The organism is Luteimonas gilva, assembly GCF_005239095.1.
In the GTDB taxonomy this organism is placed as follows: Bacteria; Pseudomonadota; Gammaproteobacteria; order Xanthomonadales; family Xanthomonadaceae; genus Luteimonas_C; species Luteimonas_C gilva.
The window spans coordinates 1,013,594-1,069,161 of sequence record NZ_SZUA01000002.1; the positions used below are offsets into that span (position 1 = coordinate 1,013,594).

At 65.8% G+C, this 55,568-nt stretch carries 52 protein-coding genes (2 of these 52 running past the window's edge); 21 read left to right on the forward strand and 31 right to left on the reverse strand.

From position 1 onward, the window contains the following. From FCE95_RS12640 to FCE95_RS12680, 9 genes are all read right to left on the reverse strand, one after another. Positions 1 to 1,263 carry the 5' portion of a TonB-dependent receptor gene (locus FCE95_RS12640; protein ID WP_137267363.1) on the reverse strand. The gene continues 1,137 nt to the left of window position 1, outside the view, so 1,263 of the gene's 2,400 nt are visible here — the first part of the coding sequence; its start codon is at positions 1,261 to 1,263; its stop codon lies beyond the left edge, outside the window. Positions 1,264 to 1,349: 86 nt separating this feature from the next. Continuing rightward, positions 1,350 to 1,670: a non-heme iron oxygenase ferredoxin subunit gene (locus FCE95_RS12645; protein WP_137267364.1), complete on the reverse strand. Its 321-nt coding sequence runs from the start codon at positions 1,668 to 1,670 to the stop codon at positions 1,350 to 1,352. A 7-nt stretch (positions 1,671 to 1,677) separates the two neighbouring features. After that, positions 1,678 to 2,214, reverse strand: coding sequence for a GNAT family N-acetyltransferase (locus tag FCE95_RS12650; RefSeq protein ID WP_137267365.1), 537 nt, complete (start codon positions 2,212 to 2,214; stop codon positions 1,678 to 1,680). Continuing rightward, on the reverse strand, positions 2,211 to 3,449 hold the full coding sequence (locus FCE95_RS12655) for a cysteine desulfurase (protein ID WP_137267366.1): 1,239 nt from the start codon (positions 3,447 to 3,449) through the stop codon (positions 2,211 to 2,213). Before FCE95_RS12655 ends, FCE95_RS12650 begins: the two co-directional genes overlap by 4 nt. After that, a complete protein-coding gene (locus tag FCE95_RS12660; RefSeq protein ID WP_137267367.1) occupies positions 3,446 to 3,793 on the reverse strand; it encodes a cupin domain-containing protein in 348 nt (115 codons plus the stop codon). The genes FCE95_RS12655 and FCE95_RS12660 overlap by 4 nt, the downstream gene beginning before the upstream one ends. Then, positions 3,790 to 5,034, reverse strand: a complete 1,245-nt coding sequence (gene sufD, locus FCE95_RS12665) for a Fe-S cluster assembly protein SufD (RefSeq protein WP_137267368.1) — start codon at positions 5,032 to 5,034, stop codon at positions 3,790 to 3,792. The genes FCE95_RS12660 and sufD overlap by 4 nt, the downstream gene beginning before the upstream one ends. Beyond that, positions 5,034 to 5,798: a Fe-S cluster assembly ATPase SufC gene (gene sufC, locus FCE95_RS12670; RefSeq protein WP_137267369.1), complete on the reverse strand. Its 765-nt coding sequence runs from the start codon at positions 5,796 to 5,798 to the stop codon at positions 5,034 to 5,036. Before sufC ends, sufD begins: the two co-directional genes overlap by 1 nt. A 110-nt stretch (positions 5,799 to 5,908) precedes the next feature. Next, positions 5,909 to 7,348 (reverse strand): Fe-S cluster assembly protein SufB, encoded by a 1,440-nt coding sequence (gene sufB, locus FCE95_RS12675; RefSeq protein WP_137267370.1) that lies wholly within the window; start codon positions 7,346 to 7,348, stop codon positions 5,909 to 5,911. Between the two features lie 10 nt (positions 7,349 to 7,358). Next, positions 7,359 to 7,811, reverse strand: a complete 453-nt coding sequence (locus tag FCE95_RS12680) for an SUF system Fe-S cluster assembly regulator (RefSeq protein ID WP_137267371.1) — start codon at positions 7,809 to 7,811, stop codon at positions 7,359 to 7,361. A 283-nt stretch (positions 7,812 to 8,094) separates the two neighbouring features. Between FCE95_RS12680 and FCE95_RS12685 the strand changes: the two genes are divergently transcribed. Then, positions 8,095 to 8,562 (forward strand): SET domain-containing protein, encoded by a 468-nt coding sequence (locus FCE95_RS12685; RefSeq protein ID WP_137267372.1) that lies wholly within the window; start codon positions 8,095 to 8,097, stop codon positions 8,560 to 8,562. A 149-nt stretch (positions 8,563 to 8,711) separates the two neighbouring features. Further along, positions 8,712 to 10,940, forward strand: coding sequence for a DUF5916 domain-containing protein (locus tag FCE95_RS12690; RefSeq protein ID WP_137267373.1), 2,229 nt, complete (start codon positions 8,712 to 8,714; stop codon positions 10,938 to 10,940). Between the two features lie 232 nt (positions 10,941 to 11,172). Here the strand turns inward: FCE95_RS12690 and FCE95_RS12695 are convergent, their stop codons facing one another. From FCE95_RS12695 to fusA, 11 genes are all read right to left on the reverse strand, one after another. Then, complete coding sequence (locus tag FCE95_RS12695; RefSeq protein WP_137267374.1) at positions 11,173 to 11,874, reverse strand: hypothetical protein; 702 nt, start codon at positions 11,872 to 11,874, stop codon at positions 11,173 to 11,175. 11 nt (positions 11,875 to 11,885) lie between these two features. Beyond that, positions 11,886 to 12,443 (reverse strand): DUF1439 domain-containing protein, encoded by a 558-nt coding sequence (locus FCE95_RS12700; protein ID WP_137267375.1) that lies wholly within the window; start codon positions 12,441 to 12,443, stop codon positions 11,886 to 11,888. A gap of 68 nt (positions 12,444 to 12,511) precedes the next feature. After that, positions 12,512 to 12,940: a hypothetical protein gene (locus tag FCE95_RS12705; protein WP_137267376.1), complete on the reverse strand. Its 429-nt coding sequence runs from the start codon at positions 12,938 to 12,940 to the stop codon at positions 12,512 to 12,514. 68 nt (positions 12,941 to 13,008) lie between these two features. Continuing rightward, complete coding sequence (locus FCE95_RS12710; protein WP_137267377.1) at positions 13,009 to 13,566, reverse strand: M23 family metallopeptidase; 558 nt, start codon at positions 13,564 to 13,566, stop codon at positions 13,009 to 13,011. A 15-nt stretch (positions 13,567 to 13,581) separates the two neighbouring features. After that, entirely contained in the window at positions 13,582 to 14,271 is a 690-nt protein-coding gene (locus FCE95_RS12715; protein ID WP_137267378.1) for a tellurite resistance TerB family protein, read from the reverse strand. Between the two features lie 71 nt (positions 14,272 to 14,342). Further along, complete coding sequence (locus FCE95_RS12720) at positions 14,343 to 14,975, reverse strand: LysE family translocator (protein WP_137267379.1); 633 nt, start codon at positions 14,973 to 14,975, stop codon at positions 14,343 to 14,345. A gap of 78 nt (positions 14,976 to 15,053) precedes the next feature. After that, complete coding sequence (locus FCE95_RS12725; RefSeq protein ID WP_137267380.1) at positions 15,054 to 15,353, reverse strand: hypothetical protein; 300 nt, start codon at positions 15,351 to 15,353, stop codon at positions 15,054 to 15,056. 75 nt (positions 15,354 to 15,428) lie between these two features. Next, positions 15,429 to 15,845, reverse strand: coding sequence for a DUF2784 domain-containing protein (locus FCE95_RS12730; protein ID WP_189644743.1), 417 nt, complete (start codon positions 15,843 to 15,845; stop codon positions 15,429 to 15,431). Between the two features lie 94 nt (positions 15,846 to 15,939). After that, complete coding sequence (locus tag FCE95_RS12735) at positions 15,940 to 16,326, reverse strand: HU family DNA-binding protein (protein WP_137267382.1); 387 nt, start codon at positions 16,324 to 16,326, stop codon at positions 15,940 to 15,942. Between the two features lie 219 nt (positions 16,327 to 16,545). Next, the gene (locus FCE95_RS12740) at positions 16,546 to 17,067 is read right to left on the reverse strand and encodes an REP-associated tyrosine transposase (protein ID WP_137267383.1); all 522 of its coding nucleotides are present in this window, start codon (positions 17,065 to 17,067) and stop codon (positions 16,546 to 16,548) included. 155 nt (positions 17,068 to 17,222) lie between these two features. Then, positions 17,223 to 19,271 (reverse strand): elongation factor G, encoded by a 2,049-nt coding sequence (gene fusA / locus FCE95_RS12745; RefSeq protein WP_137267384.1) that lies wholly within the window; start codon positions 19,269 to 19,271, stop codon positions 17,223 to 17,225. Between the two features lie 242 nt (positions 19,272 to 19,513). Between fusA and FCE95_RS12750 the strand changes: the two genes are divergently transcribed. After that, the gene (locus tag FCE95_RS12750; protein ID WP_137267385.1) at positions 19,514 to 19,945 is read left to right on the forward strand and encodes an OsmC family protein; all 432 of its coding nucleotides are present in this window, start codon (positions 19,514 to 19,516) and stop codon (positions 19,943 to 19,945) included. Between the two features lie 188 nt (positions 19,946 to 20,133). Here FCE95_RS12750 and FCE95_RS12755 read toward each other — a convergent pair whose 3' ends face one another. Next, positions 20,134 to 22,095 (reverse strand): TonB-dependent siderophore receptor, encoded by a 1,962-nt coding sequence (locus FCE95_RS12755; RefSeq protein WP_189644744.1) that lies wholly within the window; start codon positions 22,093 to 22,095, stop codon positions 20,134 to 20,136. An 89-nt stretch (positions 22,096 to 22,184) separates the two neighbouring features. On the opposite strand from FCE95_RS12755, the gene FCE95_RS12760 reads away from it, so the two are divergent. From FCE95_RS12760 to FCE95_RS12780, 5 genes are all read left to right on the forward strand, one after another. Further along, entirely contained in the window at positions 22,185 to 23,081 is an 897-nt protein-coding gene (locus tag FCE95_RS12760) for a LysR substrate-binding domain-containing protein (protein ID WP_137267387.1), read from the forward strand. Then, complete coding sequence (locus FCE95_RS12765; protein WP_137267388.1) at positions 23,078 to 23,752, forward strand: alpha/beta hydrolase; 675 nt, start codon at positions 23,078 to 23,080, stop codon at positions 23,750 to 23,752. The genes FCE95_RS12760 and FCE95_RS12765 overlap by 4 nt, the downstream gene beginning before the upstream one ends. 103 nt (positions 23,753 to 23,855) lie before the next feature. Next, positions 23,856 to 24,590 (forward strand): glycine zipper 2TM domain-containing protein, encoded by a 735-nt coding sequence (locus FCE95_RS12770; RefSeq protein ID WP_137267389.1) that lies wholly within the window; start codon positions 23,856 to 23,858, stop codon positions 24,588 to 24,590. A gap of 150 nt (positions 24,591 to 24,740) precedes the next feature. Then, positions 24,741 to 25,631 (forward strand): bile acid:sodium symporter family protein, encoded by an 891-nt coding sequence (locus tag FCE95_RS12775; protein ID WP_137267390.1) that lies wholly within the window; start codon positions 24,741 to 24,743, stop codon positions 25,629 to 25,631. Positions 25,632 to 25,821: 190 nt separating this feature from the next. Further along, positions 25,822 to 27,483, forward strand: coding sequence for an amidohydrolase (locus FCE95_RS12780; RefSeq protein ID WP_137267391.1), 1,662 nt, complete (start codon positions 25,822 to 25,824; stop codon positions 27,481 to 27,483). A 132-nt stretch (positions 27,484 to 27,615) separates the two neighbouring features. Here FCE95_RS12780 and FCE95_RS12785 read toward each other — a convergent pair whose 3' ends face one another. Beyond that, positions 27,616 to 28,491, reverse strand: a complete 876-nt coding sequence (locus FCE95_RS12785) for a PhzF family phenazine biosynthesis protein (RefSeq protein ID WP_137267392.1) — start codon at positions 28,489 to 28,491, stop codon at positions 27,616 to 27,618. A gap of 99 nt (positions 28,492 to 28,590) precedes the next feature. Between FCE95_RS12785 and FCE95_RS12790 the strand changes: the two genes are divergently transcribed. From FCE95_RS12790 to FCE95_RS12810, 5 genes are all read left to right on the forward strand, one after another. Next, a complete protein-coding gene (locus tag FCE95_RS12790) occupies positions 28,591 to 31,203 on the forward strand; it encodes a bifunctional aspartate kinase/diaminopimelate decarboxylase (protein ID WP_137267393.1) in 2,613 nt (870 codons plus the stop codon). Further along, positions 31,193 to 31,690, forward strand: a complete 498-nt coding sequence (locus FCE95_RS12795) for a hypothetical protein (RefSeq protein ID WP_137267394.1) — start codon at positions 31,193 to 31,195, stop codon at positions 31,688 to 31,690. The genes FCE95_RS12790 and FCE95_RS12795 overlap by 11 nt, the downstream gene beginning before the upstream one ends. Next, a complete protein-coding gene (gene murL, locus FCE95_RS12800) occupies positions 31,687 to 33,039 on the forward strand; it encodes a UDP-N-acetyl-alpha-D-muramoyl-L-alanyl-L-glutamate epimerase (protein WP_137267395.1) in 1,353 nt (450 codons plus the stop codon). The genes FCE95_RS12795 and murL overlap by 4 nt, the downstream gene beginning before the upstream one ends. Next, a complete protein-coding gene (gene murD, locus FCE95_RS12805; protein WP_137267396.1) occupies positions 33,020 to 34,417 on the forward strand; it encodes a UDP-N-acetylmuramoyl-L-alanine--D-glutamate ligase in 1,398 nt (465 codons plus the stop codon). Before murL ends, murD begins: the two co-directional genes overlap by 20 nt. Positions 34,418 to 34,548: 131 nt before the next feature. After that, positions 34,549 to 35,340: a dienelactone hydrolase family protein gene (locus FCE95_RS12810; protein WP_137267397.1), complete on the forward strand. Its 792-nt coding sequence runs from the start codon at positions 34,549 to 34,551 to the stop codon at positions 35,338 to 35,340. Between the two features lie 169 nt (positions 35,341 to 35,509). Here the strand turns inward: FCE95_RS12810 and FCE95_RS12815 are convergent, their stop codons facing one another. Beyond that, positions 35,510 to 36,526, reverse strand: a complete 1,017-nt coding sequence (locus FCE95_RS12815) for a polyprenyl synthetase family protein (protein WP_137267398.1) — start codon at positions 36,524 to 36,526, stop codon at positions 35,510 to 35,512. A gap of 191 nt (positions 36,527 to 36,717) precedes the next feature. On the opposite strand from FCE95_RS12815, the gene FCE95_RS12820 reads away from it, so the two are divergent. Then, on the forward strand, positions 36,718 to 37,191 hold the full coding sequence (locus tag FCE95_RS12820) for a single-stranded DNA-binding protein (protein WP_137267399.1): 474 nt from the start codon (positions 36,718 to 36,720) through the stop codon (positions 37,189 to 37,191). 43 nt (positions 37,192 to 37,234) lie between these two features. On the opposite strand, the gene FCE95_RS12825 is transcribed toward FCE95_RS12820, so the two are convergent. Further along, positions 37,235 to 38,131 (reverse strand): DUF2167 domain-containing protein, encoded by an 897-nt coding sequence (locus FCE95_RS12825; protein WP_137267400.1) that lies wholly within the window; start codon positions 38,129 to 38,131, stop codon positions 37,235 to 37,237. 271 nt (positions 38,132 to 38,402) lie between these two features. Here FCE95_RS12825 and rfbB point away from each other — a divergent pair, with 271 nt between their 5' ends. The 4 genes from rfbB to rfbD are packed head-to-tail and all read left to right on the forward strand — an operon-like array spanning position 38,403 to position 41,856. Next, on the forward strand, positions 38,403 to 39,458 hold the full coding sequence (gene rfbB, locus FCE95_RS12830; RefSeq protein ID WP_137267401.1) for a dTDP-glucose 4,6-dehydratase: 1,056 nt from the start codon (positions 38,403 to 38,405) through the stop codon (positions 39,456 to 39,458). Positions 39,459 to 39,498: 40 nt separating this feature from the next. Then, complete coding sequence (rfbA, locus tag FCE95_RS12835) at positions 39,499 to 40,386, forward strand: glucose-1-phosphate thymidylyltransferase RfbA (RefSeq protein WP_137267402.1); 888 nt, start codon at positions 39,499 to 39,501, stop codon at positions 40,384 to 40,386. Between the two features lie 13 nt (positions 40,387 to 40,399). After that, positions 40,400 to 40,957: a dTDP-4-dehydrorhamnose 3,5-epimerase gene (gene rfbC / locus FCE95_RS12840; protein ID WP_137267403.1), complete on the forward strand. Its 558-nt coding sequence runs from the start codon at positions 40,400 to 40,402 to the stop codon at positions 40,955 to 40,957. Next, the gene (gene rfbD / locus FCE95_RS12845) at positions 40,954 to 41,856 is read left to right on the forward strand and encodes a dTDP-4-dehydrorhamnose reductase (RefSeq protein ID WP_137267404.1); all 903 of its coding nucleotides are present in this window, start codon (positions 40,954 to 40,956) and stop codon (positions 41,854 to 41,856) included. Before rfbC ends, rfbD begins: the two co-directional genes overlap by 4 nt. Positions 41,857 to 41,919: 63 nt before the next feature. Here the strand turns inward: rfbD and FCE95_RS12850 are convergent, their stop codons facing one another. Further along, positions 41,920 to 43,662 carry a peptide MFS transporter gene (locus FCE95_RS12850; protein WP_137267405.1) on the reverse strand — a complete coding sequence of 581 codons (1,743 nt, stop codon included), beginning with the start codon at positions 43,660 to 43,662 and terminating at the stop codon, positions 41,920 to 41,922. A 111-nt stretch (positions 43,663 to 43,773) separates the two neighbouring features. Between FCE95_RS12850 and FCE95_RS12855 the strand changes: the two genes are divergently transcribed. From FCE95_RS12855 to FCE95_RS12865, 3 genes are all read left to right on the forward strand, one after another. Next, on the forward strand, positions 43,774 to 45,738 hold the full coding sequence (locus FCE95_RS12855) for an OPT family oligopeptide transporter (protein ID WP_137267406.1): 1,965 nt from the start codon (positions 43,774 to 43,776) through the stop codon (positions 45,736 to 45,738). A 122-nt stretch (positions 45,739 to 45,860) separates the two neighbouring features. Beyond that, positions 45,861 to 47,930, forward strand: a complete 2,070-nt coding sequence (locus FCE95_RS12860) for a S9 family peptidase (RefSeq protein ID WP_137267407.1) — start codon at positions 45,861 to 45,863, stop codon at positions 47,928 to 47,930. A 153-nt stretch (positions 47,931 to 48,083) separates the two neighbouring features. Then, complete coding sequence (locus FCE95_RS12865) at positions 48,084 to 49,337, forward strand: DUF819 family protein (protein ID WP_137267408.1); 1,254 nt, start codon at positions 48,084 to 48,086, stop codon at positions 49,335 to 49,337. A 67-nt stretch (positions 49,338 to 49,404) separates the two neighbouring features. On the opposite strand, the gene FCE95_RS12870 is transcribed toward FCE95_RS12865, so the two are convergent. The 6 genes from FCE95_RS12870 to ybeY all read right to left on the reverse strand — a co-directional run. After that, the gene (locus tag FCE95_RS12870) at positions 49,405 to 49,629 is read right to left on the reverse strand and encodes a YbdD/YjiX family protein (RefSeq protein WP_137267409.1); all 225 of its coding nucleotides are present in this window, start codon (positions 49,627 to 49,629) and stop codon (positions 49,405 to 49,407) included. Positions 49,630 to 49,643: 14 nt separating this feature from the next. After that, positions 49,644 to 51,725, reverse strand: a complete 2,082-nt coding sequence (locus FCE95_RS12875) for a carbon starvation CstA family protein (RefSeq protein ID WP_137267410.1) — start codon at positions 51,723 to 51,725, stop codon at positions 49,644 to 49,646. Positions 51,726 to 51,941: 216 nt separating this feature from the next. After that, positions 51,942 to 52,955 (reverse strand): magnesium/cobalt transporter CorA, encoded by a 1,014-nt coding sequence (gene corA, locus FCE95_RS12880; protein ID WP_137267411.1) that lies wholly within the window; start codon positions 52,953 to 52,955, stop codon positions 51,942 to 51,944. A 7-nt stretch (positions 52,956 to 52,962) separates the two neighbouring features. Beyond that, complete coding sequence (locus FCE95_RS12885) at positions 52,963 to 54,216, reverse strand: lipoprotein N-acyltransferase Lnb domain-containing protein (RefSeq protein ID WP_425481307.1); 1,254 nt, start codon at positions 54,214 to 54,216, stop codon at positions 52,963 to 52,965. Next, positions 54,212 to 55,081, reverse strand: coding sequence for a CorC family transporter (locus tag FCE95_RS12890; RefSeq protein WP_137267413.1), 870 nt, complete (start codon positions 55,079 to 55,081; stop codon positions 54,212 to 54,214). The genes FCE95_RS12885 and FCE95_RS12890 overlap by 5 nt, the downstream gene beginning before the upstream one ends. A 218-nt stretch (positions 55,082 to 55,299) precedes the next feature. After that, on the reverse strand, positions 55,300 to 55,568 hold the 3' portion of the coding sequence (gene ybeY, locus FCE95_RS12895) for an rRNA maturation RNase YbeY (protein WP_137267414.1). The gene runs 220 nt beyond the window's last position; only the last 269 of its 489 coding nucleotides appear in the window; the start codon falls outside the window, past its right edge — the gene reads right to left on this strand; it ends in the stop codon at positions 55,300 to 55,302.

Below are 55,568 nucleotides of genomic sequence, written 5' to 3' on the forward strand. Positions count from 1 at the left end.
GAAGTTCAAAGTCTCCAGCTCGAAGGTTTCGCGCGAAAACGAAACGCCGGCGACCAAGGCGTGTTCCACCGCGCCGGTGGAGAAACGCGCGGTCAGGTCGGTCTGGCTGATCGCGATCGCATTGCTGGTGTCGCGCCCGTAGCCGCGCGGACCGCTGGGCAGATACTGACCCGGCGGCACGACGATGGCGGTGCCGCCGGTGCCGGACACGCAAGCGGTACCGGTCGGCGTCACGTTGTTCGGCAGGCACCAGGTGCCCTGGGTGGCGTCGACGATGCTCAGCTGGTCGACCTTCTGGAAGCGCGCCAAACTGCGCAGGCTCAGGCGGTCGCTGAAATCGTGCTCGAAGATGCCGGTCAGCATGTCGACCGTGATGTCTTGCTTGTCGACGTTGTGGTAGCCGTAGTAGTTGCCGGTATCCACACCCGGAAGCGGGCCGTCGTTGAAGGCGTTGCGGTAATAGGGCACGCCGTATTGCGGCGTGTTTTCGTCTTCCTGATGCAGATAGTTCAGCGTGAAGCGCGTGTCCGAACCCAGGCCCAAAGCCAGCGACGGCGCGATGCCCCAGCGTTCGAACTTCTCGTAGTCGCGGCCCGGCACGTCGTTCTGGTGCGCCATGGCGTTGATCCGGAACGCCGCGCCGTTGCCGAAATCGATATTGCTGTCGGCGGTGATGCGGCCATAGCTGTCGGTGCCTGCGCCGGCGGTGAATGCGGACGCGCTGCCCGCGTGCGCCTGCTTGCTGACCAGGTTGATGTTGCCGCCGACCGAGCCGGCGCCGGAGTACACCGAGTTGGCGCCGTTGATCAGCTCCAGCGATTCGATGTTGAAGGTGTCGGTGCGGGTGTACTGCGCGCTGTCGCGCACGCCGTCGGTGGTGATGTCGCTGTTGGCGCTGAAACCGCGCAGGTTGATGCTGTCGCCGTAGCCGCCGCCGCCTTCGCCCGCGCCGAAGGTGATGCCGGGCAGGTTGGTCAGCACATCGCGCAGCGACAGCAGGCCCTGTTGGTCCATCGTCTCCTTGCTGACGACGGTGATGGTCTGCGGCGTGTCGTTGAGCGCCTCGGTGTATTTGGGCGAAGCGGCCTTGGTGACCAATTTTCCTTCGACCTCGACCTTGTCCAACTGGGTCGGATCTTTCTGCATGGCGGCGGATACGCTGGCTGCGCCGGCCGGGGTTTCGGCCGCGGTGGCGATGGCGGGGGAAAGGGCAGCAGCCAGAGCCGCCGCCAGGGGGGCGGCGGCGAACGTACGCGAAGTCATTGCGAATCCTGTCGATCCAGGCCGGGATGGCCGTGTCAAAACGGGATTTTAATGATAATGATTCGCAATTACAAACCCATTCAGGATCAGCGGTCGTCCCGGGTCCAGACGGCGTCCGCTTCCAGCTTGACCGGAAATTTCACCACTGGGGCATAGGCGGGGGCGTTCAAAGCCCGTCCGTCCCGAACGTCGAACTTGGAGCCGTGCAGGACGCACTCGATCGTAGCTTCCTCGCCGTCGTATTCGCCGGCCGACAGCTCGAAATCCTCGTGGCTGCACTTGTCTTCGAGCGCGTAGTAATCGCCGTCGTAGTTGACCACCAGGATCGGCGTGTCGCCGTCCCAGACGACCTTACTTTCGCCGGGCAGCAACTCGGAAATGGCGCAGACGCGGATCCAATCGCCCATGGTCGTCCTACAAGTTTTTTTCCAGGACTTCGAATCGCAGATCGTCGCGCTTGGGTTTGCCGAAACGTTCGTCGCCGTGCGGGAACGGTTTGTACACGCCGGTGCGCCGATAGCCGCGCCGTTCGTAGAAGGCGATCAGTTCGTCGCGGATGTCGATCACCGTCATCCGCATCGACGGCAACTTCCAATCCTCGCGGACGACGCGCTCGGCTTCGTCCAGCAGGCGCTTACCGATGCCGCCGCCCTGCAGGTCAGGGCGGACCGAAAACATGCCGAAATAGCCGTGGCCGTCTTCGTCGGCGACGTGCGCGCAGGCCAGCATGCGGCCGTCACGCTCGGCGATCAGCACGCGGCTGCGCGGGCGCGAGATGTCGTGGCGGAGCACGTCCGGATCGATCCGATTGCCGTCGAGCAGATCGGCTTCGGTGGTCCAGCCTTGGCGGCTGACGTCGCCGCGGTAGGCCGAAGTGACCAGGACCACCAGCGCATCCACATCGTCGTGGGTAGCGGCGCGGAAAATCAGCGGCGCCAGGACTTCGTTCATGCCAACAACCCCCGTACCTTCTTCAATGCCGCAGCGAAACGTTCGATTTCCTCGTGGGTATTGTAGAACGCCAGGGACGCGCGGCAGGTGGCCGCCACGCCGTAGTAGCGCATCAGCGGATGCGCGCAATGGTGGCCGGAGCGCACCGCTACGCCTTCCAGGTCGAGCAGGGTGGCCAAGTCGTGCGCGTGGGCGCCTTCGACCAGAAAGCTGACCACGGCCGCTTTCTCTTTCGCCGTTCCGAAGACGCGCAGGCCGCCGATGGCGGCGAGCTCTTCCTGCAGATGCGCGAGCAATTCCGTTTCCCGCGCTTCGACCCGATCCATCCCCAGCGCGTCCAAATAGTCGACCGCCGCGCCTAGGCCGATATGGCCGGCGATGTTCGGCGTGCCGGCTTCGAACTTGTGCGGCGGATCGTTGAACACGGTGCCGTCGAAGCTCACTTCCTTGATCATCTCGCCGCCGCCGATGAAAGGCGGCATCGCGGCCAGATGCTCCTTGCGCGCCCACAGCGCGCCGGTGCCGGTCGGCCCGCACATCTTGTGGCCGGTGAAGGCGTAGAAATCGCAGCCGATCGCGGCGATGTCCACCTTGCGGTGCGGCAGCGCCTGCGAACCGTCCACCAGGACGACGATGCCGCGCCGCCGCGCTTCGCGGCAGATCTCGCGCACCGGATTGACCGTGCCCAGCACGTTGGAAACGTGCGTCACGCCCAGCAGCTTCACTTCCGGCGTCATCGCCGCGTACAGCGCGTCCAGATCCAACGTGCCGTCGGGCAGGATCTCCGCGACCTTGATCTTGGCGCCGGTGCGTTCGGCGACCAGCTGCCAGGGCACGATGTTGGCGTGGTGCTCCATTCTGGTGAGCAGGATCGCGTCGCCGGGCTTCAGCCGCGGCAGCGCCCACGAATAGGCGACCAGATTGATCGCGAACGTGGTGCCGCTGCACAGCACCAGTTCGTCGGGACGCACGTTGGCGAACCGGGCCAGCCGTTTGCGTGCGCCCTCGTACGCCTCGGTCGCTTCGCTGCCCAGCGTGTGCACGGCGCGGCTGACGTTGGCGTTATGGCGGCGATAGAAGCCGTCGACCGTCTCGATCACGCTGCGCGGCTTCTGGCCGGTGTTGGCATTATCGAAATAGACCAACGGCTTGCCGTTGACTTCGCGGCCGAGCAACGGGAAGTCGGCGCGGACCGCCGCCCAATCGAGCGCGGAAACGTCGGCGGGCGCGTTCACGATGCGGCCTCCTCGCGGTCGCCATGGCTTTTCGGCGCGGAGATCACCAGGAAGCGGATCTCCATATTGCCTTCGTTGCGCAGCTGATGCGCCGCGCCGGGCGGCACGTGCAGGCCTTCGCCCGCGCGCAGGCGATGCGACACGCCTTCCACTTCCAGCGTCGCCTCTCCCACCAGCACGTAGAAGAACTGGCGCGCGCGGGAGTGGAGATGGCGCGATTCGGCGGCGCCGGGCGGCACGCGCTCTTCGATCACGCTCAGGTCGTCGCCTTCGAGCAGATGCCAACCGTCGCAGCCGTTGCCCCAAACGTAATGGCGGGCGTTGGCGGTGCTGGTCGGGCTCATGCGGGCTCCAATGCGGCGAGGGCGGCGTCGACGCGTCCGCTCAGCAGATCGCGCAAGCCTTCGTTCGCGAAAGCGGACAAAGGTTCGCGGCAGAAGGCCGAAATCAGCAGCCGCCGCGCATCGGCCTGAGGCAAGCCGCGCGAACGCAGGTAGAACATCGCGGTCGGATCGATCTGGCCGACGGTCGCACCGTGCGCGGCTTTCACTTCGTCGGCGTGGATCTCTAGCACGGGCTGCGAATCGATCTCGGCGCCTTCGCTCAACAAGAGGTTTTTATTCGACAGATTGGCGTCGCTGCCGTCGGCGCCGGCGTGGATGGCGATGCCGCCGTGGAAAACGGCGCGGCCGCGGCCGCCGGCGATGCCGCGCCAGAGCAGTTCGCAAGCGGTGTCGCGGGCGATGTGTTCGATGCCGAGCCGAGTGTCGACGTGGCGCCGGCCGTCGGCCAGCAGTACGCCGTTGGAGAGCAGGCGGGCCTGGTCGCCTTCCAGGCGCACATTGAGTTCATGGCGCGACAACGCGGCGCCGAACTCAAGATCCAAACGCCGATATTCGGCCCTAGCCGCGAGCACGGCATCGGTTCGCAAAAAGGACGTCGCACGCGCTGCGTCCGCCTGGGCGCGCGCGTGCGCGAGGCGCCCGCCTTGGGCGATGGTTACGGAAACCGATTGTGTCGTCAGATGCGCGTGGTCCCCGGCCGCCAAATGGTGCTCGACCAAGGTCGCGCTCGCGTCCGCGCCCAATTCGATGCGGTGGCGCAGATGCCAAGCGCTGTCGGCCGCCGATGGCGCGCCGATGAAAACAAGATGGATCGGATCCGCGGCACGCACGCCCGCGTCCACGCGCAAGACGAAGCCTTCATCGGCGAGCGCGGCGTTGAGCCGGGAGAACACGTCGTCGGCGCGGGAATATTCGGGCCGTGCGCCTTCCTCCGACCAAGAAGAGAGGGGCGCCAAGCGGACGCCCGCCGGCAAATCGGGGAGAAAAGAATGGCCTGCGTCGAAATGTCCGTTGACGAACACCAGCCGGGGCGCGGGAATGCCGTCGAGCAATGAAGCGTCGAATGCGGGCAGCGCGACGGACGGCGCGAACGAACGCCGTTCCAGCGCCCGCAGCGGCGTGTATTTCCAGGCTTCGCTGCGCGGGCCGGGCAGGCCGTCGCGCAGGGCGGCCTCCAGCGCCGAACGGCGCGCGGTATCGCCTTCGAAACCGGAAGCCAGCGATTCGAGGAGGGCGCTCATCAGGCCGCGGCCTCGGGCGTTACGCGGTCCTTCACCCAAGCGTAGCCGTGCTGTTCGAGTTCGAGAGCGAGCTCCGGGCCGCCGGTTTCGACGATGCGGCCGTCGGCCAGCACGTGCACCACATCCGGTTTGATGTAGTCGAGCAGGCGCTGGTAGTGGGTGATGACCAGGAAGGCGCGTTCGGGCGAGCGCAGCGCGTTGACGCCGGCGGCGACGTTCTTCAGCGCGTCGATGTCCAGGCCGCTGTCGGTCTCGTCCAGGATCGCCAGCTTCGGTTCCAGCACCGCCATCTGGAAGATTTCGTTGCGCTTCTTCTCGCCGCCGCTGAAGCCTTCGTTGACGCCGCGCTGCAGCAGCTTGTCGTCCAGGTGCAGCACCGCGAGTTTTTCGCGCACCAGCTTCAGGAATTGCATCGAATCCAGTTCGGCCTCGCCGCGCGCCTTGCGTTGCGCGTTGAGCGCGCTGCGCAGGAAATAGGTGTTGTTGACGCCGGGGATCTCGACCGGATACTGGAAGGCGAGGAATACGCCGGCGGCGGCGCGTTCCTCCGGCTCCAGCGCCAGCAGGTCGATCCCGCCGTAGCGCACGCTGCCCGCGGTGACTTCGTAGCCCTCGCGTCCGGCCAGGATGTTGCCCAGCGTCGATTTGCCGGCGCCGTTCGGACCCATGATGGCGTGCACTTCGCCGGGCTTGGCTTCCAGCGACAGGCCTTTGAGGATTTCGCGCTCGCCGATGCGGGCGTGGAGGTTTTCTATCTTCAGCATATTCGTTCCATTCGAACCCGCTCTTTGTGGGAGCGGCTTTAGCCGCGAGCTCTTTGGCTCAGGTCGCGGCATGTTGGTAAGAGCTCGCGGCTGAAGCCGCTCCCACAAAATCAGCCCACCGAGCCTTCCAGGCTGACTTCCAGCAATTTCTTGGCTTCCACCGCGAACTCCATCGGCAGCTCGCGGAACACCTGCTTGCAGAACCCGTCGACGATCAGCGACACCGCGTCTTCCTGCGAGATGCCGCGCGAGCGGCAATAGAACAGCTGGTCGTCGCTGATCTTGGACGTGGTCGCCTCGTGCTCGACGGTCGCGCTCGGATGCTTGACCTCGATGTACGGGAAGGTGTGCGCGCCGCATTGCTTGCCGATCAGCAGCGAATCGCACTGGGTGTGGTTGCGCGCGCCCTCGGCGCTGCGTTCGACCTTCACCAGGCCGCGATACGAATTCTGGCCGCGCCCGGCGCTGATGCCTTTGCTGACGATCTTGCTCTTGGTGCGCTTGCCGACGTGGATCATCTTGGTGCCGGTGTCGGCCTGCTGGCGGTGGTGGGTGAGCGCGACCGAGTGGAATTCGCCGGTCGAATCGTCGCCCAGCAGCACGCACGACGGATATTTCCAGGTGATCGCCGAACCGGTCTCGACCTGGGTCCAACTGATCTTGCTGCGCGCGCCGCGGCATTCGCCGCGCTTGGTGACGAAGTTGTAGATGCCGCCCTTGCCGTTCTCGTCTCCCGGATACCAGTTCTGCACGGTCGAATACTTGATCTCGGCGTCTTCCAGCGCCACCAGCTCGACCACCGCCGCGTGCAGCTGGTTCTCGTCGCGCATCGGCGCCGTGCAGCCTTCCAGATAGGACACGTACGATTTGTCTTCGGCGATGATGAGGGTGCGTTCGAACTGGCCGGTGTGGCCGGCGTTGATCCGGAAATAGGTGCTCAGCTCCATCGGGCAGCGCACGCCCTTGGGAATGAACACGAAGCTGCCGTCGGAGAACACCGCCGAATTCAACGCGGCGAAATAGTTGTCGCCGGTCGGCACCACGCTGCCCAGGTACTTCTGGACGAGCTCCGGATGCTCGCGGATCGCTTCGCTCATCGAGCAGAAAACGATGCCTTTCTCGGCCAGTTCCTTGCGGAACGTGGTGCCGACGCTGACCGAATCGAACACCGCGTCCACCGCCACGCCGGCCAGCTTGGCGCGCTCGTGCAGCGGCACGCCCAGCTTGTCGTAGGTGGCGATCAGCTCTTCCGGAACTTCGTCCAGCGAAGCGTATTTGGCCTTGGGCGCGCTGTAGTAGCTGATCGCCTGGAAGTCGATCGGCGCGATCTTCAGCTTGGCCCAGTTCGGCATCGGCATGGTCAGCCAATGGCGGTAGGCGGACAGGCGCCATTCCGTCATCCATTCCGGCTCGTCCTTCTTGGCCGACAGCGCGCGGATCGTGTCCTCGCCCAGGCCCGGCGGCAACGAATCGGATTCGATGTCGGTGACGAAGCCGGCCTCGTAGCGGCGGCCCAGTTGTTCGATGATTTCGGCGTTTTCGATGCCCATGTCCGCGACCTCAGTTCGTAGCCAGCGCGGCGGGGATGGATTTGCGGGCCGGCTTGTGCGCCGTCGGGGCGACCATTTCGGCGAGCGAGACGCCGCGCAGCGCATCGGCGACGACGTCGTTGATCCGGCGCCAATTGGCGCGCGCGCTGCAGGAACGTTCGATGCCGCAAGCGCCGCTGTGGACGCTGCATTCGGTCATGCCCAGCGGGCCTTCCATCGCTTCGACGATCTCGATCAAGGAGATGTCCGCCGGCGCGCGGGCCAGCCGATAGCCGCCGCTGGCGCCGCGGAAGGCCTCGACCAATCCGGCCTGGGCCAGCGGCTTGAGCACTTTGGCCACGGTCGGCGGTTCCAGGCCTGCGCGCTCGGCCAAGCCGGAGGCGCTGAGCACGGCGTCGGGCTCGTGGGCCAGCACGGTCAGCACCACGCTGGCGTAATCGGTGAGTTTGGTGACCCGGAGCATCGGATTTGGCTCGAAGCCGGTCCCGGCTTCTGGCTGGTTTAATGAGTACCGAAATTGTACTGATTAAGCCGGGCCAAGCCAAGTGCCCCGATTTTGGGGTTGGCCGGCGACCATCCCGCTTCGCCCGAACTGGCTATCGCTTGGAGATGGCGATCCCGGGTATCGCCTGCGGCTCAACCTGGGCTACGGCCCTCCCACAAGAGCCGGTATGCCTGCATGCGATGGCTTCGAGACTCGCTTTCGGGCGACAATAACGGTTCGACTTTTACGGAAAGCTCCCTCGATGCCGAAGAAAATCGCCGCCCGCCTGTCCCCGATCCACGGCAATGGCGTTTTCGCCACCGAAACGATCAAGAAAGGCGAACGGGTCGTCCGCTACAAAGGCAAGCTGCGCACCCACGACGAAGTGGACGAGGCCTACGGCGACGTCGACGAGAACGGCCACACCTTCCTGTTCACCCTCAACGACGACTACGTGGTCGACGCCAACATCGACGGCAACATCGCGCGCTGGATCAATCACAGTTGCAAGCCCAACTGCGAAGCCGTCATCGAAGAGAACCAGAAGGGCAAGCGGCACAAGGACAAGGTCTTCATCGAGGCGATCCGCGACATCAAGCCGGACGAAGAGCTGACCTACAACTACGGCATCGTCCTGGACGAGCCGCACACGGCCAAGGCCAAGAAGCTGTGGGCATGCAAATGCGGTGCCAAGAACTGCACCGGGACCATGCTCCAGCCCAAGCGCTGACGGCGGCCGACGGCCGGGTGGGGATCCGGCCTTAACTTGCGATGCGCCAAACCCGCAAAGGGTTGCCATGACTGATGCCAGTCGGTAGCCGCTAACGCTTGGGGGTAGTTTGCGCGTCAATGGGCTTTGGCCCGATGGGGAATCTACTGATGCGCGTTGCTCGCTTGGCCCTGGCTGTCCTTTCGGCGCTGTCCGCGCCGGCCTTCGCCGTGGAGATCGACGGCAAGATCGATCCGACCGAATGGCAGGGCGCCCAGCACGTCACCGATTTCCGCCAGGTGCAGCCGTTGAACGGGCAGCCGGCGTCGCAGCCGACCGAAGCCTGGATCCTGGCGACGCCCGAAGGCTTGGCGATCGCGTTCAAGAACGGGCAGCCGGCCGACGTGCCGCGCACGCGCCAAAAAGTGCAGCGCGACTTCGAAGACCAGGTCGACCGCGTCAACCTGATGATCGACTTCGACGGCGACGGCCGCACCGGCTACAACTTCACCGTCGCCTCCACCGGCGGCGTCGCCGATGCGGTGATCACCAACGAGAACAACTTCAACGACGACTGGGACGGCAATTGGAAGCACGCCGTCAGCGAGGAAGGCGATACCTGGTCGGTGGAGATGCTGATCCCCTGGTACATCGCGCCGATGCACAACGCGAACGGCGACAAGCGCCGCATGAAGATCTATCTGGACCGCGTGGTCGGCTCCACCGGCCAGCGCTCGGCCTGGCCGGTGGCCAGCTTCGAGCGCCCGCGTTTCCTGTCCGATTTCAGCCCGATCGAGGTGCAGAAGTACAGCCAAGCGCTATTGGCGATCACGCCCTATGTGTCGGGCCTGTACGACAACGTGCGCCGCGACAGCGACTTCGACGGCGGCGTCGACATCTTCTGGAAGCCCAACGGCCAGTTCCAAGCCACCGCGACCATCAATCCGGACTTCGGCCAGGTGGAGAGCGACGACCTGGTCGTCAATTTCAGCGCCACCGAGACTTTCATCAGCGACAAGCGCCCGTTCTTCACCGAGAACCAGGGCATTTTCGAATACACAACGCCGTCGGACTTCAGTCAGCTGCTGTATACGCGCCGGATAGGCGCGCCCGCCGACGACGGCAACGGCGCCGGCGACATCACCGCAGCGGTCAAGCTCAACGGCAGCTTCGGCCAGACCAAGTACGGCGTGTTCGCCGCCGACGAGGCGGACGAAGTCGGGCGCTCGTTCTACGCGCTGCGCCTAGTGCGCGATTTCAGCAACCAAAACCTGGGCTTCATGGCGACCCAGGTCGAACGTCCGTTCCTGGACCGCGATGCCACCGTGATGGGCATCGACCACAACTGGCGTCCGACGCCGCGCTGGAACGTGCGCACCCGCGTGTTCGGCAGCAAGATCGACCAGCGCGGCGAAACGGTCAGCGACACGGGCGCCACGGTCTGGGCCGACTACGAGATGGATCGCGGCTGGCGCCAGCAATGGATCGCGATGCACTTCGGCAACCATCTGGACATCAACGACGCCGGCTTCCTGTCGAGGAACAGCACCAATTATCTGCATTGGGAAGTGCGCAAGCGCTTCACCGAGCTCGCGGCCGATTCGCGCTACGCGTCCAAGGACTGGCGCGCTCGCGTCAGCACCAACCGCAACGATCACGGCGAAAAGCTCAACGATCAGTTCCGGCTCAGCCGCGAAGGCCGCTTGCGCAACGGCAGCTACGAATACGCCCAGATCAACGTCAACGGTCCTGGCGTCGACGATCTGCTGACCCGCGGTCACGGTTCGGTGCGGCGGCCGAGCAACTTCAACGCCAATTTCCAGTACGAGCGGCCTCGCAAAGGGCGCTGGGCGCATAACATCGAGGCGCAGCTGTTCACCGGCGGGCTGGCCGGCAACGACAAGATCGGCTGGAGCGTGGAATACGAGCCGACCTTCTTCATCAGCGACGCATTCAGCCTGTACGCCGGGCTCTACGCGGACGAGACGCCGGACTGGCTGCTATGGAGCCGCGACAACCTGATCGGCGGCTTCCGCGGCCGCGAGTGGCACATCAACGCCGGCATGAATTGGAACATCGACGAGAAGCAGGAGCTGCGCATCAAGCTGCAATCGCTGGCCTTGGATGCGCAATTGCGGCAAGCGTACCGGGTGGACGGGGCGGGCAACTCGATCCCCGTCAACGATCCCATCGACGATTTCAGCCTCAGCAATCTGGGCTTCCAGATCCGTTACCGCTACGAACTGGCGCCGCTGTCCTATCTATACATCGTGTACGGCCGCGGCGGCTTCGACCGGAACGAGTTCTCGGACGGCGCCGGGCATTTGTTCCGGGACAGCTTCGAGTTGCGGGATGCCGAGCAGTTGCTGGTGAAGTTCAGTTATCGGTTCGAGCTTTGATTTTTTCCTCTCGCCTTGTGGGAGAGGATGTCCCGAAGGGCGGTAGAGGGGAACGAGCGAAGCGAGCGCTTTCTACTGCAGCATTTCGTTAAGAGCCGAACCCTCTCCCTGGCGCTTCGCGCCTATCCCGCCCGGCCCTCGCTTACGCGAGGGCGTTCAGTGGCTTGCGAATCTGTGATTCGCAAGCAATGCCCTTCACCCCGTAAAAGGGAGAGGGGGAGCGGCAGCGTTGTTAAGGCTTCAACTCGCGGATATCCGCCGACCCGATCCGCCACGCCCGCTGCTCCGCGCTCGCGCCGTCCACCACTGCGCGGCGCAATACATAGGCGCCTACGTACTTGTGCACGCTGCCGTCGCTGCGCGTCGCGCTGATGGCGACCGGCACTTCGATGTAGCGCGAGCCGGCGGCGGCGTCGACGCGGCCCGGCGATTGGATTTCGACGTCGACCTTCGCGGTCTCGGCGAAACCCGCGGCGAATTGTTCGGGCGTTTGCCCGCTGCTGCGGCCGTCGTCCGACCATAGCGAGTAGGCGCGGGCGAAGCTGCGGCTGTTGATCGAATCGTAGTAATCGCGCACCACCGCGACCGCGTCTTCCGGCGTCGGCTCCGCGGCGGCCGTTTCTTGCGATTCCGCATCGCCGGTTTCCGCGGATGCGCCGCCGGGCAGCAGCCCGGTTTCGGGATTCTCCGGATCGACTTCGGCCCCGGGTTCTTCCGTCGATTCCGGCGCGGGGGCTTCGCCGCCCACCGTCGCGACTTGTCCCGGGCCGGGCTTGTCGGGCATGCCGGTGATGGAGCCCGAAGCGCCGGCGGGCGCGGGCAAACCTTCTTGCTCGGCTTGCGCTTGTTTGTCGGCGGCCGAATCGCGTCCTTTGCAAGCCGCGAGCGGCGTCAACAAAACCAGCGATAAACAAACCGCCAAAATAGGCTTCATCCGGAATCCTCTCATTGCAACCGCACCACGACGCGGCCGCGATCGATGTCGACCCTGCCGATGCGTTTGCCGGCGGGCAGTTTTTCCAGCAAATCCGGGTCGAGCCGATATACCGGTTCGCTGCGGGCGTATTCGGCGAGCAGGCTGTTGACCACGCCGCGCGCGCCGCCTTTGATCAGCGAGCCGGAGCCGGGCAGGTCGAATTGCAGCAATTCCGGATCGGTCAAATGCAGGCCCTGCGTCGAGGCGTCGTAGCGCAAGCCGCTGCTCAGCGCCAAGTGGCCGGTCGGGGCGCCTTGGCCGCCGAGCGCGCCGATGCCCATGTCGAATTCCAGCCGCAGGCGATGCTCGCCCGGCGGCAGCGATAGCCGCGGATTGGCCAGCCTGATCGATACCAGGCCGCCGAGCTTGTCGAAATCGCGCGGGAAGCGGTTGTCCAGATAGCGCTGCAATTGCGGCGCGCCGAACGAGACTTCGTCGTTCAACCAAGCCGTTACTGCGCCGAGAGTGGAGCAAGCGGCGAGGATCGCCGCGAGCGCCGCAACGGCGGAAGTGCGGAACAAACGCATGCGGACTCCATGGTTTTCGGCGCAGCCTACGCGCCGACGGTGAACGGGCGATTAGCGCGGTGCGCGGCTCATTCCTTCAGCACGATCCGGTGCGGCTGCAGATAGGCGATCAGCAAGCCCAGCAGCAGGAAGCGGACGATGTCGAAAGCGATCTGCTTGACCGCCAGCGCGCCGGGCATCGGCTGCACGGCGTAATAGATCAGATGCATCGGCACGACCGAAAGCAGGGCCACGGCCAAGCCGAAGCGCAGGCCTTGCGCGGCGGTCGAACGCCCTTCCGAAAAGCCGAACCGGTAAAGCCAGGTCATGGCGAAACCGATCAGCACGTCGGCCAACACCATCCAGCCGAAGTATGGCTGCGAATCCTCTTGCGTACGCAGGAGGGTTCCGATCAAAGGCGCGTAGTCGCTCTTCAGCAGCCAGCCATGCACCACGAAACCCGTGAGCAAGGCGGCTACCGACATCGCCAGTCCGCAAATCCAGAAACGCTTGTCCATGGGAACTCCGGAAACCGAGGCGGCGTTCGCGGCCGATGTTACTAGAACCGCGGCGGCGGCGGACGGCTTCAGCGCCTGGCCGAGTCCGCTTGCGCCGCCGGCTGCGCGCGCAGCAGCGGCAGCGGATCGTAGGCGCCGCTGCGGCCGTAGATGCCGTAATGCAGATGCGGCGGCGTGCCGCGCGCATTGCCGGTATCGCCGACCGAGCCGAGCCGTTCGCCGGCTTCCACCACGCGCCCGGCGCGCAGGCCTTCGGCCCAATCCCGCAGATGGGCGTAGTAATGGCGCTCGTGCGCCGGACCGATCACCCACACCTGTTTGCCGCCCAAGTCGCCTTCGCGCACGGACACGACCAGGCCGCGCGTCGTGCTGCGCACAGCGGTGCCGCGCGGCGCGAAAATGTCGACGCCGGCGTGGGTGCGGTCGCGTCCGCGCGGCGCGCCGAAAGTGTCGGCGATGCGGCGCGCGGCGACGCCTTCGACGGGGCTAGGCAGCGCGGTCGGCGCCGGCAGGCGCGACAATTCCCACCAGGTGCGCGGCCAGGCCATGAAAGGCTGGCGCCATGCCCAGATCGCGGCGATGGCCAGCACGGCCGCAAACGCGGCGATTTTCGGCAGCGTGCGCATCCGGCGTCGCGCCGCTCAGCCGGCCGATGTGCGGACTTGTTCTTCCAGCTTGGCCTTCAGCGCGTCGTCCAGCTTCAGTTGGCGCGCCAGCTCGTCCAGATAGGCGCGTTCCATGAAGCTCTGATCGTCGGCGGCGAGCACGCTGGCCAGGTACATTTCGGACGCCATCTCCGGCGTGGCGGCGGCGCTCGCGACTTCGGCCGGATCCAGCGGGCGCTCCAATTCGGCGCTGAGCCAGCCGCGCAATTCGGCGTCTTCGTCGATGCGGCTGAATTCGCCTTCGATCACCGACTTTTCGCGCGCATCGATATGGCCGTCGGCCTTGGCGGCGGCGACCAGCGCCTTCAGGATCGCGCGGCTGTGCAGCTCGGCTTCCGCAGGCGGCAGGCGATCGAGCGTGCGCGGCTCGACCGGTTGGCCTTGCTGCTGCTTGTGCTCGTTATAAGCCTTGTAGGCCATCACGCCGAGCGCGGCGAGGCCGCCGTAAGTCGCCAGTTTGCGCGTGGTGCGGTTGCGACCGAGCAATAGGCCGAGCGCGCCGCCGGCGAGCGCTCCTTTGCCGAAATCGGCATTGAGCAGCCCGCCGCTTTGCTGCTGCGTTTGCCCTGCCGGTTTCTGGCCGCCGAGCAATCCATCCAATCCATTTGAGCCGAGGCCCTGTTGCGCGGTCTTCAGCAGGCGGTCGAGGAAACCTTGGGCGCTCATCTTCGATGCTCCATCGCGGGTGTTCCAAGCGTAATGAGGGCGTGCGGCCGCGCTTCAAGCCGGCAGCGCGATCAGTGGCGATGTTGCAGCGCCAAACGCAGGCCCAGGCCGACGAACACGCCGCCGATCAGGCGCTGCCGCCAACGCGCCACGCGCGGACTCGCGCTCAAGCGGCGGCCGAAACGGCCGATGGCGAAGGCGAGCAGGGAGCTGTGGGTGAAGCCGATCATCGACAGCAATATCCCCGGCACGAGGAACTGCAGCCAAACCCAACCGCGTTCCGGATGCACGAACTGCGGCAGAAAGGCGAGGAAGAACACCGCCACCTTGGGATTCAACACGCCGGTCATCACCGAACGCTTGTAGACGTGCGCGGCGGGCGTCGGTGCGGAGGCCGCGGCTTCCGCATCGCCGCGCTCGCGCCAAGCCTTGATGCCTAGCCAGACCAGATAAGCGGCGCCGGCCCATTTCAAAGCCTCGAAAGCGAGCGCCGAAGCGGCGAGCAGCGCGGACAGGCCGAGGCCGGCGGCGAGCGCGTGGATCAGCGTCGCGGTCTCCAATCCCAATCCCGCCTGCAGACCGCGGCGCGTGCCGCCGGCGACGGTTTGCGCGACGATCCAAGCCGTGCCCGGGCCGGGAATAAGCACCAGCACCACCGCGGCGGCGAGATAGGCGAACAGCGTCGGGGCGTCGAACAAGAACATTGCCGCATCGCTCCGGGAACGGGCGATCAGCCTAGCGCGATGCGCGTCGCCATGGATACACCGCTGCGTTGCGCGGATTCAGCCGGGCCGCTTGGCGGCGGCGTTCTTCGCCATGCCGATGATCGCGGTGAGGATCGCGCCCGCGACGCCGCCGCCGACGACCTGGCCGGCCAGCGCGCCGACATCGAGGCCCGCGGCTTGCGCGGTGTTGGCCAGGAAACCGATTTGCTGCATCAGGGCGCCGCCGCCGATGCCGCCGATCAGGCCGACGATCGTATTGCCCATCGCGCCCAAGCCTTTTTCTTTCAGCGCCGCTCCCGCCGCGCCGCCCCCGACCGCGCCCGAAACCGCATTCACAAGCAGACCGACGATATCCATCGACTTACTCCTGTGCTGATGAGTGTGAGCCGCCGCCGCGAGCTCCCCTGCGGCGACGACCGGCCGATCATGGACTCATTCGCCCGGCCGTGCACGCTGCGGCGGCGCCCATCGCCAGCAGGCGAGGGCGAGCGCGGCGAAAGCGGTATAGGCGGCGACGAAGGCCCATCCGGGCGCATCGAAGAAGATCAGCCGCGACAGCCAATGCTCGACGAAGGATTCGGCGTATGCGTCTTGGCCGGCGCGGGCGCGCAGGGTTTGTTCCCAGACCGTCAGCGGACAAAGCCGGCCGAGCCAGGCTTGCAACGCGATGAACAGCAGCAGCGCCACATGCGCGGCGCGGAAAGAGAAGTTGCGGATCCAGCGCCAACGACGCCAGGCGCCGATCAGAATCCCGATCTGGCCGAAGACCACGAAGGCGACGATACCTACGTGCAGCGCCAGGATGGCGTCGGCGAGTAATGAGGCGCTAGCGGGAGACAACGCGTCCACGACGCGTATTCAACGCCGCGGCCGGCGCGGACGCCGGCCGAAGCGAACCGCGCGGAACGGCGAAAGCGCCGTTCCGGCGGAGATTGCGATGCGATCAGGCGGCAGCGTCTTTCAGCTTCTTCAGCGCGCGGACCTTGACCTTGACCGAAGCCGGCTTGGCCGCGAACCACTGCTCTTCGCCGGTGAACGGGTTCTTGCCCTTGCGCTTTGGCTTGGCCGGCACGGCGACCGAGGTCACCTTGAACAGGCCCGGCAGGGTGAACGAACCGGCGCCCTTCTTGCTGATCGAACCGGCGATCGCCGATTCCAGCGAGGCCAGCACGGCTTTGACGTCCTTGCCCAGCACGCCGCTAGCTTCGGCGATGTGGGAGACCAGGCCGGACTTGCTCAGCGCTTCCTTGATCGGCTTAGCCGGGCCAGCCTTAGCGGCGGCTTTCTTCGGAGCGGCCTTCTTAGCGGCTTTTTTCGCACTCTTTGCCATAGTGATCCTGTCGATACTCTTGGTTGGTTGTCTGGGCCGACCCCGTCGGCAAGCGAAATGTAGGGCATGCGAAGCCGCGCGCCAAGCCTTTTTTTCAGGCATTTGAAAGAAATCGATGGAAGGGGATGCTGGGAAAGCAAGGAGATGATGCCGACGCGGCATCTCGTAGCCCGGGGGAGCGAAGCGATACCCGGGGCTTTTTCCTAGTAGAAACAGCGCTTACTCGCCTTTCTTGCGAGACGACTCGAAACTACCGCCCCAATCTTTCGGCAGGGTTCCAACGCTGCAGAAACGATGGAACGAGTGCGACCAGTCCGAGACGCGCTCCGCCAGACCGTGTTTCACCGGGTTGAAGTGGATGTAGTCGATATGGCGCGACAGGTCCGTCTCGTCGCGGATCGCATATTCCCAGAAACGAGGTTGCCAGACGGCACGTTCGTTGCGGCGTCTGCGGCGGGCATTGAAGCCACGTGCAGAGAGTGCGGCGGTGAATTGGGTCTTGATGAGCCTCCAGCGCATTGAATAGGCGGTATCGCCTTCCGGCAATGTCCACAGGCAGTGCAGGTGGTCCGGCAGAACAACGATGGCGTCGGTGCGGAACGGATGCCGCTTCTGTATACCGACGTAAGCTTGGCGAAGGCCTTCGATATGTTCCGTCAGCAGCCGCTGCGAGCGATCATTGAGCGTCAGTGTGAAGAAATACGTATGGCCAGGAAGGCGTTGTCGGCGATAGAGGACCATGTAGCCATGGTCGCCGCTCGGCATGCCGACATGGAATCGGGATATGACCTATCGCCATGTCAGAGTAGCCCGGGTGGAGCGAAGCGATACCCGGGACGCTATCTATGCGCGCCAAAAAAAGCCCCGGGTATCGCTTCGCTCCACCCGGGCTACGGTTAATCTTCCTCGTGTTTCGGCTTGTAAGCCTCGACGAGCTTCTGCTGCACCGCGGCGGGCACCGGTTCGTAATGGCTGAAATCCAGCGAATAGCGCCCGCGTCCGGCGGTGACCGACTTCAGCTCGGCCGCATAGCCTTCCAACTCGGACAGCGGCACTTGCGCCTTGACCACGATCTCGCCGCCGCGCGCCGAATCGGTGCCGTTGATGCGCGCGCGCTTGCTGGCCAGGCCGCCGCTGATGTCGCCCATGTGCTGTTCGGGCGCGTTGACGTCCAGGTCGACGATCGGTTCGAGCACCTGCGGCTTGGCTTTGCCGATCGCGTCCAGGAACGCCTTCTTGCCCGCGGCGACGAAGGCGACTTCCTTGCTGTCGACCGGATGGTGCTTGCCGTCGTAGACGATCACGCGCACGTCCTGCATCGGATAGCCGGCGATCGCGCCGCCCGACAGCACCTGACGCACGCCTTTCTCGACCGCGGGCAGGAATTGGCCCGGAATCGTGCCGCCTTTGACCTCGTCGACGAATTCGAAGCCGCCGCCGCGCGGCAGCGGTTCGATGCGCAGGAACACCTCGCCGAACTGACCGGCGCCGCCGGTCTGCTTCTTGTGGCGATGATGGCCCTCGGCCTTGGCGCTGACCGTTTCGCGGTAGGCGATGCGCGGCGGGCGGGTCGTCACGTCGACGGCGTACTTGTCCTTCAAACGTTGCAGATTGACCCGCAAATGCAGATCCGACAGGCCGCGGATCACGGTCTCGTTGGTTTCGGCCTCGTGCTCGACGTGGAAGCAGGGGTCTTCCTCGGCCAGCTTGTGCAACGCGGTGGCCAGCTTCTGTTCCTGGCCCTTGCTGGCGGCGTTGATCGCCAAACCGAACATCGGCTTGGGGAACGACAGCGGCGCCAGGTGGATGTGGTCCTCGTCGTGGCTGTCGTGCAGCACCGCGTCGAAGTGGAGCTCGTCGACCTTGGCGACCGCGGCGATGTCGCCGGGCACCGCCTGCGCGATTTCGGTGTGGTCCTTGCCCTTCAGCTTGAACAGGTGCGCGACCTTGAACGGCTTCTTGCCGTCGTCGACGAACAGTTGGGTGTCCTTCTTCACCGTGCCTTGGTAGACGCGGAATACGCCGAGCTTGCCGACGAAGGGATCGTTGACGATGCGGAACACGTCGGCGATGACGTGCGCCTTGGCGTCCGGTTTCGCTTCGATGGTCTGCGCGCCGTCTCCGGCGCCTTTCCGGAACGGCGGCGGATTGGCTTCGCCGGGATGCGGGAACAGCTTCTCGGCGATGTCCAGCAATTCTTTGGTGCCGGCGCCGCTGCGCGCCGACACGAAACAGACCGGCACCAGATGGCCTTCGCGCAGGCATTGTTCGAAAGCGTCGTGCAATTCCTGGCCGCTCAGGCCGGATTCGCCCAAATCGAGATAGTGGTCCATCACCGTTTCGTTGATCTCGACCACTTGGTCGATGATCTTCTGGTGCCAATCGGCGACCGGACCGAGATCGCTCTCGCCCGAAGACTGGCCGAAGCAGTCGACCACCTTCTTGCCGCCGTCCGCCGGCAAGTTCAGCGGCAACACTTCTTGGCCGAAGGTCTCGCGCAGATCGTCGAGCAAGCGGGCGATGTTGGCGCCTTCGTGGTCGATCTTGTTGACCACGATCGCCCGGCACAGATTTCGCGCCTTGGCGTGCTCCATCATCCGCCTCGTCCCGTAGCCGATGCCCGCGTCGGCGTCGACCACGATCGCGACGGTCTCCACCGCGGCCAGCGCCGAAAGGGTGGGGCCGCGGAAATCGGGATAGCCGGGCGTGTCGATCAGATTGACGTGGATGCCTGCATGGTCGGTGCTGGCGATGGCGGCGTCGATAGAGTGGCCGCGTTCCTTTTCCAGCGGATCGAAGTCGGAGACCGTGGTGCCGCGTTCGATCGTGCCTGCCGTCTGGACGGTGCCGCCGGCATGCAGCAGGGCTTCGAAAAGCGTTGTTTTGCCGGCGCCAGGGTGGCCCGCGAGAGCCACGTTGCGGATTTGTTCTGTGCTGTAGGACATGAGTCCGTCTCTCCCTTGGCTGGGTCGAAGAGGACGTCATGGTCGGCATGCGGAGGGCGCTGCCGGATCGCTTTGCCGAGGCAGGCGAGCCGCGCGCCGGTCATGGCGGAAGGACACCTTAGCGCGGGCGCGCCGCGATGCCCAGACCCATTGCCGCTGCGCCGCAACATGGCAACGCTTCAATAACATTCCGCCGATTAGTCTGATCGGCGATTGCGGCATCCACCCTCACGGAGAACGATATGGGCATCTCGCGCCACGCCACCGCGCATTGGGAAGGCGACCTGAAAACCGGCCAGGGCCAGCTGAGCACCCCGCAAAGCGGTCTGATGGACAACACCCGTTACGGCTTCAACAGCCGCTTCGGCGACGTCAAAGGCACCAATCCGGAAGAACTGATCGCCGCCGCGCACGCCGGCTGCTTCACCATGGCCTTGTCAGCCAAGCTCACCGAAGCCGGGCATCCGCCGGAAGCCTTGGACACGCGCGCCGAAGTGGACCTGTCGATGGAAGGCGGACCGACGATCAGCGCGATCCGGCTGAAGACCAAAGCCAAGATCCCCGGCATCGACGCGGCCAAATTCCGCGCGGTGGCCGACGACGCCAAGCAGAACTGCCCGGTGTCCAAAGCGCTGAGCGCGGTGCCGATCACGCTGGAAGCGGAGTTGGTCTGACGGCTTCCGCTTGAGCCCTCTCCCGCTTGCGGGAGAGGGTTGGGTGAGGGCGCGCAAAGGCGCACATCGCCGCGTCCGTTTCATTTTTTCGGTGCTTTGAACGATCTTGAGGATCCGATAGTTTCGTCGCGATCGGCTGCCCCGCGCGCCCTCACCCTAGCCCTCTCCCGCAAGCGGGAGAGGGGAGGCTATTCGCCCAAACTCAAACTCAGCATCACTCTGCGCTCGGGTTCGTAGGACTGAATGCCGCTGCCGCCGACGATCCAGGCGTATTTGTTGGTCGCGTTGTACACCCGCATGCGCAAGGCAGCCGGTTTGCCGCCGAGCGAAAAGCGATAGCGCGCGCCGACGTTGAGTAAGGTATAGCCGGGCGTCCGGCGCAGGTTGCGGTCGTCCGCCGGCTTGGGCCCGTAATAAGTGGCGTCGGCATCGAGCGAGAAGCCGCGCCACGCCGGCGGCGCGTAGTCGAAGCTGGCCAGCGCCAGCTTCGACGAACGTCCGACGGGACGTTCGCCGATGTCTCCGGATTCCACGCGCTCGCCGCTCAGCCGCAGCTTCATCCACGAAGCGCCGGCCACGACCCGCAGGCCTTCGGCCAATTCGCCGGCGGCGGAAAGCTCGATGCCGCGATGCTCCACATCTTCCATGAAACGGTAGACGCCGTTCGCGTCGAAACCCGGATCGGGCTTGCGGATCCGGAATACGGTGCCGAGCAGCGTCAGCGCCGGCGCCGGTTGCCATTTCGCGCCGACTTCCGATTGGCGCGCCAGGATCGGCGGCAGCGCTTCGAAACGGTTGCTCGCGTTCTCGGGCGCGATGCCGGCCTCTTCGATGCCGCGCGTAGTGGCGGCGAACGCCGTGATCCGTTGCGATAGCGGCACGACGATCGCCCCATTGTGAAGCCAGGCTTGCGAACGCCGCGCGCTGCTCGCGCCGTCGGCGGGGAACGCCGTTTCGTCGATGCCCACGCGGCGCAGCCCCACGTTGGCGGCGAAGCCGTTGCGATGGCGGAATTGCCAGCCCAGCCCGGCTTCGCGCTGCTCGACGCGGGCGCGCGATTGCCGCTCCTCCGCGTCTTCCGGCGCAGGCAGCGACGGCACATCGCCCCAAATCGAAGCGGGACCGACGGCGAACGTCGAGACGCGCGGGCTGCGGTAGTCCGAGCGCCTGGCGCGGGCCAGCAGAACCAGTTCGTTGCGATGCGTCGCGCGCGTCCAATCGCGGCGCGCGACGCTTTCGAGCGCGCGCGAATCGATGCCGCGGTCGCGCGCGACCACGACCGAAGCGTCGGCGCGGCCTTCCGCGTCGATGCTGTCGAACAGGTTGAAGTCCGAACGCGGACGGTCGACGCGCGAGCGGATCGCCGAGAACGCGTAGTCCCAAGCGTTGGCCTCCGCATCGGTCGCGACGATGAGGCCGGAGGTCGTGTTGCGCGTATCGAACCGCGACCATGTCTGGCCGAGATAACGCAGGCGGTCGGGTTCGGGCAGCCGCACGCCCGCGGCCGGCGCGAAGCCGACGTCGGTTTGATAGCGCTGCATGTAGACGCCGTGGAATCCGGTGGCTTGCCAGCGCTCGCCCCACCGCATCCGCGGCACGATGCCGGCGCTGCGGTACTTGGCTTCGTTGCCGAAGATGTAGCGCGCGCTCGGCGACCCCAACGCGCCGCCGGCCACCGAGAAGCGGCCGTCGTCGCTGCGGCGCGCGAAGAAGGCGCGCAGATAAGGCCGCGGATTGCTGTCGAGCAGATGCTGGAAGCCCAGTTCCACGCGGGTGCGTTCGCGATCGCCCGAGAGCAACGAATATTGGACGATGCCCGAGGGCGCCGGAAAATCGAGCGGCAGGGCGCTGGCGCCGACCCGGATCTGCGACGAGGCGACGAGGGTGTCCGGCGGCGACGCCGCGCGCACGAAATAAGCGTCGCCGATCCGGTAATTCCCCGCTTGCTGCAGATCGAAGCCGCGCACCAGCGATTCGGAGTACAGGCCGATGCTTTCCTGACCGATGCGGCTGCCGAAAGCGTCGTCGGCGCCGCCGATCGCGTTGTCCTGGGCGCGCGCTTCGGCGGTGAGCAGGCCGAGCAGGGCGGCGCAGGCTTTCAGTTCGGGACGCGAAGCCCGTCGGAGGGCGGGAAAGTCGGAGGGCGGCATGAGGCGCGGTCGGCAGTCGGTATGCGCGCATGCTGTCGACGGTGCGGCTGTTGACATAGCGCAACGATCGATGATGAGCTGTGCGCGCCATGCACAGCTCGCAGACCCTGCCGCCGCTGGACGGTTTGACCGCCGTGGTCGCCGCGCACCGCACCGGTTCCTTCACCGCGGCCGCCGAGTCGCTGGAGCTGACCCACGGCGCCGTGAGTCGGCGCGTGCAGGCGGTGGAACGCTGGCTGGGCACGCCACTGTTCGAACGTCATGGACGCGGCGTCCGGACGACGCCGGCCGGGCAGCGCTTCGTGGCCCAGGTCGAACAGGCCTTGGGCGCGATCCGCGATTCCGCGGACCGTTGGCGCCCGCGCCGCGAGTTGCCGACGGTGCGGATCAGCGTGGTGCCTTCCTTCGCGCGGTTGTGGTTGCTGCCGCGTTTGCCGGCGTTGCAGGAATCGCCGGCGCGGCGCCGCATCGAACTGCTGGTCGAGCATCGCGTCTCCGACCTCGCGGCGGGCGAAAGCGATCTGTCGGTGCGCTACGGCCGCGGCCAATGGCGCGGCGCGCGCGCGCAGTTGCTGTTCGCCGAACAATTGTTCCCGGTCGCCGCGCCGGAACTGGCGGCGAACCTCGGCGGCCAAGCCAAGCCCGCGCGGTTGGCGGAGATGCCGCTGCTGCACGATTCGGACACCAGCCAGTGGCGCGCTTGGCTCGGCGAGCAGGGAGTGCGTTTCCGGGCCAAGGCGGCCGATCGGCGTTTCGAAGACTACGACTTGGTGCTGGCCGCGGCGCAGGCGGGCCTGGGCGTCGCGCTGCTGCGCTCGCCTTTGGCCGATCAGGCGCTCGCGCAAGGCGGATTGGTGCGCGTGTCGCGGCAGGCGATCCGCAACGTCGCCGGCCACTATGTCGTGTCGTCGGCCAGCGAAGACCGCGTCGCCGTGCTGCAAGTCGCGGATCTGTTGCTGTCGATGACGGCGGCGCTGCGGCGATGAAGTCGGCCCTGCTGCTGCACGGCGCCGGCGGCGGCGCTTGGGAATGGAATCTTTGGCGCGGCGTGCTGCAGGCGCATGGTGTGGAAGTCGCGGCGCCCGACTTGCAACCCGCTGCCGCGGGTTTGTCCGCGACGGCGTGGTCCGATTATCTGGCGCAAGCGCAAGAAGCCCTGCTCGCGCTGCCGCGCCCGCGCGCCGCGATCGGCGCCAGCTTGGGAGGCTTGTTGGCCGCAGCGATCGCCGAGGCGGCCGATGCCTTGGTGCTGGTGAATCCGCTGCCGCCAGCGCCCTGGCACGGGCAAGTGCCGCAGCGCGTGCGCGCGGGCGTGATTCCGTGGCGCCGCGAAGCGCGGCTGTCGTCCACGCGGCGCGCGCTGCCCGACGCCGATGCGGCGAGCGCGCTGTACGCGTTTCGGCGCTGGCGCGACGAGAGCGGTTTGGCCCTGCGCGAAGCGGCGGCCGGCGTCGCGATCGCGCGGCCGCATTGCCGGGTGCTTTGCATCGTTTCCGAAGACGACGAGGACGTACCGGCCGCCGTCACGGCGGCTTGGGCGCAAAACTGGAGCGCCGAACTGATCCGCCTTGATTCGGCCAGTCACGTCGGCGCCTTGCTCGGCCGCAGCGCGGCGGACGCCGCTGGGCAAACGGCGGCTTGGCTGTCGGCCAGGTGAATACGCCGGAGGTCCGATCGCTGTAATCGGTTTCGATTCAGCACGCCTTTACCGGCCGAGCCCTAGTTTGCGAACCGCGCCCTTCCGGCGTCCGGAGCACACCATGAAACGCCTCGCCACTTCGATCCTCGCCCTGGGTTTGGTCGCCGCCGTCGGCACCGCCTCGGCGCAGTCGTCGGGGTATTACTCCCAGTACGGCCAGCCGACCGTCGACCGTTACGGCCAGTCCTCGGGCAGTTATTACGACTATGCGCGCGTGCTGCGCGTGGATCCGGTGATCCAATCCGGCTACGGCAACAGCAACACCGGCTACTACCGCAACGATCAGCAGCGTTGCTACACGCGCAACGACGGTTACGTTTACGACGACGGCTACGACGGCAGCAATGGTTACGGCCGCGACGGCTATTACGACCGCGACGGTTATCGCCGCAACGAGGGTTATTACGGCAACGACGGCTATCGCGGCACCGAAACCGGCCGCACCGTCGCCACCGTGGTCGGCGGCGTGGTTGGCGCGGTGATCGGCAGCAAGGTCGGCGGCGGTTCCGGGCGCTACGTCGCTTCGGCGCTGGGCACCATGGCCGGCGGCATGGCCGGCCGCGCGATCTACGACCAGAACGCGCGCCAACGCCGCAACGCCAGCGTCACCGTCTGCGATCCAGAGCCGGTGCGCGACGGTTATCGCGGCAACGATTACGGCTACAGCCGGGTCAACGACGGCCGCGTGTCCGGCTACGACGTCACCTACCAGTACAACGGCCGCACCTACACCACTCGGACGGATTATCATCCCGGCGACAGGATCCGGGTCCGCGTCGACGTGCGGCCCGAGTGATCGAACCGCTTTGCGTGGGAGAGTGGGAAGGGACCGAAAGGTCCCTTCTCTTTTTCCGGACGCCGCGCGAGCCCGTTCCGTGACCGCTTAGGCGGCCGATGCCCATCGCCGCAGGGTAGGATCGGTCGCCGCGCCGCGCGAGGGGACGTTATGCAAGACAGCCTGCTGGTCAAAATCGCCTTGCCGATCGCCATCGCCGTCATCATGTGCGGCATCGGCATGACCTTGAGCGGCGGCGATTTCCGCCGCATCGCGCAACGTCCCAAGCCCGTGCTGATCGGCATCCTGGGCCATTACGCGCTGCTGCCGCTGCTCGGTTTCGCGGCGGCATGGCTGTTTCCGATGCCGGCGGAGCTGGCGATCGGACTGGTGCTGGTTGCCGCTTGCCCCAGCGGCACTACGTCGAACGCGCTGACCTATCTGGCGCGCGGCAACGTCGCGCTGGCGGTGACGCTCACCGTGATCAGCGCCTTGGTCACCTTCCTCAGCGTGCCGCTGCTGGTGAACTTGGCTTTGCAGGTGTTCGGCGGCGAAGCGCGCGACATCCGTCTGCCGGTAGGCCAAACCATCCTGCACTTGGCCGCCCTGGTGCTGGCGCCGGTGCTGATCGGCATGGCGGTGCGCCGTTGGGCGCCGGCGTTCGCGCAACGCCTCGAGCCTTGGGTGAGCCGGTTCGCGCTTGGGTTCCTGGTGCTGTTGATCGTCGCGATCGCCGTGTCCGAGCGCGAAAACCTGCCGGCCTGGTTCGCGCAAATGGGCCCGGCGGCGCTGACCTTGTGCTGCGCCGCGGTCGGCCTGGGTTTCCTGCTGGGCCGCATCAGCGGTTTGGAACTGCGCGATGCGATCACCATCGGCATGGAAGTGGGCGTGCAGAACAGCACGTTGGCGATCGTGATCGCGCTGACGTTGCTGCAATCGCCGCAGGTCGCGCTGCCCGGCGCCGTCTACGGATTGCTGATGTATCTGCCGGCTTTGGCGATGGTGGTGTCGGGCAGGCGCGCAGTGGCGCGCGGTGAAGCTTCGCCGCCCGCTGCCGGATGATCCGAGCTGGCGTTCGCCGCTTATCTTTGTAGAGCGGAGCTTGCTCCGCTGCCTTTCGGTCTGATGCGAAAAAAAGCGGAGCAAGCCCCGCTCTACAAAGCAACGGCAATGGCAGCGTCGCGGTTCGAAGTTGCCATGAGCCCGCTGAGGGACGCATAGTAAATGCGGTCCGATACGGAATGCCGTCCCAATGCGCCGATTGCTGTTGGTCCTGGCCGCGTGCTTGCCGCTCGCGCTTCCCGCCGCCGAAATCCATCTGCTGACCGCGGCCCGCATCCATACGATGGATCCGCAGCATCCCACCGCCGAGGCGATGGCTTGGGACGACACGGGCCGTATCCTCGCCGCGGGCGATGCGAAAACCTTGCTGGCGCGTTATCCGAAAGCTATACGCATCGACGCCGGCGACGCCACCGTGATTCCCGGCCTGATCGACGCGCACGCGCACTTGATGGGCCTGGGCTACGCGCTGATGCGCGTCGACCTGGTCGGCACGCAAGACAAGGCCGACATCCTGCGGCGTTTGCGCGAATACGAAAAGAACTTGCCGGCAGGGGCTTGGCTGCTCGGCGGCGGTTGGGACCAGAACGACTGGCACGACAATCGCTTTCCGTCGGCCGCCGATTTGGACGCTGCGTTCCCGGATCGCCCGGTCTGGCTGGAGCGCGTCGACGGTCATGCCGGCTGGGCCAATACCGCGGCGATGCGCGCCGTGGAAAAACAATCCGGGAAATCGTTGAAGGGCGAATGGCAGCCGGATGGCGGCCGCATCGTTCGCCAGGGCGATGCGCCGACCGGAGTGTTCGTCGACGGCGCGATGGATCTGGTCAATACCATCGTTCCGCCGGCCGACGAAAAAACCCGCGAAAAGGCGCTGCGGCTCGCGCTGGAGGCGACGGCGCGCAACGGCCTCACCGGCGTGCACGACATGGGCACTTCGCGCGAAGACTTGGCGCTGTTCCGCCGCTTCGCCGACGAAGGCCGGCTGACGCTGCGGGTCGACGCCTATGCCGACGGCGACCGCGCCGCGCTCGCCGATTTGTGCGCGAACGGCCTCTATCGCCACGCGTCGGGCAGAGTGAGCATGCGCGGCGTCAAGCTGTACATGGACGGCGCGCTCGGCAGCCGCGGCGCGGCTTTGTTGGACGATTACAGCGACGATCCGGGCAATCGCGGCTTATTGGTGACGCAGCCCAAGGATTTCGAAGCGGCGGTGAACAAAGCCAAGCGTTGCGGCGTGCAAGTGGCGACCCATGCCATCGGCGACCGCGGCAACCGTCTCGCGCTGGACGCCTACCAGCGTGCGCTGGGCGGCGATGCGAAAACGGATCATCGTTGGCGCATTGAGCACGCCCAAATCGTGTCGCTCGACGATGTTCCGCGCTTCGCCGCGCTGGGCGTGATCGCTTCGATGCAGCCCACCCACGCCACATCCGACATGCCCTGGGCGGAACAGCGCATCGGCAAGCAACGCATCGCCGGCGCTTATGCGTGGCGGCGCTTCCTGGATTCCGGCGCGCGCATCGCCTTGGGCTCGGATTTTCCGGTGGAATCGGTCGATCCGCGCTTGGGCCTGTACGCCACCGCCACGCGCCAGGACCGCGAAGGCCATCCGCCGGGCGGGTGGCTGGCGGATCAGAAACTGACGGCGGCCGAAGCCTTGCGCGGCTTCACCGCGGATGCGGCCTATGCCGGCAAGGACGAAAAAGCGGTGGGCAAGTTGGCGGCGGGGATGCGCGCGGATTTCGTCGTCGTGGAAAAAGATCCGCTGACGATGCCGGTATCCGAATTGGACGATTTGAAGATCCGTTCGACATGGATCGACGGCAAGGCGATCTACAAGGCGAAGTAGTTCCCTCGCTTTTTTGTAGGAGCGGCTTTAGCCGTGAGCTTTTTCTCCGAAATCGCGGCGATGTCGCGATTTGAAGGAAAGAGCTCGCGGCTAAAGCCGCTCCTACAAAAGCAAGCGGAGCAGGGCCCGAGTTCACCAATCGATGCGCCCGCTCACCACAGTCACCACGCGCCCGCCCGACCAAACTTGGCCGTCGTCGTCGACCTGCAATTCGATGATCGCGTCGTGGCCGACCTCGCGGCCTTGGCTGATGCGGTAGAAACCGGTGTCGCCCGGCAACGCGTCCCGCGAGGCGAGCCAGGCGGCCAGCGTCGCGTTGGCCGCGCCGGAGGCGGCGTCCTCGAATTGCGCGGGCGCGCCGACCCATGCGCGCACGGCCAGGTAGTAGACCGGGTCATCGCTGCGCGCGAACGCGCACAAACCCATGCTCTCGGTGTCTTGGGCGAGTTTTCCGATCGCCGGCCAGTTCGGCGCCGCGGCGCGCAGCGAGGCTTCGTCGCGGAACTCGGCCAGCCACCAGCGGCGCCCGCCGTCCATCAGCGCGGGCGGCAAAGCGCCCAAGGGCAGGCCGGCGAGGACGTCGCGCAGGCGCGGATCGGCGGGATCGGCGATTTCCAGCACGCGGGCTTTCGGCGTGCGTACGGCGATGGTGCGCTTGCGGCCTTCGCCCGACACCCGCAACGGCAGCTTGCCGGCGATGCCGTCCTGGACCAGCAAGCCGTCGCGCGGCCGCGCCAAACCCGCTTCCAGCACGGCATGCGCGGTGCCGACGCTGGGATGGCCGGCGAAGGGCACTTCGCGGCGCGGGCTGAAGATGCGGATGCGGTAGTCGCTGTCCGCCGACGTCGCCGGGAATACGAAAGTGGTCTCCGGCAGCCGCGTCCAGCGCGCGATGGCCTGCATGCCGTCGTCGTCCAAGCCCTCGGCGTCCAGCACCACGGCCAGCGGGTTGCCGGCGCCGGGGCGGTCGGCGAATACGTCGAGTTGCAGATAGCGGCGTGCGGGCATGCGGGGTTCCGGTCTCGTCTGGGCGAGGCGCTGCTGGGTCGGGTCGCGTTCGATTAGAATCGCGCGTTCGCGCCCGATGTCCGGGCGAACTCCCATTCTATGTCCTCCCACATCCCTTCCGATCGTTGGATCGTGCTCAAGTTCGGCGGCACTTCGGTGTCGCGTCGCCACCGCTGGGACACTATCGGTCGATTGGCGAAACGGCGCGCCGACGAGCAAGGCGCGCGGGTGCTGGTGGTGGTGTCGGCCCTGGCCGGCGTGACCAACGCGCTGCAGGCCATCGCCGACGGCGCCGATGCGGCCGCCGGTTTCGCCGCGCTGGAAGAAAAACACCGGGCTTTTTGCGTCGAGCTCGAGCTCGACGCCGACCAAGCTTTGGGCGAGCGCCTGGCCGCGCTGAGCGTGCTGGCCGCCGATCCGCGCGCCGCGGCGCGCACGCTGGATTGGCAAGCCGAAGTGCTGGGGCAGGGCGAGCTGCTGTCTTCCACGCTCGGTTCGGTTTATCTGCGCAAACAGGGCTTGGATTTCGGCTGGTGCGACGCGCGCGATTGGCTGGATGCGATCGCGCTGCCGAACCAGAACGAATGGTCGACCCGGCTGTCGGTGTCCTGCCGGCGCGAAGCCGAGGGCGATTGGCGCGCGCGCTTCGCCTCGCAACCGGCGCGGATGCTGCTCACCCAGGGCTTCATCGCCCGCCACGCCGACGGCGGCACCGCGATCCTGGGCCGCGGCGGCTCCGACACGTCCGCGGCTTATTTCGGCGCGCTGCTCGGCGCGCAACGCGTCGAAATCTGGACCGACGTGCCCGGCATGTTCAGCGCCAATCCGCGCGAAGTGCCCGATGCGCGCCTGCTGACCCGGCTGGACTACGCCGAAGCGCAGGAAATCGCCACCACCGGCGCCAAAGTGCTGCACCCGCGTTCGATCAAGCCCTGCCGCGACGGCGGCGTGCCGATGGCGATCCTCGACACCGAGAAGCCCGAACTTCCCGGCACCCGCATCGACGGCGCGGCGCTCACCGTGCCCGGCGTCAAGGCGATCAGCCGCCGCAACGGCATCGTCCTGGTGTCGATGGAAAGCGTCGGCATGTGGCAGCAGGTGGGCTTCCTGGCCGACGTGTTCGAGCGCTTCAAGCGCCATGGTCTGTCGGTGGATCTGATCGGTTCTTCGGAAACCAACGTCACCGTGTCGCTGGATCCCAGCGAAAACCTGGTGAGCACCGACGTGCTGGCGAAGCTCTCGGCGGATCTCGCCGAGATCTGCCGGGTCAAGGTGATCGCGCCTTGCGCGGCCATCACCCTGGTCGGCCGCGGCATGCGTTCGCTGCTGCACAAGCTGTCCGACGTCTGGGCCGCGTTCGGCAAGGAGCGCGTGCATCTGATTTCGCAGTCGTCGAACGACTTGAACTTGACCTTCGTCATCGACGAGGCCGACGCCGACGGCCTGCTGCCGCATCTGCACGCCGAACTGATCCGCGGCGGCGCGATGCCGGTGCAGGATGCCGCCGTATTCGGCCCGAGCTGGCGAGAAATCGTCCAGGGGCCGGCCGCACCCGCGCCGACGCCGTGGTGGCATGCGCGACGCGAACGCCTGTTGCGCATCGCCGACGGCGCCACGCCGGCTTACGCCTACGACCTGTCCATCGTGCGCGAGCGGGCGAGGGCGCTGAACGCCGTGTCCGCGATCGACCGGCGCTTCTTCGCGTTGAAGGCCAACCCGCATCCGGACATCCTGCGTACGCTGTACGCCGAAGGCTTCGGTTTGGAATGCGTGTCGCTGGCCGAACTCGATCATGTGTTGGGCCTGTTCCCGGACATCGATCCGCAGCGCGTCCTGTTCACGCCCAGCTTCGCCCCGCGCAGCGAATACGAAGCCGCATTCGAACGCGGCGTCATCGTCACGCTGGACAACGTCGAGGCGCTGCGCCATTGGCCGGAGGTCTTCCGCGGCCGCAATCTCTGGGTGCGGCTGGACCTGGGCCGCGGCGAGGGCCACCACGCCAAGGTCAAGACCGGCGGCACCGCATCGAAGTTCGGCCTGCCGCTGGCGGCGCTGGACAGGTTCGTCGCCGCCGCGCGCGCGCTGGACGCGCGCATCGTCGGCGTGCATGCGCATCTGGGCAGCGGCGTCGACCTTCCCAAGCATTGGCAGCAGGTGTACGCCGAACTCGCCGGATTGGCCGACGGCATCGGCACGGTCGAGACCATCGACATCGGCGGCGGTTTGCCGATCCCGTATAAGCCGGATGCGGTCGCGTTCGACATCGACGCTTGGGCGCAGGGCCTGGCCGAGATCAAGGCCGCCTATCCGCGCTACCAGCTCGCGATCGAGCCGGGTCGCTATATGGTCGCCGAGTCGGGCGTGCTGCTGCTGCGCGTCACCCAAGTGGTGGAGAAGGACGGCGTGCGCCGCGTCGGCGGCGACGCGGGCATGAACGCCTTGATGCGTCCGGCGCTGTACGAGGCTTATCACGGCATCCACAACCTGTCGCGGCTGGACGACGCGCAGAAAGCCGCGTTCGACGTGGTCGGACCGATCTGCGAATCCGGCGACGTACTCGGCCATGCGCGCTGGCTGCCGGAAGCCACCGCCGAGGGCGACGTGCTGCTGGTGGCCGACGCCGGCGCCTACGGTTTCGTGATGGCCAACCGCTACAACCTGCGCGAATTGCCGCAGCAGATCACCTTCGACGGTGAGCGCGATGAGCCCTAAACGAGGATTCATCGTCGGTTGCGGCGTCACCGCCGGCGTTTTCGTCGTCGTCGCCTATATCGCGATCGGCGCGATGAGCGGCGCGCCGTGGTCGGAGTGGCCCGCGAATGCGCGCTCCGCGTTGGGCATCGCGCCGGCTGCGGCGCTGACCGCGGCTTTGGCAGCCTGGCTGGTCGTGGGATGGCGCGAAGGCGTCGACCTCAATCGCAAGTGGACCGCGCTCGGCATGGCGGTGAAGACGGTGGGCCTGGCCTTCTTGATGTTCCCCGTGTTCGTGCTGTTGGCTTTGGTCGTCGCGGAATTGCTGGATCAGGCTTTCGCCGCCGACCCGGGCACGTTCCGCGAAGCCTGGGTGTGGATGCCGTCGATCGCCGTTTACGCCCTTATTTTCGGCTTGATGTTTGGCGCCTTGCCGGCGCTGGCGGCCGCAACTCTCTTTTGTCGCCGTTACCTGCGGCTGACGGCAACCGGATACAAAACGCAATGACGTTCGACCGCGACTCGATCCGCGCTTTCCATTTCGCCGGCTGCGATTTCGACGCCGCCAGCGGCGTCGCGCGGCTGCGCTACGCCTTCGACGGCGGTCCCGAGTTGGTCGAGACCATCACCGTGCCGGGCGCGCCGTTCGCGCTGGATGCGGCGCGCGCGCAGGCGGCGGAGCAGGCTTTGCGTGTACTGCATTTGATCGCCGGCGTCAGCTATTACAAAGCGGCGGTGCCGGAAGAGATCCGCATCGATTCGTATGCCATCGATGCGGATACGGCGGCTTTCCTGGAGTCGTTGTACACGAACGGCCTGGGCGAGTTCGCGTACCGCAACGGTTTGAATCTGCACGGCCGGATTCGCTTTCCCGCGGACGCGAGCGACGCTCCGGCGGCGCCTGCGCTCGGTTTGCGCCGGCACGCCTTGGTCGCCATCGGCGGCGGCAAGGATTCGCTGGTCAGCATCGAAGCCTTGCGCGCGATCGGCGTCGATCAGACGGTCACCTGGATCGGCGGTTCGCAGCTGATCAAAGCCTGCGCCGAACGCACCGGCTTGCCGACCTTGAACATCGGCCGCCAACTGGCGCCGGAGTTGTTCGAATACAACCGCCAAGGCGCGTGGAACGGCCACATCCCGGTCACCGCGATCAATTCGGCGATCATGGCCTTCGCCGCGGTACTGCTGGGCGTGGACCAGGTCGTGTTCTCCAACGAACGCTCGGCCAGCTACGGCAGCCTGATCGAAGGCACCGGCGAGGTGAACCATCAGTGGTCGAAGGGCTGGGCCTTCGAACGCGATTTCGGCGCGCATCTGCAGAAGCACGTCGCCGCCGACCTGCATTACTACTCGCTGCTGCGGCCGTTGAGCGAGCTGGCCGTGGCGCGGCAGTTCGCCAAGAGCGACCGCTACGACGCCCATTTCTCCAGTTGCAACCGCAATTTCCACCTGCTCGGCGAACGGCCGGCCAACCGATGGTGCGGCGTGTGCCCGAAGTGCCATTTTGTGTTCCTGGCCCTGGCGCCGTTCATGCCCAAGCCGCGGCTGGTGTCGATTTTCGGGCGCAACTTGCTGGACGATCCGGCGCAGATTCCCGGCTACGACGCGCTGCTCGAATTCCAGGACCACAAGCCGTTCGAATGCGTCGGCGAAGGCAAGGAATCGCGCGCGGCGATGGCCGCGTTGTCCGAACGGCCGGAATGGCGCGAGGATGCGGTCGTCGAACGTTTCTCGCGCGAGATCCGGCCGCAATTGGACGCTTCCGAATTGGAGGTGGCCCCGCTGCTGAAGATCGACGACGAGCATCGCATCCCGGCCGCGCTGTGGGAGCGCCTGCGTGCGCGACTCGCTTCTTAAGATCGGGCAGCTCGAAGGCCGGCGCATCGCGCTGTGGGGCTGGGGCCGCGAGGGCAGGGCGGCGTATCGCGCGATCCGCTCGCGCCTGCCCGCATCTCCGCTGACGCTGTTTTGCAATGCGGATGAAGCCGCGGACGCCGCCGTTTTAGCCGACGCCTCGTTGGCTATCGAGACCGACGCGAACGCCGGCCGTTTGTCCGCGTTCGACATCGTCGTCAAATCGCCCGGCATCAGCCCGTACAAACCCGAAGCCCTGATCGCGGCGCACGAGGGCACGCGCTTCGTCGGCGGCACCGCGTTGTGGTTCGCCGAACGGCCGCACGAGCGCGCGGTTTGCGTCACCGGGACCAAGGGCAAGAGCACCACGACCGCGCTGCTGGCGCACTTGCTGCGCGCGGGCGGGCATCGCACCGCCTTGTGCGGCAACATCGGCCTGCCGTTGCTGGAATTGCTCGACGCGCAGGCCGAATACTGGGCCGTCGAGTTGTCGAGCTACCAGACCCGCGACGTGGCCGGTTCCGGCGTACGCCCGCCGATCGCGGTCGTCACCAATATTTTTCCCGAACACTTGGACTGGCACGGCAGCGAGGAGCGTTACGTCGAGGACAAGTTGGCGCTGCTGACCGAGGCTAAGCCGCGGATCGCGGTGCTGAACGCGCAAGACCGGCGCTTGGCGGCGCTTTCGCTGCCCGACAGCGATATCCGTTGGTTCGGACGCGAGGACGGTTGGCACCTGCGCGGCGACGATCTGTACCGCGGCGCCGACTTCGTGTTCGATACGCGCGCGGTGCCGCTGCCCGGCCGCCACAACCGCGGCAATTTGTGCGCCGTCCTGGCCGCGATCGACGCGTTGGGTTTGGATGCCGCCGCATTGGCGCCGTTCGCGCAGAGTTTCGTGCCGCTGCCGCATCGGCTGCAGATGCTCGGCGAGCGCGACGGCATCGCCTACGTCAACGATTCGATCAGCACCACGCCGCACGCAAGCCTGGCCGCGTTGGATGTGTTCCGCGGCCGGCGCGTCGCGATCCTGCTCGGCGGCCACGATCGCGGTATCGATTGGTCGGATTTCGCCGAATCGATCGGAGCCAATCCGCCCGCGGCCGCGGTAACGATGGGGCAGAACGGGCCGCGCATCCGCGCTTTGCTGGAGGAGCCCGCGCGGCGCGCCGGATTCCTTTTGCTGTCGGCGGACGGGCTGGAACAAGCCGTCGCGCGGGCGCGAGAGGCGCTCGCGGGCGAGGGCGTGATCCTCCTGTCGCCGGGCGCGCCGAGCTTCGGCGCCTATCGCGACTACACCCAGCGCGGCCGTCACTTCGCGCAGCTGGCCGGCTTCGATCCGGATATCATCGCCTCCATTCCCGGCCTGGGCATCTCTTGAACCGATGCTCTTGTGGGAGCGGCTTCAGCCGCGAGCTTTCTTCTTATCGCAGCAGTGATGGAAAGAGCTCGCGGCTGAAGCCGCTCCCACAAAAAGCGGCCGGATTTCCGCCCTGCCCCTGGGAGGTCGCCATGCGCCGTTCGCTGCTCGCCGTTTCGCTGTCGCTTTGCTCGATGTCCGCTTTCGCCGCGATGAAATCCGAACCGATCGAATACAAAGTCGGCAACGATAGTTTCAGCGGCTACCTGGTTTACGACGATGCGGCGAAAGGCAAGCGGCCCGGTTTGGTGATGGTGCCGAACTGGCTGGGCGCGACCCAGGATTCGGTGGAGAAGGCCAAGAAGATCGCGGGCGACGATTACGTGATCCTGATCGCGGACGTCTACGGCAAGGGCGTGCGGCCGAAAAACCCCAAGGAAGCCGGCGAGCAGACCCGCAAGAGCTATTCCGACGGCGGTACGGCTTTGCGCGCCCGCGCTCAAGCCGCGGTCGATACGCTCAAGGCTCAGGCGGGCAAGCTGCCGGTGGATGCTTCGAAGATCGGCGCTTTCGGATTCTGCTTCGGTGGATCGGTGGCGCTGGAACTGGCGCGTTCAGGCAGCGAACTGAAGGGGGGCGTGGTCAGCTTCCATGGCGGCATCGAAACTTATCTGCCTACCGAGGGCAACAAGATCAACGCTTCGATCCTGGTGCTGAACGGCGCCGAGGACAGCAGCGTCACCGACGAGAACATCGTCGCCTTCGAGAAGGAAATGGACGCAGCCAAGGCCGACTGGCAGTTCGTCGATTTCGGCGGCGCGGTGCATTGCTTCACCCAACCGGAATCGAACGATCCGCCGAACTGCGTCTACAACGAGAAGGCGGCCAAGCGGGCGTTCCGAATGATGGACGACTTCTTCGAGGAGCAGTTCGCGGCGAAATAGCTTTCCTCCCTCGCGGGAGGATGCTCCGAAGAGGCAGGAGAAGGGTGCGAAGCGGAGCGAGCGTGCTTTTGATCTTGATTGCGGCTATGCGCTGAAAGCCGAACCCTCTCCCTGGCGTTTCGCGCCCATCCCTCTCCCGTAAAAGGGAGAGGGATAAGAGCTGCATCGCTCAGTACTTGCGATCTATAGCGTAATGCGCCAAGCCGCGCAGCGCGGCGACGGCCTCGTTGTCTTGCAGCCCGTCCAAAGCCCGTTCCGCGGCTTCGGCGTACTGCATCGCGCGCGAGTGGCTGTATTCCAACGCCCCGGTCGCGGCGATCGCGGATTGCACTTCGGGCATCGCTGCCGCATCGCCGGTTTCGACGATGGCGCGCAACCGCGTGGCGACCTGCGCAGGGCTGTGCGCGATGGCATGGATCAACGGCAACGTGGCCTTGCCCTCGGCCAGGTCGTCGCCGAGATGCTTGCCCAACGCAGCCTCGTCGGCGCTGTAGTCGAGCACGTCGTCGGCGATCTGGAACGCATAGCCGAGGTTCATCCCGTAATCGTGCAGTTGCTGTTGGGTCGCCGCGTCCGCGCCCGCCAACAGCGCGCCCAGTCGGGTCGCAGCGGCGAACAGCACCGCCGTCTTGCGTTCGATCACGCGCAGATAGGCCGGTTCGTCCGTGTCCGGATTGCGCACGTGCAGCAGCTGCAGCACTTCGCCTTCGGCGATGGCGTTGGTGGTGTCGGCTAGGATCCGCATCACCTCGATCCGGTCCAGCTCCACCATCAGCTGGAAGCTGCGCGAATACAGGAAGTCGCCGACCAGCACGCTCGGCGCGTTGCCCCACAGCGCATTCGCGGTCTTGCGGCCGCGGCGCAGATCGGATTCGTCGACCACGTCGTCGTGCAGCAGGGTGGCGGTATGGATGAACTCGATCACCGCGGCCAGCTGGTGCGCGTCCGCGCCCGCGTGGCCCAGCGCGCGCGCAGCCAACAGCAGCAGCATCGGCCGGAGCCGCTTGCCGCCCGCGGCGACGATGTGCTCGCCGATCTGGTTGACCAGGGCCACGTCCGAAGCCAGGCGGCGCTGGATCAGGGCGTCGACCGCGGTCATGTCGGCGGCGGCCAAGGCTTGGATCGCGGGCAGGCCGAGCGTCGGACGCGAATCGGGCGGCTGCGGGCGAGAGCTTGCGGAATCCATGGGGCGGTCGGCGGGGAAAAGCCGATTATCCTTTAAAAACCGCATCCGGACGCGGACGAGCCCGGCGCCGAACGATTCAGAAAAGCCCGATCCTTCCTCGCGCCGCCCGCTGACGCCCGGCTTCGGCGGGGCGCGGCTATAATTCGCGGATGCCGCCCGGTCCGGGCGCGCGAAGATAAGGACGGCGAAGCATGGCCCGCGGCATCAACAAGGTGATCCTGGTAGGCAACCTCGGCAACGATCCGGAAACCAAATACACGCAGGGCGGCATGGCGGTCACCACCGTCAGCCTGGCCACCACCAGCGTGCGCAAGGATCGCGACGGAAACAACCAGGAACGCACCGAATGGCATCGGGTGAAGTTCTTCGGCAAGCTCGGAGAGATCGCCGGCGAATACCTGCGCAAGGGGCGCCAGGTGTACGTCGAAGGTTCGATCCGCTACGACAAGTTCACCGGCCAGGACGGCCAGGAACGCTATATGACCGAGATCATCGCCGACGAGATGCAGATGCTCGGCAGCGGCGAAGGCCGCCCGGCAGGCGGTCCTTCCGAACGTAGCGAGCGGCCCGCCTCGCGCCCCGCGCCCGCGCAACGGCGCGAGCCGACCTCGTCTTCGGCCCCGCCGCCGATGGACGATTTCGCGGACGACGATATTCCGTTCTGACGGCGTCGCCTGCGCCGCACCGGCGCAGGCTTGGATCGGTCGATCAGGCCGCGTCTTGCTTGTTGCGGCCGAACAAGCCCAGGATCTTCTTGCCGAACGCGACCACCACCAGCGCCAACGGCACCAACAGTTTCTTCAGTCCCAGCAGCAGTACGCCCAGTTTGGCCAGCAGGCCCGACTTTGCGGCGATGCCGCCGCCGATCAGCGCTGCGATGCCGTATCCGGCCAGCTTGTCCGTGGACGAGTCGTAGTCGGCGTAGCGTGCACCGCTGTCGAATTCGGTCATCGGCAATAGCTGCTGCATGCCGGCGCGGACGGTCTCCAGCTCGGACATGCCGGACACGGCGTTCAAGCTGACGTAGCCGTGCCGTCCGAGCACGCGGATGTCGTAGTTGAGGGTGTGCTGTTCGCCGCCTTCGAACGCGAGCTCCTTCGCCCAGTACAGCTTCTTGTTCGCGCTGTCGTAGCGCGGCGGCACCGCCCAGCCGACCAGGTCGACGGTCTCGTAGCCGGCTTTCTTGCGCTCGACGTTTTCTTCGGCCGTGCCCTGCTTCATGTCCTTCAGCAGTGCGTCGTAGTCGGTCTTGGCCGCATCTTCGTCGGAAACGTAGCCTTCGTCGTCGTAGGTGACGACCACGGCCCAGGATCGATCGCTGTCCAAAGGCGTCGCGGTCGGCACCACCAAGCCGAGCACGCTGTCGTCGGGCGGGTTGTGCCAGAACTCTTCCAGCACGCGGCGCGCGTCGGGCTTGTCCAAGTAGCGGAATTCGGAACCGAGGCGGAAGTGCGCCTTGGCTTCCGGCACGGCGATTTCGCCGCTGCGGAAATGAAGCGAGTCGACGAAAGCCTTGGCGCGCGCGTCGCCGTCGCCGGCACCGTCTTGCGCGAACGCGCTGCCCGTGGCGGCCAGCAAGCCGCACAACAACATCCTTGAGAGCATATATCCCCCTGATCGGGCGTCCCCACGCCCCGCGAAAAGTGTGCAGGGGCGCCCGATCGGGCGCAACCGGGTCGCTTTGGGCGCAGAAAAATGGCACGAAGCTGACTGAGGCATCGGGACCGCACCGATGCGGGCACCGGCCTCGGTTACAATGAGCGGCCGAAAAAACAGTCGGGATAATCCGTATAAATCATTGATTCTGTTTGTAAAATTCGGATCGATGACACGGAGCCCAAGCCGGGCGGGTCGGACGAACATAAGGAAAGATCGCGTGCAGACTTGGTTGGTGACCGGCGGCGCCGGTTTCATTGGCGGCAACTTCGTGCTCGAGGCGGTGGCCGACGGCATCAAGATCGTCAATCTCGATGCGCTTACCTATGCCGGCAATCTCGATACGCTCTCCTCTTTGGACGGCGATCCCTGCCATACGTTCGTGCAGGGCGACATCGGCGACCGGGCGCTGATCGCGAAGCTGCTCGATGAGCACAAGCCTCAGGCCATCGTCAACTTCGCCGCCGAAAGCCACGTCGACCGCTCGATCGACGGCCCCGCAGCCTTCGTCCAAACCAATGTCGTCGGCACGCTGGCCTTGCTCGAAGCCGCCCGCGACTACTGGAAGAATTTGCACGACGAGGCGAAAGCGCAGTTCCGTTTTCTGCACGTTTCGACCGACGAGGTCTACGGTTCGCTCGGCGACAGCGGCAAGTTCAGCGAAACCACGGCGTACGCGCCGAATTCGCCTTACTCGGCTTCGAAGGCGGCTTCCGACCATCTGGTGCGCGCCTTCCACCACACTTACGGCTTGCCGGTCCTGACCACCAATTGCTCGAACAACTACGGGCCGTACCAGTTCCCCGAAAAATTGATCCCGCTGGTGATCGCCAAGGCCATCGCCGGCGAACCGCTGCCTGTCTACGGCGACGGCAAGAACGTGCGCGACTGGCTCTATGTCGGCGACCACTGCTCCGCCATCCGAACCGTGCTCGCGCGCGGCAGGGTCGGCGAGACCTACAACGTCGGCGGCGACGCCGAGCGCCGGAACATCGAGGTAGTCGAAACGATCTGCGCCCTGTTGGACGAACGCCGTCCGCGTCAGGACGGCGAGCCGCGCAAATCGCAGATCGCTTTCGTAAAAGATCGGCCGGGCCACGACCGCCGCTACGCGATCGACGCTTCCAAGCTCCAGAGCGAACTGGGCTGGAAGCCTGCGCATACCTTCGAGCGCGGCATCGCCGATACCGTGGATTGGTATCTGGACCATCAGGATTGGGTGCGGCGCGTGCTGGACGGTAGTTATCGTCTGGAACGCATAGGCCAGGAGGCGTGATGCGCGACTTCAGTTTATCCGCGGATGCCGGAGGCCGGGCATGAGCCGACGCAAAGGCATCATCCTGGCCGGCGGCTCGGGCACGCGGCTGTATCCGCTGACTCAGTCGATCAGCAAACAGTTGTTGCCGGTTTACGACAAGCCGATGATCTATTACCCGCTGAGCGTGCTGATGCTGGCGGGCATACGCGAAGTGCTGATCATCAATACGCCGCACGAACAAGCTTTGTTCAAGGCTTTGCTCGGCGACGGTTCGCAATGGGGCATGCGCATCGAATACGCTGTGCAGCCCAGTCCGGACGGGCTGGCGCAGGCGTATTTGATCGGGCGCGACTTCGTAGGCGGCGGCCCGAGTTGCTTGGTGCTGGGCGACAACATCTTCCACGGCCCCGGATTGACCGCGATGCTCAAGCGCGCCGATGCGCGCGAGCGCGGCGCCACCGTGTTCGGCTACTGGGTGCGCGATCCGGAACGCTACGGCGTGGCCGAGTTCGACGGCGAGGGCAAGGTCGTCGGCCTGGAAGAGAAACCGGCCAAGCCGCGCTCCAATTATGCCGTGACCGGCCTGTACTTCTACGACGGGCGCGCCAGCGACTTCGCCGCCGAACTCGAGCCTTCGGCGCGCGGCGAATTGGAAATCACCGATTTGAACCGGCGCTATCTGGACGAGGGCACGTTGCACTTGGAGAAATTCGGCCGCGGCTACGCCTGGCTCGATACCGGCACGCATCAATCCTTGCTGGAAGCGTCCAACTACATCGAAACCATCGAGGCCCGCCAAGGCCTGCGCGTGTGCTGTCCGGAAGAGATCGCCTGGAACAACGGATGGATCGATGCCGCCCAGCTCGAGACGCTCGCCAGGCCCTTGGCGAAGAACGGCTACGGCCAATATCTGCTGTCGCTGGCCGAACGCGGATTCGTGCCTTGAGCGGAGGACCGCGATGAAGGTCGTCGAAACCGACCTGCCGGGATGCCTGCTGATCGAACCGCAGGTGTTCGGCGACGACCGCGGCTGGTTCTACGAATCCTTCAACGCCGACAAGCTGGCGCAACATGGTCTCGCACCTAAATTCGTGCAAGGCAACGTGTCCAGTTCGGCGCGCGGCGTATTGCGCGGCTTGCACTACCAATGGCCCAAACCGCAGGGCAAGTACGTGTCGGTGATCGACGGCGAAGTCTGGGACGTGGCGGTCGACATTCGCCGCGGTTCGCCCACCTTCGGCCGCTGGACGGCCGCAATCCTGTCCGGCGAGAACAAACGGCATTTCTGGATACCGGAAGGGTTCGCCCACGGCTTCGCCGTGCTCAGCGAGCGCGCCACGTTCGCTTACTTGTGCACCCAAACCTACGACCGCCAAGCGGACGCCGCCATCCGTTGGAACGACGCGCGCCTGGCGGTGGATTGGCCGCTGGGCGATCCTGTGCTGTCGGACAAGGACGCGCGCGCGCCCCTCCTCGACGATATCGCCGAAGACCGCTTGCCGGTTTACCGCCCGTGAAGATCCTGCTGCTCGGCGGCAACGGCCAGGTCGGCACCGAGTTGCGGCGCAGCCTGGCGCCGCTCGGCGAATTGGCCGTCGCCACGCGTACCGGCGAGCTTGGCGATAAGGCTTGCGAACGAGCGGATTTCGATGCGCCGGAAAGCCTCGGCGCTCTGGTCGCGCGAATCGCGCCGGACATCGTCGTCAACGCGGCCGCCTACACCGCGGTGGATCGCGCCGAAGACGACGCGCAGGCCGCCTTCCGCGCCAATGCGGAAGCGCCGCGCGCCATCGCTGCGGCGTGCGCGGCGCGCGGCGTATCGTTGGTGCATTACTCCACCGACTACGTGTTCGACGGCGGCGCATCCGAACCCTATCGCGAAGATGCCCCGACGGCGCCGCTCGGCGTCTACGGCGCCAGCAAGCTCGAAGGAGAGCGCGCCGTCGCCGAAAGCGGCGCGCGCCATTTCATTTTCCGGACCGCCTGGGTCTACGCCGCGCACGGCAAGAATTTCCTGCTGACGATGCTGCGCTTGGCGAAGGAGCGCGACGAGTTGCGCGTGGTGGCCGACCAGGTCGGTTCGCCGACCTCGGCATGGTTGATCGCCTACGCTACGGCCGCGGCGTTGCATTCGCAGCGCGCCTCCGGCGTGTGGCATCTGACCGCCTCGGGGCAAACCAGTTGGCACGGCTTCGCCGAAGCCATCGTGCGCGAAGCGCACGCGCGCGGGCTGCTCGCGCGCATGCCGAAGGTAACGCCGATCGCCACCGCGGACTATCCCACCCGTGCCGCGCGTCCCGCTTATTCCGTGCTGGGCAATTCGGCCTTCCAGCGCGACTTCGGCATCGAATTGCCGAACTGGCACGAAGGCTTGGTGCAGGTGCTCGACGAGATGGCCGGCCCCGCATTTCCGTAGAGCCGAGCCTGCTCGACTGCTCTTGCTCTTCGTCGGGTGGAAAGCAGTCGAGCAGGCTCGACTCTACAAAAGCGGCGGCGATTTGACGCCGTGCATCATCCGCCGCAGCAGCGGCGCGATGATGAAGGCGACGACCGCGCAGCCCAGGCCGATCCACATCAGCAGCCGGAACAGGTCGGCGTACTTCGCCGCGGCTTCGGCGAAATTCAGCGTCGCGCCTTCCGGGATTTCGATCGAAGCCAGCTTGCCGAATTGAGCGGCCAGCGTCTCCGAATACGCGGTCGCCAGCCAGAAGCCGCCCATCATCAGCCCGACCACGCGCGCCACCGACAGTTGGGTCACCGCGGACAGGCCGATCGGCGACAGGCACATCTCGCCCACTTCCAACAGGAAATAGGCCGCCACCAGCCACCAAACGCTGGCCAGCGCGCCGCCGCCGGCGGTTTTCGCGGCGATCAGCAACGGCAGGAACGACAGGCCGGCGAAGAGCAAACCGATCGCGCTCTTGAACGGCTTGCTCGGATTGCGCCCGCGTTTTTCCAGCCACGGCCATAGCCAGGCGAACAGCGGCGACAACAGGACGACGAAGAAAGAGCCCAGAAAAGTAAGCGAGCCGGCGGTCTGCGGTACCAGCACCACGTCGCGGAAACAAGCCACGATCATCGCCAGCACGAACAGCCAGACCGTCGCGCGCGAAAGCGCCGCATTGCCCGCATCGCTCGCGCGCAGCGCGACGACGATCAGCACCGGGCTGGCGGCCATCATGAACAGCGACCAGGGCAGGGTGCCGCTGGCGTCGCTGACCATGGACGGGAACATGTCTTTGGTCATCAGCCGATCGGTGAACGTCACCCACGAGCCGTAGCTCTGCTCGTACAGGGTGAAGAACGCGAGTACGGCCAGGATCGTCACCAGGAGGGCGATCATCTGCTGGCGTTGCACCTTGTTGCAGTGGCGCACCAGGAACCAGACGAACCAGGAGACGAACGCCACGGCGACGATGTGCATCGCCCCGCGTACCGTCCAATTGTGCTGGATCAGCTGCCAGACCACCGCCACGCCGACGAACGACAACGCGTAGATCCAGATCTCGCGCGACAGCGGGCCCACGCGTTCGCGCAACTTGGCAGGATCGCGCGGCTCGGCATGGCCGTGCAGGTATTTCTGGCCCCACAGGAACATGGCCAGACCCGCGAGCATGCCCACGCCCGCCGCGCCGAAGCCGTATTTCCAGCCGTAAGTCTCGCCCAGGAACGCGCAGACCAGGCCGGCGAACAGACCGCCGACGTTGATGCCGGCATAGAACAAGGTGAAGCCGGAATCGCGGCGCGGGTCGTCTTCCGCATACAACTTGCCGACGATGGTGGAGATGTTCGGCTTCAGGAAGCCGACGCCCATGATGATCAGCGCCAGCGACAGGTAGAACACCTGCAGCGCGCCTTCGTCGCGCACCACCGCACCGTTCGCCAGGCGCGCCTGTTCGCCTTCGACGGCCATGCCCAGATGGCCCAGGCACAGCAATGCGCCGCCGAGCAGCACCGATTTGCGCATGCCCAGCCAACGGTCGGCGACCAGGCCGCCGATCACCGGCACCGCGTAGACCAGGCCGCCGTAGGCGCCGATCAAGTCGTAGCCGGCGGCGTCGCCGAAGCGGTGGTGCTTCAGCAAATAAAGCAGCAGCAGCGCCTTCATCCCGTAGAAGGAGAAGCGCTCCCACATTTCGGTGAAGAAACAGACGTAGACGCCCTTCGGATGGCCAAGGAAGTCTTCGCGCGGCGGGATGTCGGTGTAGGCGGAAACGGACATGGCCCGGCCGGTTCAGGATCGACGCGAAGTATAGCGGCCGGGGCGCTCGGGCTGGACTTGCGGGGGCCTTAGCCTTTAGCGTGTCGGGCTTCCGTGGAACCGGGGAACCCGATGAACCAGCCTGCGACCAAGACCCCGCAGCTCACTTTCCGCGCCGTGATCCTGGCGATCGTACTGGCGGTCGTGCTATCCGCCGCCAACGCTTATCTGGGCTTGTTCGCCGGCCTGACCATCGCCACGGCGATCCCGGCCGCGGTGGTGTCGATGGGCGTGCTGCGCCTGCTGGGCGGCGGCACGATCCTGGAAAACAACATCGTCCAGACCGGCGCGTCCGCCGGCTCGTCGATCGCCGCTGGCGTTATTTTCACCATCCCCGCGTTGGTCATCCTCGGTTACTGGCAGGACTTCCGCTATTCCTGGGTGCTGGCCATCGCCGGTCTCGGCGGCTTGCTCGGCGTGCTGTTCTCGGTTCCGCTGCGGCGCAGCATGATCGTCGAAGAACCGCTCGCGTTCCCGGAAGGCAAGGCGGCCGCCGAAGTGCTGAAGGCGGGCGAGAATCCCGGTCCCGGCCTCAAGATCCTCGGCCTGGCCAGCGCGGTCGGCGCCATCGTCAAGCTCGCTGCGGAGAGCGGCCTGCGCATGATCCCCGACCAAGCCACCGCTGCCGGCTTCTTCGGCAAGTTCCTCGGCTACATGGGCACCGGCCTGTCGCCGGCGCTGCTGGGCGTGGGCTATATCGTCGGCCTGAACGTCGGCATCGTGGTCGTGTCGGGTTCGATCCTTTCCTACAACATCGCCATCCCGATTTACTACGCCTTCTTCCAGCACACCGATCCGGCTTTGGCCGCGCAACTCGTCGGCCAGAGCGCCGCCGATGCCGCGCAGATCATCCGCGCCGAAAAAGTGCGCTACTTGGGCGTGGGCATGATGCTGGTCGGCGGCTTGTGGACGCTCTTCTCGCTGCGCAAGTCGCTGCTGTCCGGCGTCAAGAGCGGCTTCGCCGCCGCGCGCAAGGGCAGCGGCGAAATCGTCGCCGAGACCGAACGCGACTTGCCGATGAAGTGGATGCTGGTGGCGCTGGTGCTGTTCACCTTGCCGCTGCTCGGCCTATATCAAGCCATCGTGCAAAATTGGGGCGTGAGCGTGCCGATGACGATCATCATGATCGTCGCCGGATTCCTGTTCGTATCGGTATCGGCTTATCTCGCCGGTCTGGTCGGTTCGTCGAACAATCCGGTGTCGGGCATCACCATCGCGACCATCCTGTTCGCGTCCGTCGTGCTGATGTTGCTGCTCGGCAGCGATTCGAAGATCGGCGCGGTAGCCGCGATCATGATCGGCGCGGTGGTCTGCTGCGCGGCGGCGGTCGGCGGCGACAATCTGCAGGATCTGAAGGCCGGCTACCTGGTCGGCGCGACGCCGTGGAAGCAGCAGCTGATGCTCGGCATCGGCGCGTTCTCCTGCGCCTTGATCATGGCGCCGGTGCTGAACCTGCTGGCGGCCGCGTACGGCATCGGCCCGTCCACGCCCGAGCATCCGCAGTCGCTGAACGCGCCGCAGGCCACGTTGATGGCCTCGGTCGCCAAGGGCATGTTCGGCGGCCATCTGCCGTGGGACATGATCGCCATCGGCGGCTTGATCGGCGTCGCGGTGATCGCGCTCGACGGATGGCTGAAGTCGCGCAACTCGAATTTCCGCGTGCCGGTGCTGGCGGCGGCGATCGGCGTCTACCTGCCGCTGGAGCTGATGGTGCCGATCTTCCTCGGCGGCCTGCTGGCGCACTTCGTCGAACGCAAGCACGGCGTGCATCCGCACGACGAAGAAGCGCGCGACCGCATCCATCGCCCCGGCATGCTGTTCTCCGCTGGCTTGATCACCGGCGAGGCCTTGATGGGCATCGCGATCGCGATCCCGATCGTGGTGTCCTCGCGCGGCGATGTGCTCGCATTGCCCGAGGCTTGGCACTTCGGTCAGTGGATCGGCCTGGCGGTGCTCGCCTTCGTCGGTTGGATGCTCTACCGCAGCGCGACCAAGGTCGACACGACCGCTGCGCCGATCGAATCGGGTCCGAAATAAAACGTTTTTGATCTTGTGGGAGGGGCTTCAGCCCCGACAGGTTTCGCTGCGAAGCTGTCGGGGCTGAAGCCCCTCCCACAAAAGCATTCATCCATCGGTTCAGCACGTCGTTTGGAGTCGCCATGAAATTTCGCCACGCCCTTCTTCCGCTCGCCTTGTTGTCGGCCTTGCCGTCGCTCGCTTTCGCCCAGCGCGGCTTCGAAGTGCGTGACATGGTCAAACTGGACCGCTACTCGTCGCCGACGCTCTCGCCCGACGGCCGCAAGCTGGTGTTCGCCAAGCGCGTCTGGGATGAGAAAACGAGCAAAGCCAGCACGGCGTTGTGGATCGAGGATCTGTTCGCGCGCGACGCGGCCCCGCCGGTGCGTTTCACGCCCGAAGGCTGGAACGTCAATTCGCCGTCGTTTTCGCCGGACGGCAAGACGGTCTATTTCCTCAGCGGCAAGTCCGGCAGCTCGCAGCTGTACGCGATGCCGACCGCCGGCGGCGCGCCGAAGCAGGTCACCGCGTTCGCGCTCGACGTCGACGGCTACAAACTGTCGCCCGACGGCAAGAAGGTCGCGATCGCCGTCGGCACGTTCGCCGACTGCAAGGCCGATTTCGCCTGCACCAAGAAGAAGCTCGACGACGCCGGCGCGAAGAAGAACAGCGGCGTGGTGTTCGACCGCATGTTCATCCGACACTGGGATGCGTGGAACGACGGCCGCTTGAACCGCGTGTTCGTCGCCGATTTGCCCGGCGGCAAAGAAAAAGCCGCGGCGAGCGCGCATCTGGTCGGCGCCGACGTGCTCGGCGACGTGCCGTCCAAGCCCTTCGGCGACATGGGCGAAATGGCCTGGTCGCCCGACGGCAAATCGCTGGCGCTCAGCGCGCGCAAGGCCGACCGCATGGAGCCGTGGTCGACCAATTTCGATCTCTATCTGGTCTCGGCCGATGGCAGCGGAACTGCGAAGAATCTGACCGCTTCGAATCCTGCCTGGGATACCGGTCCGGTCTTCGGCGAAGACGGCAAGACGCTGTACTACCGCGCGATGAAGCGCCCCGGCTTCGAAGCCGACCGCTTCGCGCTGATGGCGATGGACCTGTCCACCGGCGCCGCGCGCGAAATCGCGCCGAAGTGGGACCGCTCCGCCGACGGCATCACCTTGTCGGCCGACGGCAAGACGATCTACACCACGGCGCAAGACCTGGGCGAGCATCCTTTGTTCGCGGTCGACATCGCCACCGGCGAGCCGAAGAAGATCGTCGGCGACGGTTCCATCTCGTCGTTCGAAATCGCCGGTCCGACCTTGGCCTTCGCCCGCAACAACCTGAAGAGCGGCGATCAATTGTTCGCCGCTTCGCCGGACGGCGCGTCGCAGCGCGCGATCACGCCCAACGCGGGAGAAATGGCGAAAGGCGCGACGTTCGGCGATTTCGAGCAGTTCAGCTTCAAGGGCTGGAACGGCGACACCGTCTACGGGTACGTGGTCAAGCCTTGGAACTATCAGGCCGGCAAGAAGTATCCGGTGGCGTTCCTGATCCACGGTGGCCCGCAGGGCAGTTTCGGCAACGGCTGGAGCTATCGCTGGAATCCACAGACGTACGCGGGCCAGGGCTATGCGGTGGTGATGATCGATTTCCACGGCTCCACCGGCTACGGCCAGGCTTTCACCGATGCGATCAGCCAGCATTGGGGCGACCGTCCGTTGGAAGACCTGCAGAAAGGCTGGGCCGCAGCGCAGAAGAAATACGATTTCCTCGACGGTTCCAAGGCTTGCGCGCTCGGCGCCAGCTACGGCGGCTTCATGGTCAATTGGATCGCCGGCAACTGGAACCAGCCGTGGAAGTGCCTGGTCAGCCACGACGGCGTGTTCGACAACCGCGCCATGGGCTACGCCACCGAAGAGCTATGGTTCAGCGAGTGGGAGAACGGCGGCACCGTATTCGACAATCCGAAGGGCTACGAGAAGTTCAATCCGGTCAACCACGTCGACAAGTTCCGCGTGCCGATGCTGGTGATCCACGGCCAGCAGGATTTCCGCATTCCGGTGGAGCAGGGCATCGCGCTGTTCCATGCGCTGCAGCGCAAGGGCGTGGAGTCGAAATTTCTGTACTTCCCGGACGAGAACCATTGGGTGCTCAAGCCGAACAACAGCGTGCAATGGCACGACACCGTCAACGGCTGGTTGAAGCAGCACATCGGCCAGTGATGCCATGACGTAGCCCGGGTAAGGCCGTAGGCCGCACCCGAGGATCGAGTCGCGATACGCCCCGGGTGCGGCCTGCGGCCTTACCCGGGCTACGGATGCCGCATTCGAACTCGGTCTAACCCCGCGGCTTCTCCGCGAATGTTTGGAACCACGATGACCGAACCCGCCAGCACCGCCCTGATCACCAACGACATCGTCGTCCTCGGCCTCATCGCCGCGACGCTGGGCCTGGTGTTCTGGACCGAATCGCGCGAAACCGGTTTCTGGAAGCGTTTCTACACCTACGTTCCGGCCCTGCTGCTTTGCTACTTCATTCCCGGCATCTACAACAGCGCGGGCTTGATCGACGGCAACGCCAGCAAACTCTACAACCCGGTCGCCAGCCGCGTGCTGCTGCCGGCGGCGCTGGTGTTGCTCACGCTTACCATCGATCTGAAAGGCGTGCTGCGGCTCGGTCCGAAATTGCTGGCGATGTACGCCGCCGCGTCGATCAGCGTGATGCTGGGCGCGTTCGCCGCGTTCTGGATCATGGGTCTGGTCCATCCGGAAACCGTGGCCGGCGATACCTGGGGCGGCATGGCGGCGCTGGCCGGCAGTTGGATCGGCGGCGGCGCCAACATGGTCGCGATGAAGGAAGTGTTCAACGTCGACGAGACCACCTTCGGCCAGTTCGTCGTGGTCGACGTCGGCGTCGGTTACGTGTGGATGGCGGTGCTGATCTTCCTGGCCAACCGCGCGCAGGCGATCGACGCGCGCACCGGTGCGGATACGCGCGCGATCGAGGAGCTGAAAGAGCGGCTGGTCAGCTATCAGAAGCAGCATCAGCGCATCGCCAGCCTGTCCGACTTGATGATCATCGTCGGCATCGCGCTGGGCGCGGTCGGGCTTTCGCATGCGGTCGCCTCGCCGATCGCCGCCTGGTTCCTGGCCAATGTGTCCTGGGCCAAGACGGTCAGTCTGCACGAGCCTTTCGTGTGGGTCGTGGTGTTGTCCACGTTCATCGGCTTGGGTCTGAGCTTCACCCGCCTGCGCGAGTACGATGGCGCGGGCGCCTCCAAGGTCGGCACGCTGTTCCTGTATTTCCTCATCGCCTGCATCGGCATGCAGATGGACATCAAGGCCCTAGCCGACAAGCCTTGGCTGTTCGCGCTGGGTCTGATCTGGATAATGGTGCACATCGCGCTGTTGTATCTGGTCGGCCGGCTACTGCGGGTGCCGTTCTTCTATTTCGCGCTGGGTTCGCAGAGCAACATCGGCGGGCCGGCCTCGGCGCCGGTGGTGGCATCGGTGTTCCATCCTTCGCTGGCGCCGGTGGGCGCGCTGCTCGGCGCATTGGGTTACGCGACCGGCACGGTGCTGGCGTACATCGTGGGCATCACTTTGCGCGCCATGGCGGGCGCCGGATAACGAGGACGTCATGCGCCATTGGTCGGAGCGGGCTTGCCCCGGCTTTTCGTAGGAGAGCAAAAAAGCGTCAGCAGCAGCGGAAACCGCTGCGGCCACCATATCTCGCTTCCTGGCGTTCGCGGAAGAAGGTCGGGTAATCCATGATTTCCCGATCCGGATGCTTCTCCAGCATGTGCCGGACGTAGTTGTCGTAATCCGGCACGCCGCAGCACAGACGTGCGGTCTGCACCAAACGCCGCCACACCCGGCGGTGGACGGCGTAATGGTCGAGCGGGACCAGCGCGGTGCCCATTATCGCGTCCTCATTTAGAGTTGCGCCTGCGCGGCCTGCTGTTCGGGCGTCAGCGCGACGTACGGCGCTTCCCTGTCGCTGCGCTGAGGATTGCGGCGCGCCGCGACGATCGTCTTCACCGAATAGACCAGCGTGCTGAACACCACCAGCAGGAACAGCGCCGTCAGCGTCGTGTTGACGTAGGCGTTGGTCACGATCTGCTCCATCTGCGCGACCGTCTTGGCCGGCGCGGTGACCTCGCCCGAAGCGATCGCGGCCTGGAATTTGTGCGCCTGCGCCAGGAAGCCCTGCGCCGGATTGCTGTCGAAGATCTTGATCAAGCCGGCGGTGGACGTGCAGATCACCAGCCACGCGGCCGGAATCGCGGTGACCCAGGCGTAGCGGTCGCGCTTCATCTTGAACAACACCACCGTGCCGAGCATCAGCGCGATGCCGGCCAGCATCTGGTTGGAGATGCCGAACAGCGGCCACAGCGTCTGGATGCCGCCGAACGGATCGACCACGCCCTGGTAAAGCAGGTAGCCCCACAGCGCGACGCAGCCGGCGGCGCCGATCAGGTTCGCGCCCCAGGATTCGGTGCGTCGCAACGCCGGCACGAAATTCCCGAGCAGGTCCTGCAGCATGAAGCGTCCGGCGCGGGTGCCGGCGTCGACCGCGGTCAGGATGAACAAGGCTTCGAACAGGATCGCGAAGTGGTACCAAAACGCCATCGTGTCTTCGCCCGGCAGCACGCTGTGCAAGATTTGCGCGATGCCGACCGCCAAGGTCGGCGCGCCGCCGGCGCGGGCCAGGATGGTGTGCTCGCCGATGTCTTTCGCGGTCGCCTCCAATTGTTCGGGCGTGATGTGGAAACCCCATTGCGACACCGTCGCCGCCACGCTTTGAACGTCGCCGCCGACCGCCGCGACCGGGCTGTTCATCGCGAAATAGATGCCGGGTTCGATGATCGACGCGGCCACCAGCGCCATGATCGCGACGAAGGACTCCATCAGCATGCCGCCGTAGCCGATGTAGCGCATATGGCCTTCGTTGGCGAGCAGCTTGGGCGAGGTGCCCGACGAGATCAACGCATGGAAGCCCGACACCGCGCCGCAGGCGATGGTGATGAACAGGAACGGGAAGATGCCGCCTTTCCACACCGGGCCGGTGCCGTCGGTGAACTGGGTCAGCGCCGGCATCTTCAATTGCGGCATCACGATGAAGATGCCGATGGCGAGCGCGATGATGGTGCCGATCTTCAGGAACGTGGACAGGTAATCGCGCGGCGCCAGCAGCAGCCACACCGGCAGCGATGCGGCGACGAAACCGTAGACGATCAGCATCCAGGTGATCTGGGTGCCGGTGAAGGTGAACGCCGGGCCCCAAGTGGGATGCGCGCCGACCTTGCCGCCGAGCCAGATCGACAGCAACAGCAGCACCAAGCCCACGACGGAAATCTCGCCGATCTTGCCCGGCCGGATGTAGCGCATGTACAGGCCCATGAAGATCGCGATCGGCATCGTCGCGATCACGGTGAACATGCCCCACGGGCTCTCCGCCAGCGCCTTCACCACCACCATCGCCAGCACGGCGAGGATGATGATCATGATCAGGAACGCGCCGAAGAGGGCGATGGTGCCGGGGATGCGGCCCATCTCCTCGCGCACCAGGTCGCCGAGCGAACGGCCGTTGCGGCGGCTGGAGATGAACAGGATCATGAAATCCTGCACCGCGCCGGCCAGCACCACGCCGACGATCAGCCACAGCAGTCCGGGCAGGTAGCCCATCTGCGCGGCCAGTACGGGGCCGACCAGCGGTCCGGCGCCGGCGATCGCGGCGAAATGGTGGCCGAACAGCACGTGCTTGTTGGTGGGCACGTAGTCCAGGCCGTCGTTGTTGATCACCGCCGGCGTGGCACGGCTCGAGTCGAGCTGCATCACCTTGTTGGCGATGAACAAGCTGTAATAGCGGTAGGCGACCAGATAGATCGAAATCGCCGCGATCACGATCCACAGCGCGTTGATCTGCTCGCCGCGCCGCAGCGCGATCGTGCCCAGGCAGAACGCGCCCAGCAAGGCCAGGGCGGCCCATGCGATTTTCCCGAATCCACCTTTCATGCGCAGCCCCTCCGGTCGGATGAGCCAGGGTCGCGCCTGGGGCGGCGCGGGTCAATGCGGCGGTGCGTCAAGCGGCTACGACTTTGGTCGAATCTTCCCGCGAGGGGCTGTTTTTCGTAGGAGCGGCTTTAGCCGCGAGCTCTTCCTTCAAATCGCCGCATCGCAGCGATTTGATAGAGAAAGCTCGCGGCTAAAGCCGATCCTACGAAAAGCCGGTTACAGCCAGCGGACTTTCTTGAGATAGAAATACAGGCCGGTCACGACGACCGCGACGATGCCGATCAGAATGAAATAACTGTGCGGCCCGTGCAGTTCCGGCATGTGGGTGAAGTTCATGCCGTACCAGCTGGCGATCAGCGTCGGCGCGGCCAACAGCGCGGCCCAGCCGGCGAGTTTTTTCACGACTTCGCCTTGGGCGATGGTGACCAGCGACAGGTTCACGCTCATCGCCGCGGTCAGCATCTCGCGCAAGGTGTCGATCGACTCGTTGAGCCGCACCACATGATCGAGCACGTCGCGGAAATAGAGTTTGGCTTCTTCGGCCACTTGACCGCTCTGCACCCGCATCAATTGGGCCAGGATGTCCTGCAGCGGCGCCACCGCGATCCGCATCTGAGTGAGTTCTTTCTTCAGCTCGTACAGTTTGACGATGGTGTCGCGGCGATAGGTTTCGGCGAACACGTCGTGCTCGAGCTCGTTCAACTCGTCGCGGAAATCGTTGACGATGGGCTGGTAGTTGTCGACGATGTGGTCGAGCACGCCGTACAAGGCGAACGCGGGGCCTTTCAGCAGTTCCGGTTCGCGCTCGAATCGTTCGCGCACTTTCGTGTAGGACAGCGAAGCGCCGTGGCGCACGGTGACCAGGAAACGCGGGCCGACGAACATCTGGGTCTCGCCGAAGCGGACGTGGCCATCGATCATCTGCACGGTATGCACGGCCAGGAACAGCGAATTGCCGTAGGCCTCGATCTTCGGCCGCTGGTGCGCGTGGTGCGCGTCTTCCACCGCCAGATCGTGCAGGCCGAATTCCTCCTGCAGCTTGTCCAGCAATTCCTCTTCCGGTTCGTACAGACCGACCCAGACGAAGCTGCCGTCGTCGTGCGACAGGACGTCGCTTATTTGATCCAGGCCGATGTCGCGGCGGCGTCCCTCGGTGTCGTACACCGCGCAGTTAACCACGCAGGCGGGCAGGGAAGGATTGGAACCGTGTGCGGCGCTCATGCCGCGCATCGTGACGCTATCGGCCGGCAGCGGCAAGCGTCGGTCGCGGCCACCAGGCCATCAGCAAAGCCAGATGGATCGGCAGCAAAAGGGCGATCCAGCGCAGGTTCTGCTGCGGCAGCGTCGGCAGCCAGTACACGAACAGCGACAGCGCCGCGCCGGCGGCGACGATGGCCAGCGGCCAGCGGAACGCGTTGCCGGGCGCACGGCCGCGCAGGATGCGCCAGGCTCCGGGCACCAGCGCCAGGCACAAGGGACTCAGCAACAAAACGTTCGCATTGCGCCAGCCGGCCCAATGCGCGGTGAATCCCCACAGGAACACCAGCACCGCGCCGAGCAGCGCGCACGCCAGCCAGAACGGCAGCGCGAACGCGGCGGCCAAGCGCGGACGGCGCCGTCCCGCCCACAGGAGCGCGATCGCCAGCGCCAAGCCGGTCAGCGCGTAAGGCCACCACGGCCGCGGCGCTTCGTCGGGTTCGGGACCGACCCGGTGCGGCAGCACTTCTTGTTCGGCGTAGACCAGCGGACGGCCGTCGGCGCGCTTGGCTTCGCGCAGGCTGTCGGCCAGGCGCCGCGGCACGAAGGCCTCTTCCCAGCGCGACATCGGCTTGTCCGCCAGCGGCCCGAAGCCGATATCGAAACCCAGCCACATCCAGGTCGCCGGCTTGGTCAGCCGGGTCGCTTCGCTGCGGTAGGTGTTGCCGTGCGAACCGGCCGACAGTTGCCGGCTCAGTTCGCCGCCGAGCACCTTGTCGATCGCATCGCGCACGCGGGTCGAACAATTGTCGAGGAAATAGTCGTAACGGTAACGCGCGTTCTCGGGCTTGGCGTTCTCGGCGAGCGTTGCGGCCAATGCCTGGGATTGCGCCGGATCCAAATCCAGCCACTGGATGCGCACGCCGCGGCCTTCCTCGCGATAGGTTCCCAGATCCACGCGCGTGGGCAACTCGACCAGCGCGTACAGCATCTCGCCGCGGACGAAGCGGCCGACGAAGCCGGGTTCGCCCGGATCGAAGGAGCCGAAGTTGTAGGAGACCGGCTCGGGCAGGGCCGGATCGTCCACGATCAGCGCGTTGTGGCCGAAGCGTTCCCAAAACAGTTCGCCCGGAGCCATGGTCATCACGCCGATGCGCAGCGAGGGCGCGGCGGAAGCGGCTGCGCTGAACAGGCACAGCAACAGCAACGCCATCGCGATCAGAAAAACGCGCGAGATGCCGAGCGCTCCCTCTCCCCGGCGCGCGGGGGAGGGAGCGCGGTTCATGGCGTCAATTGTCTCCATGCACGCCCACATGGAAAGCGTGCACGCGGCGCGCGTCGGCGCGGGCGACGCGGAACGCGAAGCGGCCCAGGGTCAGCTCTTCGCCGGCTTCGGGCAAATGGCCGATCGCCGCGGTGACCAGACCGCCGATGGTGTCGTATTCGTCGTCGTCGAAATCGGCGCCGAAGCGTTCGTTGAAATCGCCGATCGGCGTCAGCGCGTCGACCACGTATTGGCCGTCGGCCTGCGCGGCGATCAGCGCCTGCGGATCTTCGGCGTCGTCGTGCTCGTCGTCGATTTCGCCGACGATCTGCTCCAGCACGTCCTCGATCGTCACCAACCCGGCGACGCCGCCGTATTCGTCGACCACGATCGCCATATGGTTGCGCGACAGGCGGAACTCGCGCAGCAGCACGTTGAGCTTCTTCGATTCGGGGATCAGCACCGCCGGCCGCAGCAGTTCGCGGACGCTGCCGGGGCCGTTGTCGGCGACCACGCCGCGCAACAAATCCTTCGCCAGCAGGATGCCGAGGATCTCGTCGCGGTCCTCGCCGTGCACCGGGAAGCGCGAATGGCCGGATTCGACCACCTGCTTCATCAGGTCCAGGAAGCGCGCATCGGCCGACAGCGAAACCATCTGCGAGCGCGAGATCATCACATCGCCCACGCTCAGCTCGGAGACCGCGATCGCGCCTTCCATCATCCGCAGCGTGTCGGCCGCGATCAGGCCGTCGCCCTGCGCGTCGCGCAGCAGCTCGACCAAATCCTCGCGGGAAGTCGGCTCGCCGGACAGCGCCGATCCTATGCGCTCCAGCCAGCCGCGGCGTTTTTCGGAAGGTTCCGGCGGGGCGGAGGTGCTACTGTCGTCCTCGGACATCGTTTTCGCGGATACGCCCGGTCGGCGGGCGGTGGAGGGAAAGTCTAGCGCGAGTCGGTTGCGGGCTGGTGAAACGGCCCTCCTGCGCCATGTAGGGTGGGCTTTAGCCCACCATTGCCGTGTGGCCGCTGTGACAAGCAATCATCGAAACAGCGACCCGGGCTCCGATCATTGTTCGAAGCGGTCCGATAAATGGCGATGGTGGGCTAAAGCCCACCCTACGGTTCTTCGTACGGATCGGCGATGCCCATGCCGGCCAGGATCTCGCGTTCCAACTGCTCCATCGCTTCGGCTTCGCGATCGTCTTCGTGATCCCAGCCCAGCAGGTGCAGCGTGCCGTGCACGGTCAAATGCGCGTAGTGCGAGACCAGCGTTTTCTTCTGCTCGCGCGCTTCGCGCGCGACGACCGGCGCGCACAGCACCAAGTCGCCCAGCAAAGGCATCTTCACGCCTTTCGGCAGCTTGACGCCTTCGGCCATTTCGGCCG

What these genes read in the sequence shown, in the direction of transcription:
- FCE95_RS12820 (WP_137267399.1), top strand. Translation starts at nt 36,718, where the DNA reads ATGGCCCGCGGCATCAACAAGGTGATCCTGGTAGGCAACCTCGGCAAC.
- FCE95_RS12695 (WP_137267374.1), bottom strand. Translation starts at nt 11,874, where the DNA reads ATGAAGCCTATTTTGGCGGTTTGTTTATCGCTGGTTTTGTTGACGCCG.
- FCE95_RS12875 (WP_137267410.1), bottom strand. Translation starts at nt 51,725, where the DNA reads ATGAAAGGTGGATTCGGGAAAATCGCATGGGCCGCCCTGGCCTTGCTG.
- FCE95_RS12855 (WP_137267406.1), top strand. Translation starts at nt 43,774, where the DNA reads ATGAACCAGCCTGCGACCAAGACCCCGCAGCTCACTTTCCGCGCCGTG.
- FCE95_RS12760 (WP_137267387.1), top strand. Translation starts at nt 22,185, where the DNA reads ATGCACAGCTCGCAGACCCTGCCGCCGCTGGACGGTTTGACCGCCGTG.
- sufB (WP_137267370.1), bottom strand. Translation starts at nt 7,348, where the DNA reads ATGGGCATCGAAAACGCCGAAATCATCGAACAACTGGGCCGCCGCTAC.
- FCE95_RS12710 (WP_137267377.1), bottom strand. Translation starts at nt 13,566, where the DNA reads ATGCGCACGCTGCCGAAAATCGCCGCGTTTGCGGCCGTGCTGGCCATC.
- sufC (WP_137267369.1), bottom strand. Translation starts at nt 5,798, where the DNA reads ATGCTGAAGATAGAAAACCTCCACGCCCGCATCGGCGAGCGCGAAATC.
- FCE95_RS12780 (WP_137267391.1), top strand. Translation starts at nt 25,822, where the DNA reads ATGCGCCGATTGCTGTTGGTCCTGGCCGCGTGCTTGCCGCTCGCGCTT.
- FCE95_RS12825 (WP_137267400.1), bottom strand. Translation starts at nt 38,131, where the DNA reads ATGCTCTCAAGGATGTTGTTGTGCGGCTTGCTGGCCGCCACGGGCAGC.
- rfbC (WP_137267403.1), top strand. Translation starts at nt 40,400, where the DNA reads ATGAAGGTCGTCGAAACCGACCTGCCGGGATGCCTGCTGATCGAACCG.
- FCE95_RS12700 (WP_137267375.1), bottom strand. Translation starts at nt 12,443, where the DNA reads ATGCGTTTGTTCCGCACTTCCGCCGTTGCGGCGCTCGCGGCGATCCTC.
- FCE95_RS12660 (WP_137267367.1), bottom strand. Translation starts at nt 3,793, where the DNA reads ATGAGCCCGACCAGCACCGCCAACGCCCGCCATTACGTTTGGGGCAAC.
- sufD (WP_137267368.1), bottom strand. Translation starts at nt 5,034, where the DNA reads ATGAGCGCCCTCCTCGAATCGCTGGCTTCCGGTTTCGAAGGCGATACC.
- FCE95_RS12750 (WP_137267385.1), top strand. Translation starts at nt 19,514, where the DNA reads ATGGGCATCTCGCGCCACGCCACCGCGCATTGGGAAGGCGACCTGAAA.
- FCE95_RS12785 (WP_137267392.1), bottom strand. Translation starts at nt 28,491, where the DNA reads ATGCCCGCACGCCGCTATCTGCAACTCGACGTATTCGCCGACCGCCCC.
- corA (WP_137267411.1), bottom strand. Translation starts at nt 52,955, where the DNA reads ATGCGCGGCATGAGCGCCGCACACGGTTCCAATCCTTCCCTGCCCGCC.
- FCE95_RS12650 (WP_137267365.1), bottom strand. Translation starts at nt 2,214, where the DNA reads ATGAACGAAGTCCTGGCGCCGCTGATTTTCCGCGCCGCTACCCACGAC.
- FCE95_RS12720 (WP_137267379.1), bottom strand. Translation starts at nt 14,975, where the DNA reads ATGTTCTTGTTCGACGCCCCGACGCTGTTCGCCTATCTCGCCGCCGCG.
- FCE95_RS12850 (WP_137267405.1), bottom strand. Translation starts at nt 43,662, where the DNA reads ATGTCCGTTTCCGCCTACACCGACATCCCGCCGCGCGAAGACTTCCTT.
- FCE95_RS12735 (WP_137267382.1), bottom strand. Translation starts at nt 16,326, where the DNA reads ATGGCAAAGAGTGCGAAAAAAGCCGCTAAGAAGGCCGCTCCGAAGAAA.
- FCE95_RS12890 (WP_137267413.1), bottom strand. Translation starts at nt 55,081, where the DNA reads ATGTCCGAGGACGACAGTAGCACCTCCGCCCCGCCGGAACCTTCCGAA.
- FCE95_RS12775 (WP_137267390.1), top strand. Translation starts at nt 24,741, where the DNA reads ATGCAAGACAGCCTGCTGGTCAAAATCGCCTTGCCGATCGCCATCGCC.
- FCE95_RS12870 (WP_137267409.1), bottom strand. Translation starts at nt 49,629, where the DNA reads ATGGGCACCGCGCTGGTCCCGCTCGACCATTACGCCGTCCACCGCCGG.
- fusA (WP_137267384.1), bottom strand. Translation starts at nt 19,271, where the DNA reads ATGTCCTACAGCACAGAACAAATCCGCAACGTGGCTCTCGCGGGCCAC.
- FCE95_RS12860 (WP_137267407.1), top strand. Translation starts at nt 45,861, where the DNA reads ATGAAATTTCGCCACGCCCTTCTTCCGCTCGCCTTGTTGTCGGCCTTG.
- FCE95_RS12795 (WP_137267394.1), top strand. Translation starts at nt 31,193, where the DNA reads ATGAGCCCTAAACGAGGATTCATCGTCGGTTGCGGCGTCACCGCCGGC.
- FCE95_RS12690 (WP_137267373.1), top strand. Translation starts at nt 8,712, where the DNA reads ATGCGCGTTGCTCGCTTGGCCCTGGCTGTCCTTTCGGCGCTGTCCGCG.
- FCE95_RS12765 (WP_137267388.1), top strand. Translation starts at nt 23,078, where the DNA reads ATGAAGTCGGCCCTGCTGCTGCACGGCGCCGGCGGCGGCGCTTGGGAA.
- FCE95_RS12705 (WP_137267376.1), bottom strand. Translation starts at nt 12,940, where the DNA reads ATGGACAAGCGTTTCTGGATTTGCGGACTGGCGATGTCGGTAGCCGCC.
- FCE95_RS12715 (WP_137267378.1), bottom strand. Translation starts at nt 14,271, where the DNA reads ATGAGCGCCCAAGGTTTCCTCGACCGCCTGCTGAAGACCGCGCAACAG.
- FCE95_RS12685 (WP_137267372.1), top strand. Translation starts at nt 8,095, where the DNA reads ATGCCGAAGAAAATCGCCGCCCGCCTGTCCCCGATCCACGGCAATGGC.
- FCE95_RS12815 (WP_137267398.1), bottom strand. Translation starts at nt 36,526, where the DNA reads ATGGATTCCGCAAGCTCTCGCCCGCAGCCGCCCGATTCGCGTCCGACG.
- FCE95_RS12755 (WP_189644744.1), bottom strand. Translation starts at nt 22,095, where the DNA reads ATGCCGCCCTCCGACTTTCCCGCCCTCCGACGGGCTTCGCGTCCCGAA.
- FCE95_RS12645 (WP_137267364.1), bottom strand. Translation starts at nt 1,670, where the DNA reads ATGGGCGATTGGATCCGCGTCTGCGCCATTTCCGAGTTGCTGCCCGGC.
- FCE95_RS12725 (WP_137267380.1), bottom strand. Translation starts at nt 15,353, where the DNA reads ATGGATATCGTCGGTCTGCTTGTGAATGCGGTTTCGGGCGCGGTCGGG.
- FCE95_RS12770 (WP_137267389.1), top strand. Translation starts at nt 23,856, where the DNA reads ATGAAACGCCTCGCCACTTCGATCCTCGCCCTGGGTTTGGTCGCCGCC.
- rfbA (WP_137267402.1), top strand. Translation starts at nt 39,499, where the DNA reads ATGAGCCGACGCAAAGGCATCATCCTGGCCGGCGGCTCGGGCACGCGG.
- FCE95_RS12790 (WP_137267393.1), top strand. Translation starts at nt 28,591, where the DNA reads ATGTCCTCCCACATCCCTTCCGATCGTTGGATCGTGCTCAAGTTCGGC.
- FCE95_RS12810 (WP_137267397.1), top strand. Translation starts at nt 34,549, where the DNA reads ATGCGCCGTTCGCTGCTCGCCGTTTCGCTGTCGCTTTGCTCGATGTCC.
- FCE95_RS12680 (WP_137267371.1), bottom strand. Translation starts at nt 7,811, where the DNA reads ATGCTCCGGGTCACCAAACTCACCGATTACGCCAGCGTGGTGCTGACC.
- FCE95_RS12865 (WP_137267408.1), top strand. Translation starts at nt 48,084, where the DNA reads ATGACCGAACCCGCCAGCACCGCCCTGATCACCAACGACATCGTCGTC.
- murL (WP_137267395.1), top strand. Translation starts at nt 31,687, where the DNA reads ATGACGTTCGACCGCGACTCGATCCGCGCTTTCCATTTCGCCGGCTGC.
- FCE95_RS12740 (WP_137267383.1), bottom strand. Translation starts at nt 17,067, where the DNA reads ATGGTCCTCTATCGCCGACAACGCCTTCCTGGCCATACGTATTTCTTC.